The organism is Bacillus sp. UMB0893, assembly GCF_002858905.1.
GTDB lineage: Bacteria > Bacillota > Bacilli > Bacillales > Bacillaceae > Bacillus_P.
In genome coordinates, this window is the sequence record NZ_PKLB01000001.1 from 806,931 (window position 1) to 864,601 (window position 57,671).

General features: G+C 39.5%; 54 protein-coding genes and 1 other annotated feature. Of the genes, 48 read left to right on the forward strand and 6 right to left on the reverse strand.

Features of this window, described 5'->3' with window-relative positions:
• On the reverse strand, window positions 1–258 hold a 258-nt coding region (locus CYJ36_RS23550; protein WP_101565057.1), incomplete at its 3' end, for a DUF7147 family protein.
• 498 nt (window positions 259–756) lie between these two features.
• On the opposite strand from CYJ36_RS23550, the gene rsmD reads away from it, so the two are divergent.
• Both rsmD and coaD read left to right on the forward strand, forming a co-directional pair.
• A complete protein-coding gene (gene rsmD / locus CYJ36_RS04125) occupies window positions 757–1,326 on the forward strand; it encodes a 16S rRNA (guanine(966)-N(2))-methyltransferase RsmD (protein WP_101565059.1) in 570 nt (189 codons plus the stop codon).
• Between the two features lie 3 nt (window positions 1,327–1,329).
• Window positions 1,330–1,812, forward strand: coding sequence for a pantetheine-phosphate adenylyltransferase (gene coaD / locus CYJ36_RS04130; RefSeq protein ID WP_101565061.1), 483 nt, complete (start codon window positions 1,330–1,332; stop codon window positions 1,810–1,812).
• Between the two features lie 69 nt (window positions 1,813–1,881).
• Here coaD and ylbJ read toward each other — a convergent pair whose 3' ends face one another.
• On the reverse strand, window positions 1,882–3,048 hold the full coding sequence (gene ylbJ, locus CYJ36_RS04135; RefSeq protein WP_374702780.1) for a sporulation integral membrane protein YlbJ: 1,167 nt from the start codon (window positions 3,046–3,048) through the stop codon (window positions 1,882–1,884).
• Window positions 3,049–3,267: 219 nt separating this feature from the next.
• Here ylbJ and CYJ36_RS04140 point away from each other — a divergent pair, with 219 nt between their 5' ends.
• Complete coding sequence (locus tag CYJ36_RS04140; RefSeq protein ID WP_374702769.1) at window positions 3,268–4,068, forward strand: patatin-like phospholipase family protein; 801 nt, start codon at window positions 3,268–3,270, stop codon at window positions 4,066–4,068.
• Window positions 4,058–5,077, forward strand: a complete 1,020-nt coding sequence (locus CYJ36_RS04145; RefSeq protein ID WP_101565065.1) for a SepM family pheromone-processing serine protease — start codon at window positions 4,058–4,060, stop codon at window positions 5,075–5,077. The genes CYJ36_RS04140 and CYJ36_RS04145 overlap by 11 nt, the downstream gene beginning before the upstream one ends.
• A gap of 120 nt (window positions 5,078–5,197) precedes the next feature.
• On the opposite strand, the gene CYJ36_RS04150 is transcribed toward CYJ36_RS04145, so the two are convergent.
• Window positions 5,198–6,427, reverse strand: a complete 1,230-nt coding sequence (locus CYJ36_RS04150) for a nucleotidyltransferase (protein WP_101565067.1) — start codon at window positions 6,425–6,427, stop codon at window positions 5,198–5,200.
• A 228-nt stretch (window positions 6,428–6,655) separates the two neighbouring features.
• Here CYJ36_RS04150 and CYJ36_RS04155 point away from each other — a divergent pair, with 228 nt between their 5' ends.
• From CYJ36_RS04155 to CYJ36_RS04170, 4 genes are all read left to right on the forward strand, one after another.
• Window positions 6,656–7,177: a YceD family protein gene (locus CYJ36_RS04155; RefSeq protein ID WP_101565069.1), complete on the forward strand. Its 522-nt coding sequence runs from the start codon at window positions 6,656–6,658 to the stop codon at window positions 7,175–7,177.
• Window positions 7,178–7,253: 76 nt separating this feature from the next.
• Window positions 7,254–7,427: a 50S ribosomal protein L32 gene (gene rpmF / locus CYJ36_RS04160; protein WP_029285043.1), complete on the forward strand. Its 174-nt coding sequence runs from the start codon at window positions 7,254–7,256 to the stop codon at window positions 7,425–7,427.
• Window positions 7,428–7,560: 133 nt separating this feature from the next.
• Complete coding sequence (locus CYJ36_RS04165; protein WP_101565070.1) at window positions 7,561–8,325, forward strand: enoyl-CoA hydratase/isomerase family protein; 765 nt, start codon at window positions 7,561–7,563, stop codon at window positions 8,323–8,325.
• 251 nt (window positions 8,326–8,576) lie between these two features.
• Window positions 8,577–9,188 (forward strand): RsfA family transcriptional regulator, encoded by a 612-nt coding sequence (locus tag CYJ36_RS04170; RefSeq protein WP_101565072.1) that lies wholly within the window; start codon window positions 8,577–8,579, stop codon window positions 9,186–9,188.
• A gap of 37 nt (window positions 9,189–9,225) precedes the next feature.
• Here the strand turns inward: CYJ36_RS04170 and CYJ36_RS04175 are convergent, their stop codons facing one another.
• A complete protein-coding gene (locus CYJ36_RS04175) occupies window positions 9,226–9,705 on the reverse strand; it encodes an N-acetyltransferase (protein WP_101565074.1) in 480 nt (159 codons plus the stop codon).
• Between the two features lie 220 nt (window positions 9,706–9,925).
• On the opposite strand from CYJ36_RS04175, the gene CYJ36_RS04180 reads away from it, so the two are divergent.
• The 27 genes from CYJ36_RS04180 (at window position 9,926) to sigG (ending at window position 44,050) form a co-directional block, all read left to right on the forward strand.
• Window positions 9,926–11,263, forward strand: coding sequence for an acetyl-CoA carboxylase biotin carboxylase subunit (locus tag CYJ36_RS04180; RefSeq protein WP_101565076.1), 1,338 nt, complete (start codon window positions 9,926–9,928; stop codon window positions 11,261–11,263).
• A gap of 81 nt (window positions 11,264–11,344) precedes the next feature.
• Window positions 11,345–11,560 carry a biotin/lipoyl-containing protein gene (locus tag CYJ36_RS04185; RefSeq protein WP_101565078.1) on the forward strand — a complete coding sequence of 72 codons (216 nt, stop codon included), beginning with the start codon at window positions 11,345–11,347 and terminating at the stop codon, window positions 11,558–11,560.
• A gap of 18 nt (window positions 11,561–11,578) precedes the next feature.
• Entirely contained in the window at window positions 11,579–13,120 is a 1,542-nt protein-coding gene (locus CYJ36_RS04190) for an acyl-CoA carboxylase subunit beta (protein ID WP_101565080.1), read from the forward strand.
• Window positions 13,121–13,534: 414 nt separating this feature from the next.
• Window positions 13,535–14,407, forward strand: coding sequence for a 2-dehydropantoate 2-reductase (locus tag CYJ36_RS04195; protein ID WP_101565082.1), 873 nt, complete (start codon window positions 13,535–13,537; stop codon window positions 14,405–14,407).
• Complete coding sequence (locus CYJ36_RS04200) at window positions 14,404–14,796, forward strand: DUF3397 family protein (protein ID WP_101565084.1); 393 nt, start codon at window positions 14,404–14,406, stop codon at window positions 14,794–14,796. The genes CYJ36_RS04195 and CYJ36_RS04200 overlap by 4 nt, the downstream gene beginning before the upstream one ends.
• A gap of 88 nt (window positions 14,797–14,884) precedes the next feature.
• Entirely contained in the window at window positions 14,885–16,510 is a 1,626-nt protein-coding gene (gene bshC / locus CYJ36_RS04205; protein WP_101565086.1) for a bacillithiol biosynthesis cysteine-adding enzyme BshC, read from the forward strand.
• A gap of 123 nt (window positions 16,511–16,633) precedes the next feature.
• Complete coding sequence (gene mraZ, locus CYJ36_RS04210) at window positions 16,634–17,065, forward strand: division/cell wall cluster transcriptional repressor MraZ (RefSeq protein WP_101565088.1); 432 nt, start codon at window positions 16,634–16,636, stop codon at window positions 17,063–17,065.
• Between the two features lie 94 nt (window positions 17,066–17,159).
• Window positions 17,160–18,092, forward strand: a complete 933-nt coding sequence (gene rsmH, locus CYJ36_RS04215; protein WP_101565090.1) for a 16S rRNA (cytosine(1402)-N(4))-methyltransferase RsmH — start codon at window positions 17,160–17,162, stop codon at window positions 18,090–18,092.
• A 34-nt stretch (window positions 18,093–18,126) separates the two neighbouring features.
• Window positions 18,127–18,492 carry a cell division protein FtsL gene (gene ftsL, locus CYJ36_RS04220; RefSeq protein WP_101565092.1) on the forward strand — a complete coding sequence of 122 codons (366 nt, stop codon included), beginning with the start codon at window positions 18,127–18,129 and terminating at the stop codon, window positions 18,490–18,492.
• A gap of 2 nt (window positions 18,493–18,494) precedes the next feature.
• The gene (locus CYJ36_RS04225; protein ID WP_101565095.1) at window positions 18,495–20,702 is read left to right on the forward strand and encodes a penicillin-binding protein; all 2,208 of its coding nucleotides are present in this window, start codon (window positions 18,495–18,497) and stop codon (window positions 20,700–20,702) included.
• A 140-nt stretch (window positions 20,703–20,842) separates the two neighbouring features.
• Window positions 20,843–22,783, forward strand: coding sequence for a stage V sporulation protein D (locus CYJ36_RS04230; RefSeq protein ID WP_101565097.1), 1,941 nt, complete (start codon window positions 20,843–20,845; stop codon window positions 22,781–22,783).
• A 192-nt stretch (window positions 22,784–22,975) separates the two neighbouring features.
• Window positions 22,976–24,442, forward strand: coding sequence for a UDP-N-acetylmuramoyl-L-alanyl-D-glutamate--2,6-diaminopimelate ligase (locus tag CYJ36_RS04235; protein WP_101565668.1), 1,467 nt, complete (start codon window positions 22,976–22,978; stop codon window positions 24,440–24,442).
• A 491-nt stretch (window positions 24,443–24,933) separates the two neighbouring features.
• Window positions 24,934–25,908 carry a phospho-N-acetylmuramoyl-pentapeptide-transferase gene (gene mraY / locus CYJ36_RS04245; protein WP_101565101.1) on the forward strand — a complete coding sequence of 325 codons (975 nt, stop codon included), beginning with the start codon at window positions 24,934–24,936 and terminating at the stop codon, window positions 25,906–25,908.
• Window positions 25,909–27,258 carry a UDP-N-acetylmuramoyl-L-alanine--D-glutamate ligase gene (murD, locus tag CYJ36_RS04250; protein WP_101565103.1) on the forward strand — a complete coding sequence of 450 codons (1,350 nt, stop codon included), beginning with the start codon at window positions 25,909–25,911 and terminating at the stop codon, window positions 27,256–27,258. It begins immediately after the preceding gene.
• Between the two features lie 62 nt (window positions 27,259–27,320).
• Window positions 27,321–28,421 (forward strand): stage V sporulation protein E, encoded by a 1,101-nt coding sequence (gene spoVE, locus CYJ36_RS04255; protein ID WP_101565104.1) that lies wholly within the window; start codon window positions 27,321–27,323, stop codon window positions 28,419–28,421.
• A gap of 79 nt (window positions 28,422–28,500) precedes the next feature.
• Entirely contained in the window at window positions 28,501–29,586 is a 1,086-nt protein-coding gene (gene murG / locus CYJ36_RS04260; protein ID WP_101565107.1) for an undecaprenyldiphospho-muramoylpentapeptide beta-N-acetylglucosaminyltransferase, read from the forward strand.
• Window positions 29,587–29,756: 170 nt separating this feature from the next.
• Window positions 29,757–30,668, forward strand: coding sequence for a UDP-N-acetylmuramate dehydrogenase (gene murB, locus CYJ36_RS04265; protein ID WP_101565109.1), 912 nt, complete (start codon window positions 29,757–29,759; stop codon window positions 30,666–30,668).
• 147 nt (window positions 30,669–30,815) lie between these two features.
• Window positions 30,816–31,655: a cell division protein FtsQ/DivIB gene (locus CYJ36_RS04270; protein ID WP_101565111.1), complete on the forward strand. Its 840-nt coding sequence runs from the start codon at window positions 30,816–30,818 to the stop codon at window positions 31,653–31,655.
• A complete protein-coding gene (locus CYJ36_RS04275) occupies window positions 31,645–32,343 on the forward strand; it encodes a DUF881 domain-containing protein (protein ID WP_101565670.1) in 699 nt (232 codons plus the stop codon). The genes CYJ36_RS04270 and CYJ36_RS04275 overlap by 11 nt, the downstream gene beginning before the upstream one ends.
• A gap of 11 nt (window positions 32,344–32,354) precedes the next feature.
• Window positions 32,355–33,074 carry a DUF881 domain-containing protein gene (locus tag CYJ36_RS04280; protein ID WP_374702770.1) on the forward strand — a complete coding sequence of 240 codons (720 nt, stop codon included), beginning with the start codon at window positions 32,355–32,357 and terminating at the stop codon, window positions 33,072–33,074.
• Window positions 33,074–33,436, forward strand: coding sequence for a small basic family protein (locus CYJ36_RS04285; RefSeq protein ID WP_101565113.1), 363 nt, complete (start codon window positions 33,074–33,076; stop codon window positions 33,434–33,436). Before CYJ36_RS04280 ends, CYJ36_RS04285 begins: the two co-directional genes overlap by 1 nt.
• A 219-nt stretch (window positions 33,437–33,655) precedes the next feature.
• Window positions 33,656–34,939 carry a cell division protein FtsA gene (gene ftsA, locus CYJ36_RS04290; protein WP_101565115.1) on the forward strand — a complete coding sequence of 428 codons (1,284 nt, stop codon included), beginning with the start codon at window positions 33,656–33,658 and terminating at the stop codon, window positions 34,937–34,939.
• Window positions 34,940–34,983: 44 nt separating this feature from the next.
• Window positions 34,984–36,135, forward strand: coding sequence for a cell division protein FtsZ (gene ftsZ / locus CYJ36_RS04295; RefSeq protein ID WP_101565119.1), 1,152 nt, complete (start codon window positions 34,984–34,986; stop codon window positions 36,133–36,135).
• Between the two features lie 726 nt (window positions 36,136–36,861).
• Complete coding sequence (locus CYJ36_RS04300; RefSeq protein ID WP_101565121.1) at window positions 36,862–41,181, forward strand: S8 family peptidase; 4,320 nt, start codon at window positions 36,862–36,864, stop codon at window positions 41,179–41,181.
• Window positions 41,182–41,436: 255 nt separating this feature from the next.
• The gene (gene spoIIGA, locus CYJ36_RS04305; RefSeq protein WP_101565123.1) at window positions 41,437–42,366 is read left to right on the forward strand and encodes a sigma-E processing peptidase SpoIIGA; all 930 of its coding nucleotides are present in this window, start codon (window positions 41,437–41,439) and stop codon (window positions 42,364–42,366) included.
• Window positions 42,367–42,408: 42 nt separating this feature from the next.
• Complete coding sequence (gene sigE / locus CYJ36_RS04310; protein ID WP_101565125.1) at window positions 42,409–43,128, forward strand: RNA polymerase sporulation sigma factor SigE; 720 nt, start codon at window positions 42,409–42,411, stop codon at window positions 43,126–43,128.
• 142 nt (window positions 43,129–43,270) lie between these two features.
• A complete protein-coding gene (sigG, locus tag CYJ36_RS04315; RefSeq protein ID WP_142382672.1) occupies window positions 43,271–44,050 on the forward strand; it encodes an RNA polymerase sporulation sigma factor SigG in 780 nt (259 codons plus the stop codon).
• A gap of 30 nt (window positions 44,051–44,080) precedes the next feature.
• Here sigG and CYJ36_RS04320 read toward each other — a convergent pair whose 3' ends face one another.
• Window positions 44,081–44,908 (reverse strand): TIGR03943 family putative permease subunit, encoded by an 828-nt coding sequence (locus tag CYJ36_RS04320; RefSeq protein WP_101565127.1) that lies wholly within the window; start codon window positions 44,906–44,908, stop codon window positions 44,081–44,083.
• Between the two features lie 16 nt (window positions 44,909–44,924).
• Window positions 44,925–45,809, reverse strand: a complete 885-nt coding sequence (locus tag CYJ36_RS04325) for a permease (protein WP_101565129.1) — start codon at window positions 45,807–45,809, stop codon at window positions 44,925–44,927.
• A 165-nt stretch (window positions 45,810–45,974) separates the two neighbouring features.
• Between CYJ36_RS04325 and CYJ36_RS04330 the strand changes: the two genes are divergently transcribed.
• The 13 genes from CYJ36_RS04330 to CYJ36_RS04395 all read left to right on the forward strand — a co-directional run bounded on the left by CYJ36_RS04330 (window position 45,975) and on the right by CYJ36_RS04395 (window position 57,624).
• Entirely contained in the window at window positions 45,975–46,232 is a 258-nt protein-coding gene (locus CYJ36_RS04330) for a YlmC/YmxH family sporulation protein (protein WP_101565131.1), read from the forward strand.
• Window positions 46,233–46,330: 98 nt separating this feature from the next.
• Window positions 46,331–47,164, forward strand: a complete 834-nt coding sequence (gene pgeF, locus CYJ36_RS04335) for a peptidoglycan editing factor PgeF (RefSeq protein ID WP_101565133.1) — start codon at window positions 46,331–46,333, stop codon at window positions 47,162–47,164.
• A gap of 5 nt (window positions 47,165–47,169) precedes the next feature.
• Entirely contained in the window at window positions 47,170–47,838 is a 669-nt protein-coding gene (locus CYJ36_RS04340) for a YggS family pyridoxal phosphate-dependent enzyme (RefSeq protein WP_101565135.1), read from the forward strand.
• Window positions 47,839–47,856: 18 nt separating this feature from the next.
• A complete protein-coding gene (locus CYJ36_RS04345) occupies window positions 47,857–48,294 on the forward strand; it encodes a cell division protein SepF (RefSeq protein ID WP_142382673.1) in 438 nt (145 codons plus the stop codon).
• Between the two features lie 6 nt (window positions 48,295–48,300).
• Window positions 48,301–48,564: a YggT family protein gene (locus CYJ36_RS04350; RefSeq protein WP_101565137.1), complete on the forward strand. Its 264-nt coding sequence runs from the start codon at window positions 48,301–48,303 to the stop codon at window positions 48,562–48,564.
• Between the two features lie 149 nt (window positions 48,565–48,713).
• Window positions 48,714–49,490: a YlmH family RNA-binding protein gene (locus CYJ36_RS04355; protein WP_101565139.1), complete on the forward strand. Its 777-nt coding sequence runs from the start codon at window positions 48,714–48,716 to the stop codon at window positions 49,488–49,490.
• Between the two features lie 96 nt (window positions 49,491–49,586).
• Window positions 49,587–50,093, forward strand: a complete 507-nt coding sequence (locus tag CYJ36_RS04360) for a DivIVA domain-containing protein (RefSeq protein WP_101565141.1) — start codon at window positions 49,587–49,589, stop codon at window positions 50,091–50,093.
• Window positions 50,094–50,150: 57 nt separating this feature from the next.
• Window positions 50,151–50,374 (forward strand) — a binding site (T-box leader).
• Window positions 50,375–50,535: 161 nt separating this feature from the next.
• Entirely contained in the window at window positions 50,536–53,307 is a 2,772-nt protein-coding gene (gene ileS, locus CYJ36_RS04370) for an isoleucine--tRNA ligase (protein WP_101565145.1), read from the forward strand.
• A 280-nt stretch (window positions 53,308–53,587) separates the two neighbouring features.
• On the forward strand, window positions 53,588–53,959 hold the full coding sequence (locus CYJ36_RS04375; protein WP_101565147.1) for a TraR/DksA family transcriptional regulator: 372 nt from the start codon (window positions 53,588–53,590) through the stop codon (window positions 53,957–53,959).
• 91 nt (window positions 53,960–54,050) lie between these two features.
• Window positions 54,051–54,533 (forward strand): signal peptidase II, encoded by a 483-nt coding sequence (lspA, locus tag CYJ36_RS04380; RefSeq protein ID WP_101565678.1) that lies wholly within the window; start codon window positions 54,051–54,053, stop codon window positions 54,531–54,533.
• Window positions 54,514–55,428: an RluA family pseudouridine synthase gene (locus CYJ36_RS04385; protein WP_101565149.1), complete on the forward strand. Its 915-nt coding sequence runs from the start codon at window positions 54,514–54,516 to the stop codon at window positions 55,426–55,428. The genes lspA and CYJ36_RS04385 overlap by 20 nt, the downstream gene beginning before the upstream one ends.
• A gap of 193 nt (window positions 55,429–55,621) precedes the next feature.
• Entirely contained in the window at window positions 55,622–56,167 is a 546-nt protein-coding gene (pyrR, locus tag CYJ36_RS04390; RefSeq protein WP_101565150.1) for a bifunctional pyr operon transcriptional regulator/uracil phosphoribosyltransferase PyrR, read from the forward strand.
• Window positions 56,168–56,316: 149 nt separating this feature from the next.
• A complete protein-coding gene (locus tag CYJ36_RS04395; protein ID WP_142382674.1) occupies window positions 56,317–57,624 on the forward strand; it encodes a solute carrier family 23 protein in 1,308 nt (435 codons plus the stop codon).
• Window positions 57,625–57,671 lie beyond the last annotated feature (47 nt).

Genomic DNA, 57,671 nt, shown 5'->3' on the forward strand with positions numbered 1-57,671 from the left:
TTTATCCGCAAGCTCTTGAAATAATTCGCGGCGTTTGCTTGTCCCTGCTGTAATTCCTTCTAGGCATATGTATATGGCCTGGAATTGTCCAGGATCTGTTTGATTCATTGTTACGGCAAAAGAGGACATTTTTTTACCATTGATAGTTGTATTTAATACTAAAAATTTTGAGACCCGATGAGCGTTGGCCTGTGTTGTTTCAATTAATTCATAAAGGTCTGAATAGCCGGCTCCGAGTTCGATAAAGCGCTGAATCAAGCTGTTTTCCTCCTGTTCTTATGTTCTCATCATAATGTAACATGATTGATGCTTGTAAGAAAGATTTGAGACTTTATATTTTTTAAGAAAAAAAGAATATTCAAGCGTATAGTGTGAACTTTATTGGTGGATAATGAATAGTAACAACATCGAATCGAAGATGTTGTTGCCAACCGCGGAGAAGACTTACGTTTCCCCATAAGTTCTTCCTCCGGTTTCTCCTCTCCCTTTGCCTTCTTCCCATGAAAAGCTCGCTTTTTTTGGTATAGAAGGGCCCTGCAGGTTTCCTGCGGGGTTTTTTTTATCCAATCGTTTATCTGGTATTAACACGATTAATGTATCACTGTCATCAATTCCTATGATTAAGGCACAGCGTTTGCGCTTTTCCGTTTAAACTTATGACAAACTTCGGCTGTTTTATTGTCTCAGGGTACGCTCTATGTTACGATAATACAGGCTGAATTCAGCAGTAAAGACAAAAAAACAGTGGTGAAAAAGATGAGAGTAGTTTCAGGAAGCTGTAAGGGGCGTCCCTTAAAGGCTGTTCCGGGGATGTCAACACGCCCTACGACAGATAAAGTGAAAGAGTCGATATTTAATATTATCGGACCTTACTTTAACGGAGGACTTGCTGTCGATTTGTTTGGAGGCAGCGGAGGTCTTGGAATTGAAGCTTTAAGCAGGGGCATCGAAACATGCATTTTCGTAGATCGGGATGCTAAAGCTGTTGCAACCATACATAAAAATTTAGAAGCCTGCAGATTTACAGAACAGGCAGAGGTCTACCGCAATGATGCAGAAAGAGCTATAAAGGCAATCGCAAAAAGAGAGCTGTCGTTCAAGGTCATATTTTTGGATCCGCCGTACAAGGAACAAAAATTGAAAGCGCTTATCGAATTGATTGATTCTTTTCGTTTAGTGGAAGATGGGGGTATTATTGTTGCCGAGCATGATGCAGAGGTGACATTGCCTGAGCTCATTGGTTCGTTTAAGCTCAAGCGCTATGAATCATACGGCATCAGCGCAGTATCCATCTATATACATAAAGAACAAGGGATAGGGGAGTAAAATATGGCCAGCATTGCAGTCTGTCCAGGAAGCTTTGATCCTGTGACTTATGGACACTTGGATATTATCAAACGGGGTGCAAAAGTATTTGATAAAGTGTATGTTTGTGTATTAAATAATTCATCTAAAAATCCATTATTCAATGTTGACGAACGGTGTGAGCTTTTAAGGGAAGTGACTAAGGATTTGCCGAATGTAGTGGTTGAATCCTTTAAAGGACTTTTAATTGAGTATGCGAACAGCAAACAGGCTAGCACAATTTTAAGAGGCTTGCGTGCTGTTTCAGATTTTGAATATGAAATGCAAATCACATCGATGAACCGAGTACTGGATGACAATGTAGAAACGCTGTTTATGATGACAAATAATCAATATTCTTTTTTAAGCTCAAGCATTGTAAAAGAAGTTGCAAAATACCGCGGTGATATTTCTGAATTAGTTCCTAAACCAGTTGAACATGCGCTAAAACAGAAATTTAACCGATAAGAAAAGAGTGGCCTACATATGGATGCTGAACGCGTCCATATAGGTCACTCTTTTCACTTCTGAGAAATGTTATTTAAAAATGAACCTTCTACAGTAAATCATGATATAAATCAGTAATGACACAATTGTAAGGATTGGTCCAATCTGAGTAAGGAGATTCCAAAGCATTGCAAACCATGCAGGAGTATCCTGAATCAGAAAAACCGGAAGAACAGTAACATCAGAACGATCCAATTCAAGATAAAGAGGTTTCCACAGAATCCATGCAAAACATGCAGCATATACGCCCTGCAGCACTCTGGCAATAAAAAATGGCAGAAAGCGAATATCTGTTTCAGCAATGATGCTCGCAACCTGAGCTTGAATCGATAAGCCGCTGAAACCGAGTAAAAAACTTGTAATGATGGCTTTTTGGATCAAATCGGCATCAGCAGCGCTTGTCAGCTGGCTTCCAAGAGTCATTTCAAACAATCCGGATACAAGAGGAGGGCTTAATTCTGCAGAAAGATGAAAGGCTGCAAGCAATAATGCTAAGCAGGAAGCAAAATAATCCGTAATATATAATAGGGATAATAGTTTGTTAAAAACAGAAAATAAAATAATAAATCCTCCAACCATCAATAATGTTTGGATAGAGGATAATACGGCATCCCCCAGCATTTTTCCAATCGGTCTTGAATCATCAAGACGTGTCTGATGCATTTGGCGAAAAGCTTCTCTTATGGAAGGCATCCTATACGTGATTGTATTTTGATTTGTTTCATCTTTTCCGTAAAATCTCATGGTTAGACCTACTGCTAAATTTGCTGAATAATGGGCAGCGGCAAGAAGCAGTCCCAGTGCTTGATCATGAAAAAAACCAATGGCAACCGCACCAAAAATAAACAATGGATTTGAAGAGTTTGTAAAGGACACAAGTCTTTCTGCTTCTAGAGCGGTTAGCTGGTTTTTTTTTCGCATCTCGGCCGTCAGCTTTGCGCCAGCCGGAGATCCGGACGCCCATCCCATGGCCCAGACAAACCCTCCTACTCCAGGGACTTTAAAAATAGGCCTCATAACAGGTTCTAAAAGGACCCCGATAAAACGTACAATTCCAAAACCAATCAGCAAATGGGAAAGAATAAAAAAGGGCAATAAAGATGGGAATACAACACCCCACCAAAGATCAAGCCCGGTTTTAGATGCTGCAAACGAGACCTTAGGGTTCACAATCATTGCGAATGCGAGAATCACCATTAAAATCCCCAGCAATATTGTTTTAAGTTTTGCAGCATTCAAGCAGATGTCCCCCTCTTGCTTCTTTCTATACTTTTGAAAGCGAGTAATGATAAAATATATTCAATCTTGATTGATAAGGTTGTACAATCTTTGATAGTTCAATATACGAGAATAGGTGACCATTTTAGACCATAGAATTGACTAACGGAAGAATTGACATATGAGGAGGGTATCTCTTTGAAAAGGGAACCTAAAATTGGTCTTGCATTAGGATCGGGTGGCGCAAGAGGATTTGCTCATCTCGGAGTTCTTAAAATATTGAGCGAAGAGGGTATAGAAATCAGCATGATCGCCGGAAGCAGCATGGGTGCATTGGTCGGCAGCTTTTATGCGACTGGTCTCGGCTTTGATCATTTATATAAATTAGCTACATTATTCAAGCGTAAATATTACCTTGATTTTACAGTGCCTAAAATGGGATTTATTGCAGGTAACAGAGTCAAGGAATTTATTAAAGTATTTACAAGAGGAAAGCATATTGAAGACCTGGATATTCCATTATCAATTGTTGCGACAGATTTATATGAAGGGAAAAAGGTTATTTTTACAAAAGGTTCAGTGGCAGATGCTGTTCGTGCAAGCATTGCCATTCCAGGAATTTTTGTACCGGAAAAAATTGATGGCAAGCTGCTGATTGACGGAGGAGTCGTTGACAGAATTCCGGTTTCAGTTGTAAAAGAGATGGGAGCTGATCTTGTCATTGCAGTTGATGTGTCTCATGTGAAAAAAACTGATGAGATAACGTCAATCTTTGATGTCATCTTACAGAGTCTTGATATTATGCAGGATGAGCTTGTCCACCACAGGAAAATCGCCTCAGATATTATGATCCGTCCACATGTAGAGCAATACAGTTCCCGTGCATTTAAAAACATAAAAGAAATCATTGAGATTGGTGAAAATGAAGCAAAAAAGCATGTAAAAGAAATTAAAGAGCTGATTGAGAGTTGGAAGGGGTCACAGCAAGATGAAGAATAACAAATTAGTGCGATCCATATTAATAGGGGTGATCTTAGCTGCTGTTTTAAATTTTATTAAGCTCCCTTATTATGTAACAAAGCCAGGCATGGCGACAGAGCTTGAACCTATTATTGAGGTTGAGGGCGGATACGATGACGAAGGAAGCTTCTCCCTAACGACAGTCGGTTTTGGAAGAGCAAATATCTTCTCCTATATTTTTGCGAATGTGCTCCCATATCATGAACTTCTTCCTTTGGAGGACGTCGTTCAAGAAGGCGAATCAGACGATGAATACTTAAGCAGACAAATGCATATGATGGAGTCCTCACAGGAATCAGCTGTATCTTTGGCATATGAAAAAGCAGGAAAAACAGTTGATTATAAATTCCATGGCATATACGTCATGCATGTTGTACAAGGTATGCCGTCTGAAGGAAAGCTTAAAAACGAAGACCGAATCTTTAAAGTTGATGGAAAAGAATTTAAAACGGCTGAAGAATTTATTGCTTACGTAGGGAAAAAGAAAAAGGGCGAAACCATTTCCGTTACATATGACCGAAACGGCAAAGAGAATAAAACTGAAATTACAGTTGAGCAGTTTCCGGACAACAAAAACAAAGTCGGGATCGGCATATCCCTTATAACAGACAGAGAATTGATTGTTGACCCTGAAATCAAACTTGATACAAGCAACATTGGCGGGCCTTCAGCTGGGCTGATGATGACACTTGAGATTTATAACCAGCTGACAAAAGAAGATTATACAAAGGGATATACCATTGCTGGAACAGGAACAATCGATGAAAAGGGAACAGTCGGACCAATCGGCGGGATTTCACAAAAAATTGTAGCTGCAGATAAATCGGGTGCTGAAATTTTCTTAGCTCCAAATCAGAACGGAATCGAAACATCAAATTATCAAGAAGCAGTAAAAACAGCAAAAGATATAGGCACAAAAATGAAAATCGTCCCTATTGATACGTTTGATGAAGCGATTGATTACCTGAATAAACTGGAAGAAAAATAACAGGAGCGGCTCCTGAAAAGAAGCCGCTCTTTTTATTGGAATTCTTTAACTTTGACTCTTTTCTAAAAATAGTTGAATTTTAATCCTATTTGAAATACATGAATTAACAACAATCCTTTTTTATAGAAATCCTTTTTCTTTTTCATTATATTGAATGGGCTTTGTCCCAAACTCACTCAGCATAAATTCCGAGCGCAGCGGTTCTGTCAGAATCATGGCATATGTATTTGCTGCTTTAATGTCTAGGTCAAGCAATGGATGTTTATGGGCAGACAACGTTGAAACGATTGGCTTATTCAAAGTCTTTTTTATACTGCTCAAGTAAGCTCGACCTTTTGCAGACATGCCAAGTAGCCGTAAATACGGTGCTGTTTCCGTCTGCAGAAGCATTTGTTTTTTTGTCGTTCTCGTTAATATATGAAGGCATAGTCGCTGCAGCCTTGTCCATGTATACCTCTTTGTTTTAAGCTGCTCCATAAATTCTTTAAAAGATGCGGCCTGCATGATGTATGATTTAAGCCGATATTCAAGTCCTTCTTCCATTTCGTAAATCAAATTAAGCTCTTCATGTGTCATCGTGCAAATCGCGTATTTTAGATATCCGAAATAATCCTCCCATTGATGAAATGTAGCATATTTACGTCTATATTCCATCAATTCATCCCAAGTTGTCTCAGGAACAAATGAATGAACCTCCGTATTATCCTCTGAAAAGATTGCCTTTCTGATACTTGTAGCACTAGCAATCGGAGTATCGTTAAATTCTTCATCATGGTAGTTTGCAGCTGTGCGTTTAATGGTAAGAGGGAGGATGTCAGCACCTTGCTTCAGAATGGATGTAACATATTGAAATCCAAGGATGTTATTTGGCATGGAAAGATCGAGTGTAAAATCTTCAGTCTGCAAGGTTTGAAATGCTTTCGTTTGTGCGGCAGGATAGCTCATTCCCTGCTTCATATTATCTTTTATTGCTTTCTGATATTCTGTATGGTGTTCTGAAAGCAGGTTTGCAGTATCAATGAATGGAGCAAGCTCACCGTTCTCACTGCCGAAGCAGACATAGCTGCATTTTAATTCCTCCAATATTGAAATGGCGCCGTTTGCAAATGATTCAGCTTTTTGAGTTGCAAATGCATACGGCAATTCTATGACTAGATCGATTCCTTGCTGCAGCGCCATCTTCGTACGGCTCCATTTAGACACAAGTGCAGGCTCACCTCGCTGCAAAAAATGGCCGCTCATGACAGCGATGACCACCTCAGACTGTGATTTTTCTTTAGAAGCTTCAAGATGATAGAAATGGCCATTATGAAACGGATTGTATTCAACAATTAATCCAAGTGCTTTCACTAATGTACCTCCTGACCGATTAATTTTTGTTTACCTAGCTAAATGATGGATTGTATGCCCCTCGAAGTCAAGTTCACATTTCGTTTTGCGCGCTCTTTTCCGCAAAAAAGATCAGGAAAGTTTTGCATTAAAACAATATTCATGTATACTAAACACTGTAAAGAAAAAATATTGACAAATATTATTGCGAAAGCTATAATTACCTTTGTTGCCTTGAGGTGATACCATATGAAATGGTCTACTTATCAACTGAACCAACTGCAAAATAAGGGACTTGTAATTGATGAAACGGTCCAATTAACGGATATGAAAGGCGCTCTTTCTGAAATACGTGAAATCTCACCTGTTTCAGTTAAAGGCAGAGCTGATCTAAGCTCTTCTAAAGCAACTTTTCATTTGACGCTGACTGGAACGATGATTCTCCCTTGCGCAAGAACGTTAGTGGATGTTCCATTTCCGTTCGAAATTCATACAACTGAAACGTTTTTATTAAAACCAAATGCAGACTTCGAGATGGAAGAAGAAATCCATCACGTACAAGAAGATATCGTTGATTTAATACCTGTTATTAAAGAAAACATACTTTTGGAAGTACCAATGCAGGTTTTTAGCGATTCTGTTGAAGGAAATGATCAGGCTGCCCCTCAAGAGGGAAAAGATTGGAAAGTTATCTCTGAAGAAGATAATAAAAACAAAATTGACCCGAGGCTTGCTGGCTTATCGAAATTTTTCGATGATCAAGACAGCTAATGCTATTGTTTAGCACTTATATATAGGCTGTTTTAACACAAATGCTTTAATGAAACTCTGTAAGGAGGTGGGAATAATGGCTGTACCTTTTAGAAGAACTTCTAAAACAAGAAAAAGACTACGTCGTACACACTTCAAATTGCAAGTGCCTGGTATGGTAGCATGCCCAAACTGTGGTGAAGTAAAATTAGCTCACCGTGTATGTAAAGAATGTGGAACATACAAAGGAAAAGAAGTTGTTAGCAAATAATAGCTTCATTTAAAACGCAGGGATCTTTGATCCCTGCGTTTTTTCGTATTTTTTAAATCTATTCGGCTGGTGCACGTTCCTTCCTTTCTGTAAAATAGAGATAATTCAATTAGAGGTAGAGGTGGACCGGCACATGGGGAAAGTATTGGTTAATGAACAAAACGGGATTCTTGAAATAAAAATCAACCGGCCTGAACGAAGAAATGCAGTTGATTTTGATGTTATGAATGATTTAGAGGCCATACTTGATGAGGCAGAACGAAATGAAAAACTATTGGCGGCGACAATAACAGGCAGCGGAGATAAGGCATTTTGTGCAGGAGGAGATCTATCAGTCTTCGGAAACCTTACAACAAGGCAAGAAGCGTTTTATATGCTTTCGAAGATGGGGAATCTTCTGTATAGATTCATGACTCTTCACATACCTACATATGCAATTATTAATGGAACAGCTGTAGGAGGCGGAATGGAAATTGCAGCGTCCGCTGACTTCAGATTAGTGAAAGAAGATGCAGCTCTCGGATTTATTCAAGGAAACCAGGCCATTACAACAGGGTGGGGAGGGAGCACGATGCTCTTTGAAAAAATGCAGCATGATGCAGCTTTATATATGCTGACAAGCGGTAAAAAAATGACTGCTGCAAAAGCAAAAGAGCTTAGATTTGCTTCAAAAGTATTTCATACTGACGCGTTTGATGAGCGTGCAGCAGAATACATAAGACAATCACTCATTCCATATCCGGAAGTAGTAAGGGCGTACAAAGAAATAAAAGTAAATAAGTGGATAGAATCTGGGTTGAAAAAACGTATGGAAGAAGAGATTTCCAAATGTTCAGAGCTGTGGATAAGCGAAGCCCATCTTCAGGCGGTTCACCAATTCTTTCAAAAAAGACACTAAAAAAGGCTGTTTTTGCATAAAGACTAATTCTCGTAATTCCTAATGATTTCGTCCTTTTTTTCTAATAAATGCAATTATAATAAACCATTAAACCATGGCTTAAAATAATATTTAAAATGGAAGATCATCAATGTGTTTGAAAAAAGCGTAAAAAATAGCTTGTAAGCGTGTGTCTTAAGTCATGTTCAGTAGTCTATCTATTCTAGCATGTGCATATGTATGTAAAAAATGCTTATTAGGGGGAATAGAAAGTGACGACTACACGTCAGGATGCATGGACACTAGATGAAGATTTAATGCTTGCGGAAGTTGTGCTTCGGCATATTCGGGATGGAGGAACCCAGCTTGCTGCCTTTGAAGAAGTAGGACAAAAGCTATCAAGAACAGCAGCTGCCTGCGGTTTTCGCTGGAACTCTTATGTAAGAAAACAGTATAAATCAGCCATTGAGATGGCAAAATCCCAGCGGAAGAAAGTTCGAAAACAAGAAACGGAAGCTGATGCTGTGATGTCCGAGTCGATGCCTATTAATGAGACACTTACGCAAGGATTGAACACCATCACATTTAATGAAGTCATTTCATTTTTAAAAAGCTATGAAAACTCAGCCAATGAAACAGATTTAAAGAACGAAAATGAAAAATTGACGATCAGGATTGGCCAGCTTGAGCAGCATATTGAAAAATTGCAAAGTGAAAAGGAAACGCTGCACAGGAATTTGCAGATTGTAGAAGAAGACTATATGGCTCTGATTGAAATGATGGAGCGAGCAAGAAAAATGATTGTTCTGAGAAATGATGAGCCGGGACGGAAAGCCAATTTTCAAATGAACCATAACAGCCACCTGGAAAAAATAGAAAAATAAAAGAATGACCGCATTATTATTGCGGTCATTCTTTTATTTACGCAGTCTCAGTCTTCTGTTCAGAAACACCTTCAGGATACCAGACTAGCGGATTTTCACCTTTGTCGCGATCCATATCATACGTCACCGCTTCAAACCCCATTCTTGACCAGAATTCATTAGATTTCACTCTTGGGTTCGTTTTGATAGGCAAGCCGTATGACTTTGCATACTCTACTAATGCTGTGCCATAGCCTTTGCGCTTATAGTCAGGAAGCACTTCAAGCTTCCATAATTCAAGATAATCCTGTTTTGGATTGAAATATTCATCAAATTTCTTATCAACGCGATAGAGACTCATTCGTGCTACCAGTTTTTCACCGAAATAAATTCCGTAAAAAGGTGAGTTGCTGTCGTTCTCAATGATGTTATCCTGAAGATCATCAAGCATAGACAGTTCTTGAAGTCCGTACTCTTTAAATTTTTTAAATTCCTCAAGCGTTTTATAATTTATAAGCAATTTTTCTGCCTTAAACATTGGTTCTCCCCCTTGCAGCCTTTTGATCCATAGTCAATCTTTCAAGTTTAGGATAAGAAAGCGAAATCTTACTAACATTTTTAAACTTAAGTTTATTATACCATGATGATAAAATTAGAAAAGAGTTTAGTGAGCGTTTTCATTTTAAAGAAGGAAAATAAAGATTTATGCAGAAATGTATTTGGTGGGGATAATCTTTTACAACTTGGGAGGGGAGAAATTGAAGAAAATTCTAATTGCAAATCGAGGGGAAATTGCCCTTCGCATCATAAAAACCTGCAAACAAATGGGGATTGAAACTGTTGCCATTTATTCTGATGCCGATTTTAATCTGCCTTTCGTCAAAGAAGCGGATTATGCATTCAGGATTGGAGAAGCGCCTGTTGTGAAATCCTATCTGTTAAAAGATGAGATTTTAAAGATTGCCATTGAGCAAAAAGCTGATGCCATTCACCCAGGCTATGGCTTTTTATCTGAGAACACAGATTTCGCTAAAGCAGTTGAAGAAAATGGGATTGCATTTATTGGACCAAAGGCTGAAACTATGGCTTTGATGGGCGATAAAGTAGCAGCCAGAAAAACGATGAAAGAAGCAGGTGTCCCTGTAGTGCCAGGAAGTGTGACAGGACTTGAAACGGCAGAGGAAGCTTGTTCGTTTGCTGCAGAAGTCGGTTACCCTGTCATGCTGAAAGCAAGCGGAGGCGGAGGCGGCATCGGAATGCATAGGTGTGATGATGAAGCTGCACTCATGAAGTTCTTTGCATCAACTAAAACGAGAGCAAAAACCTATTTCGGAAACGATGAAGTTTTTATAGAGAAATTCATAGCTGATGCAAGACACATTGAAATACAGCTGTTTGGTGATCAGCATGGCAATATTGTTCATATGTATGAACGTGACTGCTCTGTGCAGCGAAGAAATCAAAAAGTAGTTGAAGAATCACCATCACCACTTCTATCAGAGGAAACTAGAACCAAGATGTGTGAAGCTGCAATAGATGCTGCCAAATATGTAGGATACATAAATGCTGGAACAATTGAATTTATTGTGGATGATCAGGAACGCTTTTATTTCCTTGAAATGAATACGAGACTGCAGGTGGAACATCGCGTAACAGAAGGTGTGACAGGGCTTGATCTGGTTAAACTCCAAATTCTTGCTGCTGCGGGAGAACCTCTTCCGTTTAGTCAAAGGGAAATTAACAAGCAGGGTCACTCGATTCAATTCCGTCTCTACGCTGAAGATCCAGTTAAGTTCATTCCGTCACCAGGTTTAATTAAAGCGTTTACATTTGAAGAGACAGATGGAGTTATCGTAGATTGTGCGTATGAAGAAGGAAATACTGTTACGCCTTTTTATGATCCGCTGGTCGCAAAAATCATTGTTAATGGAGAAAATCGCCAAAAAACGATTGAAAAGGCAAATGAGTTTTTAAACAAGGTGAAAATCGAGGGGATCAAAACCAACCTTCCTCTCTTTATAGCGATTTTGCAAAATGATGAATTCAACCAAGGAACTTACTGCACTTCTTTTTTACAAAAGGTTTTTATTGCGTAGATTTTCTTATATCGTAAACGCTCTTTTTTCATTGAAAAATGGTTTTTAAATTCATAACATCAAGAATGGAGGATTTTTAACATGATCGAAATCAAAGCAAGTATGGCAGGAACGGTATTGAATGTATTAGTAGCAGCAGGGGACGAAGTTACGGCTGGACAAGATGTGATCATGCTAGAATCGATGAAAATGGAAATTCCTGTAGACAGTCCTCTGAATGGGGTCGTTCAGGAGATTAAAGCTGAAGCAGGGGATTTTGTAAACGAAGGCGATATCCTAATGATCTTAACAACGTAATAAAGGGGGACATTTCGAATGATAAAAACGGAAGAACTGGAAAGAATCCTAAAGGAAAAAACAGCTGAAATCGAAGCTGGCGGACATTTGAAATACCATGAAAAACTGCAGCAGCAGGGTAAACTTTTTGTCAGAGATAGATTAAGCAGACTTTTTGATAATGGCCAATACAAAGAAGATGGGAAATTTGCGAACAATCAGGCAGGAGATCTCCCCTCTGACGGTGTCGTGACGGCTATAGGGAAAATAAACAATCAAACGGTATGTGCCATGGCGAATGATTCTACAATTAAAGCAGGGTCATGGGGAGCAAGAACGGTCGAAAAAATAATCCGGATTCAGGAAACGGCCGAAAAGATGAAAGTGCCATTGTTATATTTAGTAGATTCTGCAGGAGCCAGAATTACGGACCAGATTGATATGTTTCCAAATCGGCGCGGAGCAGGGAAAATTTTCTATAACCAAGTTAAATTATCAGGAATGATTCCGCAAATCTGTCTTTTGTTTGGACCGTCAGCAGCAGGCGGTGCTTATATTCCGGCATTTTGTGACATAGTCATTATGGTTGAAGGCAATGCTTCGATGTATTTAGGCTCTCCCCGCATGGCTGAGAAGGTTATTGGAGAAAAGGTAACACTTGAAGAAATGGGCGGGGCGAGAATGCATTGCTCTGTAAGCGGATGCGGAGATGTGCTTGTAAAAACGGAAGAGGAAGCGATTTTAGAAGCTAGAAGATATTTAACCTATTTCCCTGAAAACTATCAGCATACAACGAAAACGATTGATTCTGTTGCTCCAAAACCAGGCAGAAAATTGTCTGAGATTGTTCCTGAAAATCAAAATGCTCCTTTCGATATGTATGAGTGCATTGATTCTTTAATCGACGAAGGAAGCTTTTTTGAGATCAAACGTCTATTCGCACCAGAAATTATTACCGGTTTCGCCAGAATGGATGGCAAGGTTGTCGCAATTATTGCGAATCAGCCGCGAGTCAAGGGTGGAGTCCTATTTGTAGATTCAGCTGATAAGTCAGCGAAATTCATGCAGCTTGCAGATGCTTTTCATATTCCGCTGCTGTTTCTGGCTGATGTGCCAGGATTTATGATTGGCACGAAAGTCGAGAGAGCAGGAATCATCCGTCATGGTGCTAAAATGATTGCGTCCATGAGTTCGGCAACCGTTCCAAAAATTTCGGTTATTGTCAGAAAAGCGTATGGTGCAGGCTTATACGCAATGGCAGGTCCAGCCTTTGAAACAGATTGCGTCATCGCTCTTCCGACAGCACAAATAGCTGTAATGGGTCCGGAAGCTGCAGTGAATGCCATTTATTCTAACAAAATCAACGAGATTGAAGATCCAAAAGAAAGAATGAAATTTGTGCTGGAAAAACAGCAGGAGTATAAGGAAAATATCGATATTTATAAACTTGCCTCAGAAATGATTGTAGACCATATCGTTTCTGCAGATGAGTTGAGAGAAGAATTAATTTCACGTTTTTCCTTATACGAAACAAAGCATCTGCCATTTGGTGAACGAAAGCATCCTGTTTATCCTGTATAAAAATTTCCTTAAAAGCCAACGATTTTGTTGGCTTTTAACGTATTGTGAAAATGAAAACCCTAGGCTAGGCCCAGGGTTCCAAAAGCTTTCAGCATGATATTAAGAAAACTCATACGAGGTGCTAAAAATATTTTTGGTTCGACAACAAATATCTTTAAAATCCCAGCCGATTTTGTGCCCGGAACGCGGAAAAAGCGAAACCCAGGTACCTAATAGAGCGGAATGATGCCCTTGAATTGGGAAAAGGTGAAACCCAGGTACCCAATAGTGCGGAATGGTGCCCTTGAATCGGGAAAAGGTGAAACCAGTTACCAATGATTTTTAGTAATTACCTTCACCAATAATATTAAAATGGGAAATACTTCTTATTTTTGATATGATAGGAGAACTAAGGGAATACGGCGGGGTGTACATATGGAGATTGGAATTATTGGATCGGGCGCAATTGGCATGTTATGTGGAGCTTATTTATCTATAGAACATGCTGTTACACTTTATACGAGACGTGAGGAACAAGCAGATCAAATCAATAAGAATGGAATCAGCTTATGGAAGAATGAACATCTTGCCCTCAAAATGAACCCTCGGGCAACAGCGGAAGCAACCTACAAAGAACCTCTCCTGATCGTCACTGTTAAGCACTATCAGCTTCCAGGCATTATCAATAAATTAAAAGAGCTGTCACCGAGAATGATTGTTTTTCTTCAAAATGGGATGGGCCATTTAAACTTGCTCCAAACACTCACTTCTCATCATGTATTTGTAGGGGCCGTAGAGCATGGAGCTCTTAAAATCAATGACCATGGCGTTCATCATACAGGAATAGGCTGTATAAAAATCAGTTCATTTCGTAATGAAAATGAGGTTCTGCCTATCTTGCATCCTCAAATTGATGATTTTCCATTTGAGTATAACGAAGATTGGAAGTCAATGCTTTCCAAAAAGCTTTTAGTAAATGCATGCATCAATCCTTTGACTGCTGTCTTGCGTGTGCCAAACGGGGAACTGGCAGCAAATCAATCCTATAAAAAGATGGCTGAAGCGGTATTCAAAGAGGCATCTAAAGTGCTCCAGCTGCAAAATGAGGAGTCTGAATGGGAAAATATACTGCAAATTTGCAGAAATACAGCAGTCAATCGTTCTTCTATGCTGAAAGACGTTGAAGAAGGCAGGAAAACGGAGATTGAAGGAATCGTGGGTTACTTGATTAATCATGCAATAAAAGAAAGGAAGGAGGTTCCTATCCTGGAATTCTTATATCATGCCATCAGGGGAATGGAAGGATGAACGTGTCAGTATATATCGCTCAGATGATTGCATTAACGGTATCCTTGCCGTTACTGTGTTTTTTTGTATTATTTCTTGTCTTGGCCGTCATGATGAATGACAGAAAAAGAGCACTGCTGATGGCTGCTGATGCAGCTGTTCTTTTCTTTGCTATTTCCATTTATTTTAAGCTTCTTGCAATATTTGACTCTCCTTTTTACAGCAGTCTATTTATTATTTGTTTTTTCATAATGTTTGCGGGCTTACTTATCCTTATCCGCACGCAATCTGCTATTTCTGCTTCTAAAGCATTCAAGAAATGCTGGCGTTTTTCATTTTTGGTGCTGCTCCCCCTCTCAACGTTTTTAACCATATATGGAATCTTAACAGGTATATTGGAAAATCTGTAAGAATCTAAGCAAACTTTTTTTATTTTCAATGCAATAAATGCTATACTCTTCTCGGAAGCTTACATAACCCGGAAAGGAAGTTACACAAATGGAGATTACTGAACTCTCCCTTCGCCACACGAATCGCCTTGTTGATGATTTAGCAAATTCAAGGTTAAATACGGTGGATTACTTTGATTATGAGATCAGCAAAGAGGACGTTTATGAAAAAAGAATAAACGATTTAAAAAATAGAACATTTGCAAGAGAGAAACTGTCTGAATACCTTTTAAACTACCATCACAGGTATTTCCCTGAAAAGGCTGAGGTGATTGAAAATATTGAGCGTCTCAAACATCCGGAAAGTTTGGTGGTTGTGGGCGGACAGCAAGCCGGGTTGCTGACAGGACCTTTATATACCATTCATAAAATCATCTCGATTTTAGTTCTTTCTAAACAGCAGGAAAAGAAGTTAGCGGTTCCTGTTGTCCCGATCTTCTGGGTTGCAGGAGAAGATCATGATTTTGCGGAAATTAATCACTTGTTTATCTGTCAAAATAAGATGATCAGAAAGAAAGCGATCCACAACAAACAAACAGAAAGAATACCTGTTTTTCACAAAGAACTAGATAAGGAAGAATGCTGGAAATGGGTCTCGGGTATTTTTGAATCATTTGGGGAAACAGATTTTACGAACCAATTAATGAGCAGTGTCAAACTTGCTTTGGATTCCTCTCGGACATACACTCAATTTTTCGAAAAGCTTACATATGAAATGTTCTCGGATTACGGTTTGGTAATTATGAATTCTGCTGATCCTGAGCTAAGAAAGCTGGAATCGCCTTTCTTTCAGCAGTTAATTAGACAAAATGAAGAGATTTCACAAAATCTGGCATCTCAGCAGCATTTTATGAAATCAAACGGATATGAGCCAATTCTTGAAACGGACGATAAAAGTGCAAACCTTTTTTATCATAAAAAAAGTGGCGACCGATTCTTGCTTCACCGGACCGATGAGAAAATGTATTTAGCCGATGGCAAGAACATATCAGAAGATGAATTAAGACACCTTGCTGAGCAACATCCTGAGAAACTGAGCAATAATGTTGTTACAAGACCTCTCATGCAAGAATACTTATTGCCTACGCTTGCATTTATTGCTGGTCCAGGAGAGATTACTTATTGGGCAGAACTGAAGAAAGTATTTCAAACAATCGGTTTTAAAATGCCCCCAGTTGTACCGCGGCTCAATATTACGCTGCTGGAGAGGTCAATTGAGACGGACTTATCAGATGTAGATCTTACGATTGAAAACGTGTTTGTAAAAGGAGTCCAGCAAGCACGTGAAGAGTGGATTTCAATGAAGGAGCCAGTCGACTTTGAGTCACAGCTTGAGAAGTCAAAACATGAAGTTGAACAAATTCATCGTTCATTAAGATCTGCAGCTCTTGCAATTGATTCAAGCATCGAGCCTTTTTTGAAAAAAAACGTCTATTTTATTCAATCTCAGTTAGATTTATTAGGTTCTCATATCGACAAGAAGATTCAACAAAAACATCGTGTGGAAATGGATAAATTCACAAGAATCGAGAATTCTCTTAATCCAAATGGCGGTTTTCAGGAGAGAACGTGGAATATTTACTATTATTTAAATAAGTATGGACCAAATTTTTTAAGTGAAATCGTGCAGCTTCGCTATTCTTTTAACGATAAACATAAAATTGTCAAAATATAAATAACGATTTTCTGAAATCCTGTGGAATACAGGGTTTTTTTTTATGAAACAAACGTGTAGAATAGGAAGTGGGGAGAAGTGGGGGGAAGTGGTGACTGAGAGGAAGAAAGTGGGGCGACGAACATGTTCATGGGTGAATACCATCATACGATTGATGCAAAAGGCCGCATGATCGTTCCTGCTAAATTCCGGGAAGGACTCGGAGAAACTTTCGTTATCACAAGAGGATTGGATCAATGTTTGTTCGGTTATCCAATGAGCGAATGGAAATTGATAGAAGAAAAGCTTAAAGCTCTCCCATTAACAAAGAAAGACGCACGTGCATTCACCAGGTTCTTCTTTTCAGGAGCTGTTGAATGCGAGCTTGACAAGCAAGGCCGCATCAATTTAGCTTCACCGCTTTTGCAGTATGCAAAGCTTGAGAAAGAATGTGTTGTTATCGGAGTATCAAATCGGATCGAGTTATGGGATAAGGCAATTTGGGATACATATGTGACTGAACAGGAAGATTCATTTGCCGAAATTGCTGAAAATATGATTGGTTTTGATATATAATGGTCTCTTGTGCAAACAATGAGTAATAAGACATTCCAAAATCATGTTTTCTAAAACCAAAAACAATTCGAATCTGATAAAGGTGGTAACAGCAATGTTTCAACATAAAACAGTATTATTGCGCGAAACAGTAGATGGATTAAATCTTAAAGAAGATGGTGTATATGTAGACTGTACTCTTGGTGGAGCAGGACACAGTTCTTATCTTTTATCGCAGCTCTCCAAGCAAGGTCATCTGTATGCGTTCGATCAGGATGATGCAGCACTTGCACATGCGAAAGAATTGCTTTCTGAATATGAGGGACAGGTTACATTTATTAAAAGCAATTTCAGGTACTTAAAAGAAGAACTTGAAGCAATTGGCGTAACAGAGGTTGATGGCATTTTATTTGACCTGGGAGTTTCATCACCGCAATTAGATACACCTGAAAGAGGCTTCAGTTATCATCACGATGCACCTCTTGATATGAGAATGGATCAGAATGCCAGCGTTTCAGCTTTCGATGTTGTGAATCATTGGACATATGAAGAACTGGTCAAAATATTTTTCCGCTACGGTGAAGAAAAATTCTCAAAGCAAGTAGCACGAAAAATTGAAGCAGCACGAGAGAAACAGCCGATTCAAACAACAGGGGAATTGGTGGAATTAATTAAAGATGCGATTCCTGCACCAGCAAGAAGAAAAGGCGGACATCCAGCCAAAAGAATTTTTCAGGCGATCCGAATTGCGGTAAATGATGAACTAAAAGTATTTGAAGAAGCAATTGAACAAGCAGTTGAAATGATTAAACCCGGCGGCAGAGTGAGTGTCATTACGTTTCATTCATTAGAGGACAGAATCTGCAAGACCGCATTTAAGCAAGCTGCTGCATTGCCTGAGCTTCCTCCTAATTTACCGGTTATACCGGATGAATTTAAACCTAAAGTAAAACTGATTACAAGAAAGCCAATTGTTCCTACAGAAGAAGAACTTGAAGAGAACAATCGCGCACGATCTGCTAAATTAAGAATCCTAGAAAAACTATAATAGAATACGAAAATAATTAGAGGGGGTTGTGAAAATGAGCAATTTGGCAGTAAAAATCCAACAGCAGCGGCAAGAGCAGCATAAGCAAATGCCAGAGCAGCAGCAATCGGTTGTCATCACTAGAAGACCGACCATAACAGTAGGAGAAAAGGTTATGATTGTCGCATTTCTATCTCTTCTCTTATTTGCAGCAGTGCAAATTGTTTCTAACAGTGTAACGCTGTATCAATCAAACATTGAAATTCAAAAGATTGAAACGAAAATCCAGGATCAGCAAAAGATTAATTCTGATCTAACTGTTCAAGTAAAAGAATTAAGCACATACGAGCGCATTTGGGCAAAAGCAAAAGAACTTGGTTTAACACTTAATCAAAATAATGTGAAAGTTGTTAACGAATAGTTATGATGCAGCCGAAAAATATCAATATGAACAGAGGAGCAGCGATATTAACTTTAATATTTGCATTGCTCTTTTTTGTCTTAATCATTAGATTTCTCTATTTACAGACAACAGGTGTTGTAAATGGAGAGATACTGGCAGCCCGTGCGGAAGAACAATACGAACGTAAACGGAATATTGAAGCAAACCGCGGTTCTATTTTGGACAGAAGAGGAGAAGTGATCGCACAAGATACCTCGACCTATACACTAGTTGCGGTACTTGATGATAGTATGACAACCAATCCAAAAAAACCTAAGCATGTTGTAGAGCCGGAGGAAACGGCAGAAAAGCTTGCTCCCTTGCTTGATATGGAAGAAAGCGAAGTTGAAAAGATCTTAACGAAAGAAGCTTTTCAAGTGGAGTTTGGTCCTGCTGGACGAAATATCAGCCATTCTTTAAAAGTGAAAATTGAAAAACTGAAGTTGCCGGGCATTGCTTTTTCAAGAGATACACACAGATACTATCCTAATGGAACGTTTGCATCCCACATTATCGGTTATGCTCAACGAGACGAAGAGTCCCAAAATACAGTCGGGATGTTCGGAATCGAAAAGAGCTTGGATAAATATCTTCATGAAAAAGATGGATATAAAGTGATTGAAGCCGATAAACAAGGGTTTAAACTGCCAAATGGAGAAGAGAAAATCGTTGCTCCGGAGAATGGCAACAATGTTTATTTGACGATCGATCAAAAAGTGCAAACATTCCTTGAAGATGCAATGAATGAAGCAGCAAAAGAATATGAACCGGAGAAGATTATCGGGATCGTAGCAGATCCGAAAACAGGGAAAATTTTGGCGATGGGACAGCGGCCAAGCTTTGATCCTAATGTCCGCGACATTAACAATTATTATAATGATGCAGTGGCATATCCGTTTGAGCCTGGATCAACAATGAAAATATTCACCTTGGCTGCAGCGGTTGAAGAAGGAGTTTTTAATCCTAATGAAACGTACCAGTCTGGAGCTTATAAGGTTGCTGGCGGCAAAATCAGTGATCATAACAAAACTGGCTGGGGAACCATCTCATTCTTAGAAGGTGTTCAGCGTTCTTCTAACGTGGCAATGGCAATTCTTGCAAAAGAAAAGCTGGGTCCTGACCGTTTAATGCAGTACATGGGCAAGTTCGGATTAAATGAAAAAACAGGAATTGATCTCCCGAATGAAGCGAATGGGAAATTTAACTATAAGTACGACATTGAAAAAGTAACCACTGCTTTTGGACAAGGATCAACAGTAACTCCGATTCAGCAAGTACAGGCAGCGACAGCCATTGCCAATGGCGGCAAAATGATGAAGCCGTATATCATTGATAAGATTGTAGATGTCGATTCTGATAAAGTAGTGAAACAAAATAAACCAGAAGTGGCCGGTACGCCAATTTCTGAAAAAACGTCCAAAGAAGTACTCGACATTTTAGAAACAGTTGTCAGTTCTGAAAAAGGAACAGGCAAGCCGTACCAGATTGAAGGATATGAAGTGGCAGGAAAAACAGGAACTGCACAAATGTCTGGCGAAGATGGGAAATATTTAAAAGGAAGAAATAATTATATCTTCTCATTCATGGGCATGGCACCAAAAGAAGACCCAGAGCTTCTTGTTTATGTTGCCGTTCAGCAGCCAAAGCTAAAAGATACAGAAACAGGCTCAATGCCAGTATCATCTGTTTTTAATACAGTTATGAAAAACAGTCTCCAGTATTTAAAAATCCAGCCTTCTGAGGAAGAAAGCGAGCAGCCGAAGAAAACAGAAACAGAAGTTGGTGCTGAAATTCCATCATTTACAGGTGAAAATGTATCGTCTGCTAAGAAGATACTTGAATCCAATAAAATTCAGACGATCATTTTAGGATCAGGAAACGAAATCACTGACCAGTATCCTGAAGCAGGTACAAAGATGATCGCAAATGAACGGGTGTTTCTAAAAACTGATGGAAAAGCAAGCATGCCGGACATGACAGGATGGTCATCAAGGGATGTAATGAAGCTTGCAAACTTCCTTGACCTTAAATTGAAAATATCAGGAAATGGATATGCTGTTTCCCAAAATATACCGAAAAATCAGACTGTGCAAAAGAATGATGTTCTAAATGTGAAACTTCAAAGTCCAGAACACCAGAGCGAAAATGAGGAAGAACAAACTGAAAGTGAAGAAGAAGAAATGAGATAGCACATGCTTGATCAACACTGTTGATCAAGCTTTCTTTTTTTCGAGTATGGGATAAACGAGGTCTTGTTCCATAGCAAGTTCTACATCAACCTGTACAAGCATATATTTGAACGAGCCTAAACAAGGGGGTATTCAAATCTATGCGCGTTTCAAATGTTACAGTCAGAAAGCGTTTAGCTATGGTCTTGTTATTTGGATTTTTCATTTTTTTAATTATCGATATCCGCCTCGGATACGTTCAGTTTTTTATTGGGGACAAATTGACTGCCCTTGCAAAGGATTCTTGGAGCCGGAATATTCCTTTTGAACCTGAACGAGGAGAAATACTGGATCGCAATGGCGTGAAGCTCGCAACAAATATGAGCGCTCCGTCTATCCTTGTTGTGCCAAGACAAGTGGAAAACCCAGCAGAAACTGCCGAAAAACTGGCTGCTGTTTTAAATATGTCAAAGGAACGGGCATATGATTTAATTACGAAAAAAGAGTCAATTCAGCGCATCAATCCTGAAGGCAGAAAAGTCTCTCATGAAAAAGCAAAAGAGCTTCGGGCATTGGGCCTTAAAGGAGTATACATAGCAGAGGATTCTAAGCGGCATTATCCTTTTGGGAGCTATCTTTCGCATGTTCTTGGTTTTGCAGGCATCGATAATCAAGGATTGCTTGGACTTGAATCGTACTATGATAAACAGTTAAAGGGAACAAAAGGGTATGTAAAATTCTATTCTGACGCAAAAGGGAAAAGAATGCCTGAGGAAGCGGATGAATATACTGCGCCTGTTGATGGACTAAACATGAAATTGACAATTGACTCAAAAGTTCAAACAATAATTGAGCGTGAATTAGATAATGCACAAGCAGCTTATAATCCTGATGGAATGATTGCCATTGCGATGAATCCGAAAAATGGAGAAATTCTTGCGATGTCAAGCCGGCCAGACTTTGATCCGGGAAATTTTAAGGATGTCGATCCTCTTATTTACAATCGCAACCTTCCTGTATGGAGTTCGTATGAACCAGGATCAACCTTTAAGATTATTACACTCGCAGCAGCGCTTGAAGAGAAAAAAGTAGACTTGCAAAAAGAACACTTTCATGATGGGGGTTCTGTCGAAGTTGGCGGTGCAAGACTGAAATGCTGGAAGAGAGGCGGGCATGGCAGCCAGACATTTCTTGAAGTTGTTCAAAACTCATGCAACCCGGGTTTTGTTGAACTTGGCCAGAGACTTGGGACAGATACATTGTTCAAATATATTCATAACTTCGGATTTGGCCAGAAGACCGGAATTGATCTTCAGGGAGAAGGACGCGGCATTCTTTTTAATGTCGACAATGTCGGCCCTGTAGAACAGGCGACAACTGCATTTGGACAGGGGGTTTCTGTAACGCCTATTCAGCAGGTGGCAGCAGTTGCAGCTGCAGTTAACGGCGGAACTCTTTACACGCCGTTCATTGCAAAAGAGTGGATTGATCCAATTACAGGTGATGTGATCAGCAAAACAGCTCCAGAAGCAAAACGACGAGTGATTTCTGAAGAAACATCAAAGCAAATAAGATATGCCCTGGAAAGTGTAGTCGCTCAAGGTACCGGCCGTAATGCATTTGTTGATGGCTACCGTGTAGGAGGTAAAACAGGGACTGCCCAAAAGGTAAAAGACGGAGTCTATTTAAAAAATAACTATATTGTTTCCTTTATTGGTTTTGCACCAGCAGATGATCCTGAAATAGTTGTTTACGTAGCAGTCGATAACCCAAAAGGCACTGTTCAATTCGGGGGAACTGTAGCAGCTCCGATTGTAGGAAACATTATGGAGGATAGCTTGAGAGAGCTTGGTGTGAAGCCCAGAAAGGATCAAATTGAAAAAGAATATACATGGCTAGACACAAAACTTGTTAAAGTCCCGAATGTTTTAGGGCTTACTGCCTCGGAACTGAGACAGCAGCTTGTCAATATGAAGCTAGATATTTCAGGAACTGGAGATGTCGTTGTCCAGCAGTCTCCGGCAGCGGGAGTCAAAGTAAAAGAAGGCTCAACTCTTCGTCTTTATTTAGGTAAAAGCGATAAGAAAGATGAGAAAGAATAAACATCTGAGCTGGCATTCACTAATTAGTGATTGCCATGCTTTTATTTTATAAACGAAATGAAAAGCCGATATGGCTCTTTTAGCTAAGATACGATAAAATAAGAACTGTGCGTTTTCCTGAAAAATGGATTATTTTGTATTTATAAATTATGAAAAGCAACTTATCGTTTGTTTTGAGAGGATTTGGTAATGATGAAACTACAGACACTGCTGTCACAGCTGCAAAATATCAAACAAAACGTGAATGAAGATCCAGACATTCTCTCGATTGAAATGGATTCAAGAGAAGTGAAAGAAGGAAGTTTATTTATTTGCATCAGCGGGTACACAGTAGATGGCCATGATTACGCCGAACAGGCTGTCCGTCTTGGTGCTGCTGCTGTTATATCTGAAAAGCCGCTTTCGCTTTCTGTACCGGTTATTGTCGTGAAGAATTCAAAAAGAGCGATGTCCATGCTTGCTGATTCATTTTACGGTCAGCCGACTCAAAAGCTTCATTTAATTGGTGTGACTGGCACGAACGGCAAAACTTCAACAACTCATTTAATTGAAAAAATCCTTCAAAATGCGGGTAAGACCACTGGATTGATTGGAACTATGTACATAAAAATTGGAGAAGAACAATTTAATGTCAAAAACACAACTCCAGAAAGCCTGACACTTCAAAAAACCTTTAATGCTATGGTGGAAAAAGGAGTTAACAGTGCCATTATGGAGGTTTCTTCGCACGCGTTGCATATGGGGCGTGTGCATGGCTGTGATTATGATGTCGCAGTGTTTACAAATTTGACTCAGGATCACCTTGATTATCATCAAACAATGGACTCGTATCGTGCAGCAAAAGGACTATTGTTTGCACAGCTTGGAAATAAATTTGATCACAACAAGCCGAAGTATGCTGTATTAAATGGAGATGATCCTGCGTCAGCCGAATTTATGAATATGACGGCTGCACATGTTTTCACATATGGAATTGATAGTGAATGCGATATAATGGCGAAAAACATCTTGATGTCTTCAAGCGGGACAGAGTTTGATCTTGTAACTCCATTTGGTACCGAGAAAGTTAAAATGAAGCTGATCGGGAAATTCAGCATCTATAATGCCCTTGCTGCTGCAGCTGCAAGCCTCGCATCAGATGTTCCAACCTCTGTTATTGCAGCTACTCTTCAATCCATTGAAGGTGTGCGTGGCAGATTTGAGGTTGTAGACGGGGGACAGGATTTTTCTGTAATCGTTGATTATGCACACACACCGGATAGTCTTGAGAATGTCCTAACGACCGTAAAGCAATTTGTTAAAGGTAAGACATTCGTAGTTGTGGGCTGCGGCGGGGACCGTGACCGCACAAAACGAAAAGTGATGGCACAGATCGCCGTTAAATATGCGGATGAGCCGATATTTACATCAGATAATCCAAGAAGTGAGGATCCAATGGATATCTTAAATGAAATGGAAGACGGAGTGCGCGGCGAGTACTATCACTCTATTGTAAATAGAGAACAGGCCATTTATTTTGCAGTTGCCAACGCTAAAGCAGGCGATGTAATTTTAATTGCAGGAAAAGGTCATGAAACGTATCAGCAAATCGGTACGCAAACTTTTGACTTTGATGACCGCGAAGTTGCATTAAAAGCTATAAATGAACTTGTAAAATAAATCTTTTTTTTTAAAATTGTTGCTTTTCAATCGTATTAAGAGCGAGCGCGCATCGTGATTTTAAGGTGTATTTTATGATTACAAAAAAACACGAAACTATTGATTGCAGTGAATGAATCTTTTTACTAAGGTTCTTTCGTAAAGTTTGTTGCTTTTAGAAAAAAAGGTTAAAACCTTTAGTGGATGGCAGCGGAATGCACTTGACTCCTGCGGGAAATAGAGGGGGCTCCCATTCCTCCCCGCGGAAAGCAAGTGTCAGCAGCGGAAATCCTCAGGTAAAATTAATAACCAAAAACAACAATCAATGCGAAAACAGCCTTTACGAAAAAGCAAAAAATGCTAACACATCCAACAAACAATACAGCCAGAAATGAGACAAATATAAATATGCCATTATTAAGCACATGTAAACATAAAAAATTGCTTTTTTCATATGATGAATCCGTAAAAATAAATAAGTATCATTTGGCTGATTCAGGGAGGATCTAAACATGCTCGAACAAATTATATTATTTACCATTATTATGGGCTTTTTAATCAGTGTTCTGATTTCTCCCATTTTTATTCCTTTTTTAAGAAGACTTAAGTTCGGACAAAGCATTCGGGACGAAGGACCGAAATCACATCAGAAAAAATCCGGCACCCCGACGATGGGCGGAATTATGATTATCCTGTCTGTCATTGTGACAACGATTGTTATGAGCTATAAATTTGCAGAACCAAGTGTAGAAATGTATTTGCTTCTATTCGTTATGTTCGGATACGGTCTGCTTGGTTTTCTCGATGATTTCATAAAAGTTGTGATGAAGCGCAATCTTGGATTAACGTCTAAACAGAAATTGATCGGACAAATCATTATCGCTGTTATTTTCTATATTGTCTTTAAACAATATGGTTTTTCTTCAGAAATCCGAATTCCGGGCACCGAACTTTCCTTTGATTTAGGATGGGCTTACGTAATTTTGATCATATTTATGCTTGTTGGAGGATCGAATGCCGTTAACTTAACAGACGGACTCGACGGCTTACTCTCTGGTACTGCCGCAATAGCCTTTGGCGCATTTGCGGTGCTTGCATGGAATCAATCTCAATATGATGTTGCTATTTTTTCAGTTGCAGTTGCCGGTGCTGTACTCGGGTTTCTTGTTTTTAATGCCCATCCTGCAAAAGTGTTTATGGGTGATACGGGATCTCTTGCCCTTGGAGGAGCCATTGTCACAGTTGCAATCTTGACCAAACTCGAAATTCTGCTCGTGTTAATCGGAGGAGTATTCGTCATTGAAACTCTATCTGTCATTATCCAAGTCATCTCTTTCAAGACGACTGGCAAGCGGGTATTTAAAATGAGCCCTCTTCATCACCATTATGAATTGACAGGATGGTCTGAATGGCGGGTAGTAGTGACATTCTGGTCTGTAGGACTTGTGTTTGCCATTTTAGGAATCTATATTGAGGTGTGGTTATAATTGAAAAGCATACAAAACTTTCAAAATAAAAATGTTCTTGTTTTAGGACTTGCGAAAAGCGGTTTAGCTGCTGCTGAATTATTACATAAATTAGGTGCTCATGTGACGGTCAATGACATGAAGCCATTTGAGGAAAATGAATCTGCGCAGAAACTCCAGGCAGCAGGTCTTAAAGTCATTTGCGGAAGTCATCCGCTTGAGCTTCTTGATCATACGGAATATATTGTGAAAAACCCTGGCATTCCCTATTCTAATCCATTACTTGAAAAAGCATTGGAACAGAAAATCCCAATTGTAACGGAAGTTGAACTGGCCTATTTAATTTCCGAAGCAGATATAATCGGAATTACAGGTTCAAACGGAAAAACAACGACAACAACTCTCATACACGAAATGCTCATTGCTGATCAAAAGAAATCGATGATCGCCGGCAATATTGGAACTGTTGCATGTGAAGTTGCTGAAAAAGCTTCTGCTGAAAATGTCATCGTGACAGAGCTGTCTTCTTTTCAGCTTATGGGAACCATTGAGTTCAGGCCGAAGATTGCCCTGCTGCTTAATTTATTTGATGCGCATCTGGACTACCACGGTACGAGAGAAGAATACGCACTTGCTAAAGCAAAAATATACGAAAATCAGCAAGCGGATGATTATTCAGTCGTAAACTTTGACGATATGGATGTTCGCCGGGCAGCAGAAAAATCAAAAGGTCAAATTGTTTACTTTTCTGTATCAAAACCACTTGCTGATGGCGGTTATATACTCAATAATGCCCTTTGGTTTAATGACGAAGAAATCATCGAAATCAAAGACATTGTTTTGCCGGGCAAACATAACCTGGAAAATATCCTTGCTGCCATTTGCGTGGTGAAACTGTATGGCGGATCCAATGAAGCGATTAAAAAGGTCCTTACAACATTCAAGGGTGTAAAACATCGTTTGCAGTTTATCAAAACAATCGAAGGCGTCAAATATTATAACGATTCAAAAGCAACGAATATTTTAGCTACATCAAAAGCCCTGCAGGCATTTAATGTACCTACCATTCTGCTTGCCGGAGGATTGGACCGAGGAAACGAGTTTGATGAACTTATTCCTTATTTAGTGAATGTGAAAGCAATCATTACGTTCGGACAAACTGCACTAAAGCTTGAAAGAATAGCAAGTGAGGCAGGAATAGAAGTCATTAATCGTGTCGATAATGTGGAACAAGCGGCTAAAGCGGCGTTTGATCTCTCTCAAGATGGAGATGTTGTCCTCTTATCACCGGCATGTGCAAGCTGGGATCAGTATAAAACATTTGAACAAAGAGGAGACATGTTTGAGAACGCCGTGCATAAGCTAAAATAAGGGCTCGTACATGTATGGTCACTCGCTGAGCCCTAAATTCCACAATATTGGGGTGTTCGGCGTTGACGGCAAAAAGATCTGCACCAGACTTCATTCTAGTCATCCTTACCTTGCTGCTGCTGACGATTGGGCTGATTATGGTATACAGTGCAAGCGCGGTTTGGGCAACCTATAAATTTGATGATTCTTTTTTCTTTGCAAAAAGGCAGCTTCTTTTTGCGGGAGTCGGTGTCATTGCCATGTTCTTTCTGATGAATGTTGATTACTGGACTTGGCGGACGTGGGCGAAAATGCTGATTATTGTTTGTTTTGTTCTGCTGCTTGCTGTTTTGGTTCCAGGAATCGGCATGGAGCGAAATGGATCTAGAAGCTGGATTGGAGTAGGCGCATTTTCGATTCAGCCTTCCGAGTTTATGAAGCTTGCGATGATTGCCTTTTTAGCTAAGTTTCTCTCTGAAAATCAAAAGAAAATAACGTCATTTAAAAAAGGGCTATTTCCATCGCTTGGATTTGTTTTTATGGCTTTTGCACTGATTATGCTTCAGCCTGATTTAGGGACAGGAACGGTTATGGTTGGAACTTGTATAGTCATGATATTTGTTGCAGGTGCGAGAGTTGGTCATTTTGCTTTCCTTGGTTTACTTGGTGTTGCTGGTTTTGTAGGGCTAGTTTTGTCAGCTCCCTATAGAATTAAACGAATTACATCTTTTTTAAATCCTTGGGAAGATCCACTCGGAAGCGGGTTTCAGATCATTCAGTCCCTTTATGCAATTGGACCTGGAGGTTTATTCGGTCTTGGTCTTGGACAAAGCAGGCAAAAATTCTTTTACCTTCCTGAGCCTCAAACAGACTTTATTTTTGCTATACTGGCAGAAGAACTTGGCTTTATTGGCGGCTCATTAATCATTTTGCTGTTCGGATTATTATTATGGCGCGGTGTGAGAATCGCTCTAGGTGCGCCAGATTTATACGGTTCATTTCTTGCGATAGGCATCATAACAATGGTTGCAATACAAGTCATGATCAATATCGGTGTTGTAACAGGATTGATGCCTGTTACGGGCATCACGCTGCCATTTTTAAGTTATGGGGGGTCTTCCTTGACTTTGATGCTGATGGCAGTCGGTGTTTTATTGAATATCAGCAGATATGCGAGGTATTAATTGCCCTCGCAGGATAGATGAACGGGACCCTGTTGAAAAACAGGGTTTATCACTTTTTGAATACGTTTGGGGGATACATATGAAAATCATGGTAAGCGGAGGCGGAACAGGAGGACACATCTATCCTGCATTAGCCTTAATAAATGAAATCAAAAAAAATCGGCATGACGCTGAATTTTTATATATAGGCACAGAAAATGGGCTTGAGTCAAAGATAGTGCCAGCAGCAGACATCCCATTTCGCTCAATCGAGATTTCGGGTTTTAAAAGAAAGATCTCACTTGATAATGTAAAAACGATTATGCGCTTTATTAAAGGTGTCAGTGACAGTAAATCATACATTAAGGAATTTAAGCCTGACGTTGTAATAGGCACGGGGGGATATGTATGCGGACCTGTAGTGTATGCAGCTTCTAAACTGCAAATCCCTACGATCATACACGAACAAAATAGTCTGCCTGGCATCACAAACAAATTCCTTGCCCGATATGTTGATAAGGTTGCGATATGCTTTGATGAAGCAAAAGCTCACTTTCCTGCTCATAAAACAGTATTGACTGGAAATCCGCGTGCTTCAGAAGTTGTTACAGAGGATTTGAAAAAATACAATGATCCTGCTCTTGTCCCTGGCAAAAAAACGGTGCTGATCATGGGTGGCAGCAGAGGGGCAAAACCAATTAATGACGCGGTGATTGATATGATGGACGAGATAAAAGAGAAAGATTATCAAATTATTTATGTCACTGGGGAAGTTCATTATGAAAATGTAATGAAACAAGTAAAGATTCTTCCGAAAAATGTTGTCATTAAACCATTTATTCATAATATGCCTGAAGTTCTGAATGGGATTGACTTAATTGTAGCCAGGTCAGGTGCAACAACTCTTGCAGAAGTAACGGCACTGGGATTACCAAGTATTTTAATTCCAAGTCCTTATGTGACGGCAAATCATCAAGAAAAAAATGCCAGAGCTTTGAGTGATCACGATGCAGCGACATTAGTACTAGAAAAAGATCTTTCAAGTAAAGCGTTAATCAAAGAAATGGATGCCATTTTGCTTGATCAGGAGAACCTGCTGAAAATGAAAGCAGCTTCCAAACAGCTGGGCATACCTGACGCTTCAATGAAACTATTTAAAGAACTAGAGGCACTGGCTAATAGATAAGGATTGCTGCTTACTAAGAGCAGGCATAGAATATATATAGACTAGGAGACATAGGAGTTGTGTTCATAGAAAATAAGGGCAGGAAAGAAGTTGTGCCTATCGGACTAAGATTCCTATAACCTTCTTCAATTAGCATCAGGAAAGAATCGTTCATTTTTAAGGAGGCTGTCATGGAAAAAATTTTGATGGAATTACAAAAAGCGAATGTAGGAAAAGTGATTCATAATGAACCTTTAGCAAAGCATACTACGATAAAAATTGGCGGACCTGCTGAGATTTTCGTTGAGCCTAATAGTATTGAAGATTTGAAAAAAACAATGGCCATCGTAACAAAAAGCGGTGCAGCCTGGAGAGCGATTGGGCGCGGATCAAACCTGCTTGTAGGAGACTCAGGGATAAAAGGCGTTGTCATTAAGCTTGGAAAAGGGCTTGACCATTTAGAAGTGGATGGTGACATTATTACAGCCGGCGGTGGATATTCTCTCATAAAATTGACAACTGTCATTAGTAAACAAGGTTTATCCGGCCTGCAATTTGCCGGCGGAATACCTGGCTCTGTCGGGGGAGCAGTTTATATGAATGCAGGTGCACATGGATCAGATATGTCAAAAATATTGATCAAAGCCCATATCTTATTTGAAGACGGAACATTAGAATGGCTTTCTGCAGAGGAACTCGACTTTTCTTACCGAACATCACTTCTTCAAAAGAAACGGCCAGGAATATGTCTTGAAGCGGTTTTAAAGCTTGAAAAAGGCAATAGGGAAGAAATCGTAGCAGAACTGCAAAAAAATAAAGATTACCGGAGAGAAACACAGCCTTGGGACCATCCTAACTGCGGAAGTGTATTCAGAAATCCGCTGCCCCATTATGCAGGACAGCTTGTTCAGGAATCAGGTTTAAAAGGATATCAGATTGGCGGGGCGAAAATTTCTGAACTGCATGGCAATTTTATTGTGAATACTGGAAATGCTACGGCAAAAGATGTGCTGGATCTCATTGATTATGTGAAAAAAACAATCTATGAAAAACATTCTGTAAAAATGGAAACAGAAGTTGAAATTGTAGGGCAAAATGAATAGAGAAAGCTTATCTTTTTTTCCTTTTATTGTGGTATAATATCTTTAAGAAATCTGCAATTGCTAAACGGCATACAATATGCCGTTTGTTTCTCTTTTAAAGATGATTTTACGCCCCGGAAAGTGATTCGGGATGAGGGGTGACTATAGGTGGAAAAAGGAAAAGTCGTATCGCTTGAAGACCGGGTTCCTAAACTGAAGGAACATCGAAAACAAAAATCAAACCGCCGTTTAATTTCTTTTTTATCCGTTTTTTTCCTCCTCATACTATTGGTGATTTACTTCCAATCTCCGCTTAGTAAAGTATCTTCCATTGATGTTGCAGGAAATGAGACAGTATCGAAAGAAGAAATTATTAAAATGAGTGGAATTACAGAAAGATCGGGATTTTGGAGCATTGATGAAAAAGAAGTGAATGACGCTCTTTCTGATTTAGATCAGATACAGAATATTAAATTGGACAAGCAATTGCCTAATAAAGTAACAATTGTTGTTGAGGAATATCAAAAGGTCGCTTATATTGTTAAAGATGATCAATACTCCCCCATTTTGGAAAACGGGAGAACACTTGACCCATTAAGCGGGACATTTCCTGACGATGCCCCCTTATTAATTGACTGGGAAAAGGCTGAAGAAATTGAAGAAATGGCCCTGGAACTTATGAGCCTTCCTAAAAGTGTGAGAAATGCGATTTCTGAAATCTATCATACACCTGAGAAAACCGATCCTTGGCATGTTACCCTGTTTATGAATGATGGATATGAGGTCAGAGCCACCGTCCGCAGTTTTTCAAAGAAAATGATGGATTATCCTGCGATAGTCAGCCAGCTGGAGCCGAATTCTAAAGGTATTATCCATATGGAAGTCGGAACATATTTCGAATCATTTGATAAAAAATCTGAAAAAGCTGAACCTGCAGAAGGGGAGGAAGCAATAGAAGAAACTGAGCCGGAGGAGACAGAACAAAATGAAAATGAAAATGAGGGGTAGGTATGTCGTTCTCTCTTTAATCATGCTTGTTCTTGGTTTTCTAGTTTCTTTTTCGTACCAGCTCACAAAAGAACAGCGTCCAAATAATGGAATATCTTCTGCGCAATGGAGCAAAGAATTTAAGGCAAGGGAGATGCTTATCCAACAGGAGGAACGCAATAAAGAGCTTCAGAAGGAATTATTTGACAACCAGGAAAGAGTAAGAAAAATTGAAGAAAATCTGAAAGATGAAAAACAGATTTATTTTAATCTTGTTGAAGATGTTGAAAAATACAGGATGTATGTCGGAGAGCTTGGCGTTTCAGGTGAGGGGATTGAAGTCACACTTGAAGATTCCTCCTACATTCCCGAAGGTGAAAATGTAAATAATTATATTGTTCACGAAGGTCATATTTTCAAGGTAATTAACGAGCTATTAATTTCAGGGGCAAGTGCAATCGCAATCAATGGACAAAGATTATCTCATGATTCGTATATATATTGTAATGGTCCAGTTGTTACTGTTGATGGCAATCAATTTCCTGCTCCCTTTGTCATAACGGCCATTGGAGAGCCTGCTGTTTTAGATCAGGCTTTAAATATCGCTGGCGGTGTAGTTGAGCAGATAGCATATGACAATATAGTGATTACCCTTGAGAAGAAAAATGAAATAAAAATGAATCCATTATTGCAAGAAAAGAAATCTTGAGGGTGGTTGCCTTGAAGAATAATCTTAAGGGTTTAAGTTTCTCAGTGTTAACAATGATATTCGGTTTAATGCTTGCCATCCAGTTTCAATCAATCAAGGAACCTGCTGTAAGAGACACACGTGACATGTGGCAGTTAAGGGAAGCCCTTAAGCAGGAGCAAGAAATACAAACAAATCTCCTGCTTGAGATTCGGAAATACGAAGAACTCATTGATACATATGAGAATGATGAAAGTCAGAGTGCTGAAAAAACATTGAAGGAAACACTTGAAGAGCTGAAAAAGGAAGCCGGAATAACAAAAGTAACCGGATCAGGCATAACCATTACAATTGAACCTTTGTTTGATGAAGAGGTTGCACAGACAGAGGTGGAAAACATTGCTCCTGATTTGCTGAAGCGGCTGTTGAATGAACTGAATTCGTACGGTGCAGAACATATCGCGATCTCTGACAGACGCGTTGTAAATACTACAGTCATACGAGATATTAATGGGCAAACCAAAATGGATGGCTATAGCTTGAATTCATATCCGCTTGAAATTAAAGTAATTTCACAGGATGCAGAAAAACTTTTTAACCGTTTGAATGGTTCCACAACAATGGACAACTTTGCAATTGATAATTTGCGGCTTTCCATTTCAGAGCCGAAAGACCGGATAGTTATTCCGCCTTATGACGATGCAATTCGCATTAAAAAAATGAAGCCGGTAGAAGAAGGAGGAAATTTATAATGTGGCTTCCCATCTTAGGATTAATTCTTGGTATTTCATTGGGTTTGCTCACTGACTTCCGTATTCCCGGTGAATATTCCAATTATCTCTCAATTGCCATACTTGCTGCCCTAGATACTTTGCTTGGAGGAATTCGTGCTCATCTGCAAAATATGTATGATGAGATGGTTTTTGTATCTGGATTTTTTTTCAACATCATTTTAGCTGCAAGTTTAGCTTTTCTAGGCGTGCATCTTGGTGTAGACTTGTATTTGGTAGCAATTTTTGCTTTTGGAGTAAGGCTTTTTCAAAATATTGCTGTCATAAGAAGAATAATAATTTCCAATTGGACTCAAACGCGGCAAAAACTAAAAAAAAGTTAATTTTTTAAGAGGGAAACTGAAGGATTTGACGAATACTCAAGTTAGTATTTATTTATTGAGAAAAGTCATTAAATGAGGCTGGAAGATAAAATGTGACAGTAAGAAGTCAAATATAACAGTATTTTTCACCTTTGTTACAAATATGTAAAACTAGATTCATTGTATTGTTGTTCCTCTAATAATAGAATGGAAATGATAGAGATAAGGAGGTGCCATAGAATGAACAACAATGAAATCTTTGTAAGTTTAGACATCGGTACATCCAGTGTTAAAGTTATTATCGGTGAAATGGCAGAAGATAACTTAAACATTATAGGTGTAGGCAATGTAAAATCCGAAGGGTTGAGAAAAGGGTCAATCGTTGATATTGACGAGACCGTTCATTCTATTAAAAAAGCGGTAGAACAGGCAGAAAGAATGGTTGGCATACCGCTTAAGAGAGTCGTAGTAGGAGTGACTGGCAATCACGTTCAATTACAGGATTGTCACGGAGTTGTAGCTGTATCCAGTGACAATCGTGAAATAGCCAATGAGGACATACGCAGAGTGATTGAAGCTGCTCAAGTGATGTCCATACCTCCAGAACGAGAAATAATAGACGTTATTCCTCAGCAATTTATTGTAGATGGTCTGGATGAAATCAGTGATCCGCGCGGAATGATTGGAGTACGCCTTGAAATGGAAGGCACTATCATTACTGGATCTAGAACGATATTACATAACCTGCTGCGCTGTGTAGAGAAAGCAGGACTGGAAATTACTGATATTTGCCTGCAGCCGCTTGCTTCAGGAGCTGTAGCTTTATCAAAAGATGAGAAAAACCTTGGGGTGGCACTAGTTGATATTGGCGGAGGCTCAACCACGATAGCCGTGTTTGAACATGGTCATCTGCAAACGACAAGTGTTCTGCCTATCGGAGGAGAAAATATCACGAAAGACCTCTCAATCGGTCTTCGCACAACAACTGATGAAGCAGAACGTGTTAAAGTAAAACATGGACATGCTTTCTATGATTATGCTTCAGAAGACGAAGTGTTTGAAGCAGCTATTATCGGCACAGATCAAAAACAGCAATTCAATCAGTTGGAAATATCTGATATTATAGAAGCTAGACTTGAAGAAATGTTTGAATTGGTTCAGCATGAGATTAAGAGACTCGGTGTTAGAGACTTGCCTGGCGGATTTGTCTTGACTGGCGGAACAGTCAGTATGCCGGGCGTGCTGGAAATTTCTCAAGCTGTTCTCCAAAATAATGTTCGTATTGCAAGCCCAGATTATATTGGAGTGAGAGAACCTCAATATATGACAGGAGTAGGATTGATTCAATTTGCCTATAAAAATGCGAAAATTCAAGGCAGAAGCATCAGTTCGAATGTTGTTCCTGAAAAAGTTGAGGCTTCATCGCATAGAGAGCCTCAGCAGCAGCAGCGTTCGAAACCTAAAGAAAAAGAAGAGAAAAAAGAAAGCAAAGTAAAAAAATTCTTTGGTTACTTCTTTGAATAACATGCATCAAGAGGAAGTCATTCGATGGATTAGGAGGATTTTGTATGTTGGAGTTTGAAAGCAATATTGATGGAATGGCAACAATTAAAGTTATCGGGGTTGGCGGCGGAGGAAACAATGCTGTTAACCGTATGATAGAACACGGGGTTCAGGGAGTAGACTTCATCGCTGTTAATACAGATGCACAAGCTTTGAATCTATCAAAAGCTGAAACAAGAATGCAAATTGGTTCAAAACTGACTAGAGGCCTTGGTGCAGGTGCTAATCCAGAAGTAGGCAAAAAAGCAGCTGAAGAAAGCAAAGAGCAGATTGAAGAAGCTTTAAGAGGAGCAGATATGGTCTTCGTAACAGCAGGAATGGGCGGAGGAACTGGTACAGGTGCGGCTCCTGTCATTGCTCAGATTGCTAAAGATCTTGGTGCTTTGACTGTAGGGGTTGTTACACGGCCATTTACATTTGAAGGCCGCAAACGTGCCATGCAGGCAGCCGGCGGTATTTCTTCAATGAAGGAATCAGTCGATACATTGATTGTCATTCCGAATGACCGTTTACTTGAGATTGTTGATAAAAATACGCCAATGCTTGAAGCGTTCCGTGAAGCAGATAACGTATTGCGCCAAGGTGTACAAGGCATATCTGACTTAATCGCAGTGCCTGGACTCATTAACCTTGACTTCGCAGATGTTAAAACAATCATGTCTAACAAAGGATCTTCATTAATGGGAATTGGAGTCGCAACTGGCGAAAGCCGTGCTGCAGAGGCTGCCAAGAAAGCCATTTCAAGTCCTTTGCTTGAAACATCAATCGACGGTGCTCAAGGTGTTCTTATGAACATCACCGGCGGATCAAATTTAAGCTTGTATGAAGTGCAAGAAGCAGCTGACATTGTGGCAACCGCATCTGATCAAGATGTAAACATGATTTTCGGTTCTGTCATCAATGAAAACTTAAAAGATGAAATTGTAGTTACGGTTATTGCTACTGGTTTTAATGAAGTAGAAATTAATCACAGCAAACCAACAAGACCTTCGTTTGGAAATACATCTGCGAAACCTACGCCAAAACCACGCGATGTTCGTGAGATGAAGCGTGAGCGTGAAGAACCTGCGCAAGAGATGACAAACCGCTCGATGCAGCAAGGCGAAGAAACGCTTGACATACCAACATTTTTAAGAAACCGCAATAAACGTCGTTAAAATGTATAAGAGACATGGCAATCGCTGCCATGTCTCTTTTTTTATTATCCTGCATTAACGGGCAGTACACCCCTCATGAAGACAAAGAGAAATCGAATCGAAAGGTGTGGGGGACAAATCGTCCAAAAAGCCCGTCAGAACACAGACTAAGGGCGCAATTTCCTTTGGCAACAGTATGTTTGATCCACATCAGGGGGCCGCACTAACACGCAGTGGAAAACCCTAACTGAGTAAAGTATGACCTTATATCCATTGAACTAATGGGTCCTGCAAAAGACTCTCTCCCATAATCCTCGTAAAAGTACAAAGTCCATTTCAACTTCCAAATTATGGTTCTTTCGATCGATTACTGATTTATTAAAAAATAACAATATAGGAATAAAAAGGAAATACTATTCATTTTTTTGCTTTTTCCACATTTATTCTCCTTTAATAGTAAATTTCCCCTATTCCTATTAAATCTATCTAGATCCCCGCATGCCATATGATTATCACATTTTTCCACTCCTGCCCATTTCGTAACAGACATTCTTTTGAACTATAACAACGGCAAAAAGTCTCCTACCATTTCATTATTTTCTGAATGAATAGAAAAATTTAACAAATAATGACAAAATTTTCAAACAATTTTCTTTACATTATTGATAACATCCCAGACAAGTCAAAGAGAGAGAAGGAAGGGGGACGGATGAATTTCCATTTAAAATTTAAGGGGGAATTAAAAGAATGAAGAAGAAACATGTTAGACTGTTTAGTATTTTGTCAATTTTTATCTTGTTGCTTACAATGCTCGCACCAACAATCACAACAGCCAGTACAAAATCAGGAATCAGCACCTCTGTTCAAGACCAAAAAAACATACAGGCTGAGAAAGTTTCAAAAAAACTGACTCAGGCATTTAAAAAAGATGAAAAGGTAACGTTTCTCATTAAATTAAAAGATCAAGTCGATACAGGCAAAGTTGCTGAACATGCTATAAAAAAAGCAGGAAAAGAAACGGTAACTCAAGCAAAATATGAGAAACGATCAGCTGTTGTATCGTCACTTAGAGCAAAAGCGATTGAAACACAGCAAAATCTTAAAACATACTTAACAAAACAAGAAAAAGAAGGTAAAGCAAAAGATATTAAATCATTTTACATTGTTAATGGGATGGCTGTTACAGCGACAAAAGAAGTAATGGAGAAAATTGCTTCATTCCCAGAGGTTGAAAAAGTGCTTCCAAATGAAATGAGGGAACTTCATTCTTCTGCAGAGGAGAAACAGACTGTTAAAAAAGCTGAAGAGCCCAAAGCATCCCCAGCAAGCACTGAATGGAACTTAGATCAAATTGGTGCCCCTGCAGCATGGGAAATGGGTATTGACGGCAGCGGAACTGTTGTTGCTTCCATTGATACAGGTGTACAGTGGGATCACCCAGCATTAAAAGAAAAATATCGAGGCTATAACCCAGCAGCACCTAACACGCCAGATCATGAATTTAACTGGTTTGATGCAACGGCTGATCAATCAGCGCCATATGATGATATTGGACATGGAACGCATGTTACAGGAACAATGGTCGGTTCAGAACCAAATGGAAGCAATCAAATAGGAGTCGCTCCTGGTTCAAAATGGATTGCTGTTAAAGCATTTACTGAAGATGGCGGTTCAGATGTAGATCTTCTGTCAGCTGGAGAGTGGATTTTAGCTCCTAAAGATGCAGAAGGAAATCCTCATCCTGAAATGGCACCAGACGTGGTGAACAATTCTTGGGGCGGAGGAGCAGGACTAGATGAATGGTACCGTCCAATGGTACAAGCTTGGCGTGCAGCAGATATCTTCCCTGAGTTTTCAGCAGGTAATACAACACTTTTCAATCCAGGTGGACCTGGATCCATTGCAAACCCTGCTAACTATCCGGAATCCTTTGCAACAGGAGCAACAGATATCAATAATCAATTAGGTACTTTTTCTCTTCAGGGTCCATCTCCTTATGAAGAAACAAAGCCTGAAATTTCAGCACCTGGAGTAAATATTCGATCTTCCGTTCCTGGCAGTGCTTATGAGGGCGGATGGAATGGAACATCGATGGCAGGACCTCATGTATCGGCAGTTGCTGCTTTGTTAAGACAAGTTGATTCTTCCATAACTGTAGATGAAATTGAAGAAGTTCTTTTATCTACCGCAACACCATTAACAGATTCAACTTTTTCAAATTCTCCAAACAATGGGTATGGACATGGATTAGTTAATGCATTTGATGCCGTGTCATCCCTTATTACAGGTCTTGGTAAAGTGAAAGGTCAGGTAGCAAAAGAGGGAGAAGATACGGAGGCACCTGTTTTTCAGCATGAAGCTCCAAGTGAAACATTTGCAGGAATGAATCTCCCGCTAACGATTGCTGTACAGGATAATGTGAGTGTAACGAGCGTAGCTCTTCATTATCAAGATAACAGCGGACAATGGCAAATCGCAGATGCGCAAAGAATGTCTGGAGATCACTTAGATGGGGTGTACGAAGCAATCATCCCGGGGGATGCGATCACAGAAGGTGCAGTGGTATACAAATGGAAGATAATAGATTATGGAGCAAACGAAGTTGTTTCAGAGGAATATGAAGTAGCTGTTCAGCCAGGCATAACGACTGGGTACGAACAAGACTTCGAATCAGGTGCGGTCGGCTGGACATCATTCGGGGTCAAGAATAGCTGGGAACTTGGTGTTCCTGCATCAGGACCTGGAAATGCCGCATCAGGTGAAAATGTTTATGCTACCAATTTAGATGGGGATTATGAAAACAGTGCGAATATGAACTTGCTCATGCCCCCAATTGATCTGCCTGAAGAGGGACCGGCATTTTTGCAATTCAAACAGTGGCATGAACTTGAAACAAGATATGATTATGGTCATGTTTTCGTATCAACTGATCAGGAGAACTGGACTCAGGCACTGCGTGTTAATGGCGTGACAACAGGCTGGATAGATGGACAAGTTGATTTGTCTGCATACGCAGGTCAAAGAATTTATATTCAGTTTAATGTAACAACTGACGGAAGCGTAGTAAAAGACGGATGGTATATAGATGATGTGAAATTAACGAATACTGCCCTTGAAACACCAAGTAAAGCAAGCCTTGGAATAGATAAACAACCAGCAAATGATTCAAAAGCAGGCACAGCTAAGAAAGAAAAAGTGTATCCTGAAAAAATAACTCCTGCTCCATATACAGTTAAGAAGAACAGCAATAATGATCAGGCAACACCTGCAGCACTTCCCCTGCGTGCACAAGTAAGTGTTCTTGAAACAGGCCGTTCAACTTACTCAAGCCTGCAAGATGGCAGCTATGAACTTATTCATGGAGCAGGTTCATATACGCTGCAGGCAGAAGCATATGGATATCAATCTGAAACACAGGCTGTAACAATTGAAAATGACATCGTTACCGAAGCAAACTTCATTTTAGAGGAGCTTCCTCAAGGGACAGTCAGCGGTGTTATTACGAATGAGGTAACTGGCGAACCGGTTTCTAATGCGACTTTGCTTTTAGTTGAGGATGCAGCCATTACCCCAGTCCAAACAAATGACCAGGGAGAATATACAATTGTCGCGTATGAGGGTGAATATACCTTAAAAGCGATGGCACCTTCTTATTATGGAGCAGAGATGCAAATAACGATTGATGCAGATCAAACAACAATCCAAAACTTCACGTTAAAACCATTCATTGGCTATCCTGGTGAAATTGGATATGATGACGGGACAGCTGAAAATGCTCGTGCATTCTATGATGCCGGAAATGGCTGGGCCGTTAAAATGTCTCTTGCTGAGGGGAATGAACGTGCAATGGTTACTGGCGGATTATTCCGATTTTGGGATACAGAATGGCCAGTGCCAGGAGGAACTGATTTCCAAGTTGCCATTTATGACGCCTCAGGCACAGATGGCGCACCTGGCAAAAAACTTGCAGGTCCAATAAATGCCACCGCACTCCGCAATGGGGAATGGACAATGGTAGACTTGCTTGATCAAGGTGTTGTGGTAGATGGAGACTTTTATATGGTTTATATTCAAAGCCAGCCAAACCCTAATGCTCCTGGACTTGGTACAGATGAGGATGGGGAAAATGCGGGACGCAGCTATCAGCTTGTTGGGGGCGCATGGTCACCTGCACCAGCTGAAGAAGGAAACTATATGATTCGTGCTGTAGTGAATTATGAGGTGACGGCTCCAGAAATCACGTCGCCAAAAGATGGTACTTTTACGAATCAGGAAAAAACAATCGTTGAAGGAAAAGCAGCTCCATCCACAACAGTTCATGTATATAATGAAGACGCAGAAGCAGCAACCGTACAAGCAGCTGAAAATGGCACATTCTCTGCAGAAGTGACACTGCATGAAGGAGAAAATGTGTTAACCGCTAAATCAAGCACAGAAGCTGGGATGACAGATCCATCAAATGCGGTAAAGGTTATTCTAGATAAAACAAAGCCGGGTTTAACGATCGAAAACCCGAAAAACGGTGATAAGTTTAATACTGAAGCATTAACTGTGAGCGGTACTGCGACAGATGCGAATCTTGATTGGGTGAAGGTCAATGGACAAAATGCACCTGTTCAAGACGGCAAGTTCACTAAACGCATCCTTTTAGAAAATGGAGAGAATATGATTACTGTGCTTGCTAATGACAAAGCAGGAAATCGTTTGAAGAAAACAGTTAGAGTTTATGTTAAATATAACGCACCAGTTATCGAAAACCTTCAGCCTGCACAAGACAAATATATTAAATCTGGCGAGAGCGTGAAGATTGAATTTAATAGCGAGGAAGATCTTGATGCTACCTTTGTGATTCATATGCCTTTAACGAATGCAAGTGTTCAAAATGCAACTGAGCTTCCGCTGAGAGAAACATCTCCGGGTCACTATGAAGGTTATTACACAGCAACATCTAACATGAAGGCAGACGGCGCTCGCATTGAAGTTATTGCAAGAGATGACTTCGGAAACGAAACTAGAGCTGTTGCGGATGGGAAATTATTTATCAACGGCAAAAAACCGACAAAATAAAAATATTAATAAAAACCTCTCTTCCCGGCTGTATATGGGGAAGAGAGGTTTTTTGCTTACGGTTCATAATTTTATAAAAATACCATTCTTTTTCATCGACAAATAATAGCTATATCTATCAAAAATTCTCTATTTTATCGGCAGTAACTGACAGACTTCCCGTAGATGTCTCCGCTATACTATTACTATCCAATCGGACAGTGCCCTTTCTTTTTTCGGGGCATGTGAAATCACCTTTGGAGAAAGGAGATTCACGTGTCGATCTATTTAGACGTCATCTGGTTTTTAAACTTTTCCTTTGATTTATTGCTGCTTCTTCTTACTGCGATTCTTTTGAAAAGGAAAATTTATAAGCTTCGATTATTGATTGGTGCTCTTATCGGATCTAGTATCGTTTTGCTTATGTTTACTCCATTGTCTGAGATTATGGTGCACCCAATCAGCAAGCTCGCAATATCCATCATGATGGTAGTAACTGCCTTTGGCTTTAAACGGTTTAAATATTTTACTCAGTCTTTATTCACGTTCTACTTTGTCACTTTTATGATCGGCGGCGGCATGATAGGAACTCATTATTTTATTCAAACGGAGATTGGGATATTAGATGGTGTCCTTATGACGAACTCTGGAGGATTTGGAGATCCAATCAGCTGGCTTTTTGTTTTAATAGGATTTCCTGCTACATGGTTTTTTTCTAGAAAACGTCTGGATGATTTGGAAATGAAAAAGATTCAATACGATCAAATAGTTACTGTATCCATTAAAATTGGAGACTTTCATTTTCGCTTAAAAGGGTTAATAGACAGTGGAAATCAGCTTTATGACCCGATTTCAAAGAGTCCTGTGATGATTGTGGATGTACAAAAGGCGGCTGAATATTTACCTGGACCTCTCATCTCCATTGCTTTGCAGGAAGATGTGATGGCAGCATTATCAGGCACCACAGAATCTCATCCGCTTGAACACCGAATGAGAATCATACCTTATCGTGTTGTTGGGAAAACAAATCAGTTTCTTCTAGGATTGAAACCCGATGAAATCATCATTATGACAGAAACAGAAGCCATTTTAGTTCCAAAAGCAATTGTTGGTTTAAACAGAACATGCTTATCGCCTGACGATGAATATGATTGTATTGTTCATCCGAAAATGCTGCAGGGTCAATCGGTTCAGGATGTTTCTTAACCATTTTACTCAGCACACCTGAAAAATAGAAGGGGGAGGAATATGAAAAAACTTAAATTGCAAATTACGTATCTTTGGTACAAATTATTAATGAAACTTGGTCTTAAAACCGATGAAATCCATTACATAGGCGGAAGCGAAGCTCTGCCGCCTCCGCTGTCAAAAGATGAGGAAGAAGTATTGTTGAAAAAGCTTCCGGGGGGAGATCAAGCAGCTCGCTCCATTTTAATAGAAAGAAATTTGCGGTTAGTTGTCTACATCGCCCGTAAATTTGAGAACACTGGCATTAATATTGAGGATTTAATCAGCATTGGAACAATTGGCTTGATAAAGGCTGTAAACACATTTAATCCTGAGAAAAAAATTAAGCTTGCCACCTATGCATCGAGATGCATTGAAAATGAGATATTAATGTATTTGCGCCGCAATAATAAAATTCGTTCAGAAGTATCGTTTGATGAGCCTTTAAATATCGATTGGGACGGTAATGAACTCCTTTTATCAGATGTTTTGGGAACAGAAGAAGATATTATCACAAAAGACCTTGAAGCAAATGTTGACCGCAAACTTTTGCTAAAGGCACTCCAGCAGTTGAATGACCGCGAAAAACAAATAATGGAGCTTCGCTTTGGCCTGCAGGGCGGGGAAGAAAAAACTCAAAAAGATGTAGCGGATATGCTCGGTATATCTCAATCGTATATTTCAAGATTAGAGAAAAGAATTATCAAACGATTGCGGAAAGAATTTAATAAAATGGTCTAAAATTTTTTTATCCAGATAAATTCCAATTGTTTCATGCTTTTGCCGGTTTTCGGGTAAATTTCAAGACGATAGCTTGTGCATATTTTTCCCACCTAAGGAGATACTTAACTCTGTACAGCAGCTCCTGTTAGGAGGGAAAAATGTGGCAAGAAATAAAGTTGAAATTTGTGGAGTAGACACTTCCAAACTTCCAGTCCTAAAAAATGAGGAAATGAGAATTTTGTTCCGTGAAATGCAAAGCGGTGAACTATCAGCAAGAGAAAAACTGGTAAACGGCAATCTTCGCCTCGTGCTGAGCGTAATCCAGCGTTTCAACAATCGAGGAGAGTTTGTTGACGATCTGTTTCAAGTAGGCTGCATTGGACTTATGAAATCAATTGATAATTTCGATCTTGGCCAAAATGTAAAATTTTCAACTTATGCTGTACCAATGATAATTGGGGAGATCAGAAGGTATTTACGTGACAACAATCCAATCCGTGTCTCCAGATCTCTTCGTGATATTGCCTACAAAGCTTTGCAGGTTAGAGAACAATTGATGAGCAAGACCTCAAGGGAACCGACAGCGGAGGAAATTGCCCGGGTTCTGGAAGTTCCGCATGAAGAAATCGTTTTTGCTTTAGATGCCATACAAGATCCTGTTTCTCTCTTTGAACCAATATATAATGATGGAGGAGATCCAATCTATGTCATGGATCAGCTCAGCGATGAAAAAAATCGTGACTCCCATTGGATTGAAGAAATTGCTTTAAAAGAAGGAATGAGACGGTTAAACGACCGTGAAAAATTAATTCTTAGAAAGCGTTTCTTTCAAGGGAAAACACAGATGGAAGTGGCTGAAGAAATTGGCATTTCCCAAGCGCAAGTATCAAGGCTTGAGAAGGCTGCAATCAAACAAATGAATAAGAACATACAAAATTAGGACTGTTCAACCGAACAGTCCTGATTCTTTTTAATACCGTCTATACACATATGGATCTTCTGGTGCTTTTATTTTTTTCCAGCTTTCAGCCTTTACATACGGGATCTTGGCCTTAAAAGGCTGATAATATATAGAAGATAATGTACCCTTGACATGAATCCATTCATCATCTTTTAATTTCACTTCTTCAGGAAATTCGACCAGCATCCCATAAACACCTGAATCGGCAATACAATGAATGATGCCAAAGCGCAGCACAAATAGCTGATTTTTATTAATCGATTCTCCTTTAAATGCAAATCCATCAAATTGAATTGTTTTATCCAAAAACTCTCCTGGAAACTGATAAATGGTTTCCATTCCTTTAAGGTAATTATCAGCACTTAAATGCAGTGAAGACATGGATGCATATTTCTCCAGCTCTTCCTGCATCAAATCATAGTAACCCTCTTTTCCGTAATAAACACTTGTATCGGGTCTTAAATATTGATTTCTGGAATAATCCCCTGAATCTAAATTTTGAAAGGTAAAACCCTTTGCTTTAACGATATTCGAATCCAATTTAGCAATTGGAAAAAAGAAACCTGCTATCAATGGGTAAATAAATATTGCATAAAGAACAAATTTCTTAATACCTGATCGTTTTTCATGAGGATGACAGCAATTCGAATCGCAGTGATCATCTTCAGGGGTTTTAAAATAAGTATAAGCCTGAATGATTGTCAGCAGAGCAAAAATAAAGATTGCGCTGTAGGATAAGTAAGAATATTTCATATTGATATAATTAGTGATGTTACCTGAGGCGTGCAGGTGAAAAAAGAAATAGGTAAAAGCCATTAATAGAAATAAACGGAACAATTCTAAAAACCCTCCTTTAAATAAGCAATGAACCAAATAATACAAAGACAGTGATATATAGGATTAAAAAGAAAACAAATTTTTTCTTAAAAGCATCCAGCAGCATGAGTGTATTTTTTATATCAAGCATTGGCCCATAAACTAAAAATGCAATAATTGAACCTGTTGAAAATGTACTTGTGAAAGACGATGCGATAAAAGCGTCAGCTTCTGAGCAAAGAGATAAAATAAAGGCAAGGCCCATCATTACTGCTGATGAGGATAGTTCATTTTGTCCTATCGCAAGTAAGGTTGACGTTTTAATAAATGTTTGCATGGAAGCAGCGATAAATGCCCCGATGATTAAATATTTTCCAACCGAGAAAAATTCTTCAACTGCGTGCTGCATGGCTCCCAAAAGTTTTTTCGGAAAATGCTGATCACCGGTATGGTCATGGCTATGTACATTTAGTGATTTCTTCTCTAAAAGCTGATTACTATCGTATTGATATGAAAGAATCAGACCGACTATAATCGATACAATGATTGCAAGTCCACCTCGATAGAGCATAATATCCCACTTGTTGCCAAACGCCACATAGGTAGAAAATAGGACGATTGGATTGATAACTGGTCCTGTAAGCATAAATGCAATTCCCATATGAAGTGGAACGCCCTTTAGAATAAGCCTTCTGACGATTGGAATGATCCCGCATTCGCATGCAGGAAATATTGCTCCAATTAATGTTCCATATACTACAGCGAGAATGCGATTTTTTGGTATGAACTTAGAGACCATCTGTTCAGTAATAAATATTTGGATGATCCCAGAAATAAATACTCCTAATAAGACAAATGGCATCGCTTCTATTAAGATGCTGATGAAAATTGAATTTAATTGAAAAAAAGTATCTTTTGTCATTGATATCCACCACTTCCATTGTTACACTACGTTATTTTTCACTGAAATTATATCATACTACTCTTCATGTTGAATTAGCATCAAACAAAACAAACACTATAAAAAGCGGGCATAGATACCTGAAGTCTTCTCATACAATAAAAGTAAGAAGAGGGGGCGGATACCGTGATGCATATTTCAGAATTTCAGACGAAGGATGTTGTCAATGTTTCAGACGGGAAAAAGCTTGGGATCGTTGGAGATTTCGACATTAATGTAACGACAGGGAAAATTCAGGCTGTCATTATCAGCGGTTCTGGAAAAGTACTCGGATTCTTTGGAAAAGAAGAAGAGCTTGTTGTTCCATGGAGAAACATCGTAAAAATCGGCGAAGATGTCATTTTGGTCCGTGTTAATAGGAATTTGGACCAAATTGGCGAATAATTTTAGGAATCTTCCTGCCTGAATGGGAAAGATGTGGTAAAATATAGTCGTGTATATGTAAACTAGAATCAAACTGTGTCGAAAAGGAATGAATTTTTATGAATGGACAGCAGCCATTTCACTTGCATCATGAAACTTATATGGATAGTCCTGTCTGGAAAGAAATCAATCGTGAGCTTATGATTGGTTTTACTACGAAAAACGGCGGAGTGAGCAAAGGCGATTTTCAATCATTAAATCTTGGTTTGCACGTAAAAGATAATCAAGATGACGTCATCGCTAACCGCAGTCATTTAGCTGAAACATTAGAAGTACCCCTTGAAAATTGGGTATGCGCAGATCAAGTACATGATAACCGCATTTATAAAGTAAACGGGTCCGATAGAGGCAGAGGTATTCTTACGTATGAGTCAGCCATTTCTAAAACAGACGGCTTATATACAGATGAACATAATCTGATGCTTGCCCTTTGCTATGCGGATTGTGTTCCATTGTATTTTTATGAACGCAATAAGAATCTGATAGGAACGGCTCATGCAGGGTGGAAGGGTTCTGTGAAAGATATTGGCGGAAAGATGATCGAAACCTGGCTGAAAGAGGAAGCTGCTGACATTGACGCTGTTTATGCCATAATTGGTCCTTCAATCGGTGCTTGCTGTTACGTTGTAGACAATTATGTGATCGAACAAGTAAATAATGCTCTGGGTGCTAGTGAAGTTTTGCCCTACCATCGTGTTTCGGATGGACAATATTCACTTGATTTAAAGCAGCTTAATAAACAGCTGCTCCTGAAAGCAGGCTTAAAAGAATCAAGGATTTTGACGAGCTCATTATGTACTAGCTGTGAATCTGATTTGTTTTTTTCTCATCGAAGAGATAAAGGATCAACCGGGAGAATGTTCAGCTTTATCGGTTTGCATAGGAGGAATTAACAACTATGAATGTTGCAGACAACTTGAATGATATACAATCTAAAATTAACCATACATGCGCTAAAATAGGACGAGATCCAAAGGAAATAGAAATTATTGCGGTAACAAAATATGTGAGTATTGACCGCACTAAAGAGGCCCTTGAGGCAGGCGTCCGGCACCTTGGGGAAAACAGGGATGAAGGCCTCAGCAATAAATATAATGAAATCAAAACACAGGCAAAATGGCATTTCATCGGTACACTCCAAACGAGAAAAGTGAAAGAAGTTATCGGTAAAGCAGATTATATTCATTCCCTAGACCGTATTTCTCTTGCAAAAGAAATTAACAAACGTGCCGATAATAAAGTTAACTGCTTTGTCCAAGTCAATACGTCTGGAGAAGAATCAAAGCATGGAATGGCGCCAGAAGAAGTTCTTCCGTTTGTTAAAGAACTTGAAAACTATCCATACATACATGTCTTAGGACTAATGACAATGGCGCCCAATACAGAAGATACAATCGTGCTAAGACAAGCTTTCAGCCGGCTCAGGGTTTTAAGCGGGGAAGTAAGAGCGCTAGACTTGCCGCATGCCCCATGCACAGAGCTCTCCATGGGAATGTCAAATGACTATGTGATTGCTATTGAAGAAGGAGCAACCTTTATTCGAATAGGTTCTGCTCTAGTAGGCTAATAATCGGAGGTGTCAAAAGTGAGTATCAAGAATAAGTTTAAAAGCTTTTTTGCCTTGGATGATGAAGAATATGAATATGTTGAACAAGAACGTTATCAGGAAGAGGAATATGAAGAAGAACAGCCGTTTCCTGCAAAAACGCAATCAAAACAGAATGTTGTAAGTTTGCAAAGTGTTCAAAAATCATCTAAAGTGGTTTTATGTGAGCCCAGAGTTTATGCTGAAGCACAGGATGTGGCAGATCAATTGAAAAATCGCAGAGCGGTTGTCGTTAATTTGCAGCGAATTCAGCATGATCAGGCAAAACGAATCGTAGACTTTTTAAGCGGGACTGTTTACGCTATAGGTGGAGACATTCAAAAAATAGGGTCGAATATTTTTCTTTGCACGCCTGACAATGTAGATGTCTCGGGTCAAATATCTGAAATTATATCTGAAGAAGATCAGAGGTGGTAAGGCCAGATGGGTTTAGTAGCTGACGTTTTATTTACATTATTGCAGATTTATTCGTATGCGATCATTATTTATATTCTGCTGTCTTGGTTTCCGAATGCAAGAGAAAGCGGATTTGGCCAATTTTTAGCTAAAATCGTGGAACCATATTTAGAACCTTTCCGCAGATTCATTCCTCCTCTTGGAATGATTGACATTTCCCCAATCGTGGCTCTGCTTGCTCTTCGTTTTGCAGGCTATGGGATTAATTCTATTTTTACGATGATTGGGTAATCATAATGGTGCAGGTGCCGTCAATGCGGCACTGTTTTTATTTTAAAGGTTAGAAAGTATAGGATATTTTCACGCATACATGTCTGGCGCAAACGACTAGCTCCTCGAAGCTCGAGGGCTTGCGATTTTTCTAATTAGTTTGGAGTTGGATGAGGTTGAATCATGTTTATCAGCATTTCAGACAGGAAGAACGGCATTTTATTGACCAGGTGATGGAATGGAGAGAAAATGTTTCTCTTCAGTACAGTCCTAAACTGACCGATTTTCTCGATCCGAGAGAGCAGGATATGGTCAGGGCGGTAATTGGGACAAATGGAGATGTGAACGTCTTGTTTTCAAGCGATGATATGGAGAGAAAACGGGCTCTCCTTTATCCGGATTACTTCACTCCTTCTTTTGAGGATTTTCATGTTTCTCTGATTGAAGTACACTATCCTGTAAAATATACATCACTTGAACACCGTCACATTTTAGGTTCGCTTATGTCACTTGGTCTGAAACGATCTAAATTTGGAGATCTTCTATTTTTCGAGGACCGAATTCAGCTTGTAACTGCAAAAGAAGTTGAAGATTTTATCGTAATGAATTTGAATGAAATCGGAAGATCGAAAGTTTCCCTTCAGCCGCTTGATTGGAAGCAAAGAATCCGTCATTCAGAAGCAATACAAGAATCTTCAGCAACCGTCAGTTCTTTAAGATTAGATGCTGTCGCTGCTGCCATTTATAACATCTCAAGGCAAAAAATCGGCATACTTATCCAAAATGGAAATGTAAAAGTGAACTGGAAAGTGATTGAACAGACTTCATTTGAATGCAGGGAAGGCGATACTCTTTCTGTCAGAGGTTTCGGCAGATCGAAATTATTATCAGTTGATGGCCGGACAAAGAAAGACAAATGGAAAATAACAATCGGAAAACAAAAATAATTTATGTGAAATAAGAGGAATTTTGCCCATTCTGTCTAATTATGAATTATACTGTTTTTAGAATGGGTTATTCATTACATAATGGAGGTGGCACTAGTGCCCTTAACACCGTTAGATATTCATAACAAAGAATTTAACAAAGGATTTCGCGGCTATGATGAAGATGAAGTTAACGAATTCCTTGATCAAGTAATAAAAGATTATGAAATGGCGATTCGCGAACGCAAAGAACTTGAAACGAAAGTAAGCGATCTGACTGAAAAATTAGGCCATTTTGCGAACATTGAAGAAACGCTGAATAAATCAATTCTTGTTGCTCAGGAAGCAGCGGAAGAGGTTCGTCGTCATGCTCAAAAAGAGGCCAAGCTGATTGTGAAAGAAGCGGAAAAAAACGCCGATCGCATCATTAATGAATCACTTTCTAAATCAAGAAAAATTGCTGTTGAAATAGAAGAGCTTAAAAAGCAGTCAAAGGTCTTCCGCACCCGTTTCCAAATGCTGATTGAAGCACAGCTTGATCTTCTAAAGAATGATGATTGGGATCATTTAATGGAGTATGAAGTTGAATCTCTATACGAAGAACGAGAAGAATCTAAAGCATAATCTTGACTAACGTATATATTTTCACATATAATACGGGAACTACTACAATTATAATCCATTGAAACGATGAGAGGGACAGTAGCTCTTTTCCACCTTTTAAAGCGAGACGGGGACGGTGTAAGCCCGCCAAAGGAGAAAGAATGAAAATCACCCTTGAGTTTTTTGCTGAACATGCAAATTGTAAGCAAAGACGGTTCATTCACGTTACGAATTTCGAGAGGATAGACGGATTCCGTTTATCTAAAAGGGTGGTACCGCGAGAAAACCTTCTCGTCCCTTATGGGGATGAGAAGGTTTTTTGTGTTTTTTTATTTAATAACCGTTTTCTTAATGATTGTTTTTTAGGTAAAAAGTCGGCATGGAGGTAAAGAAATAAAACTGATGCAGGACTTTTATATTGAAAAACAACATGCATTTAAAAAATTGTTTGGAGGAATACGAAATGGAGTACAAAGATACACTGCTTATGCCAAAAACTGAATTTCCGATGCGCGGAAATTTGCCAAATCGCGAACCGCAAATGCAGGGAAAATGGGAAGAAATGAACATTTACCAAAAAGTGCAGGAGCGAACAAAGGACCGCCCGATGTTTGTTTTGCATGATGGTCCTCCATATGCAAATGGAGATATTCATATGGGGCATGCTCTTAACAAGGTATTGAAGGATTTTATCGTCCGCTATAAGTCAATGACGGGTTATAACGCACCATACGTTCCGGGCTGGGATACTCACGGACTCCCGATTGAAACGGCATTAACGAAAAATAAAAAAGTAAACCGCAAAGAACTAAGCGTTGCTGAATTCCGCAAGCTTTGTGCTGAGTATGCGTGGGAGCAAATCAATAACCAGCGAGAACAATTTAAACGACTTGGTGTTCGCGGTGATTGGGAAAATCCATATGTGACCTTAAATCCTGAATATGAAGCACAGCAAATTAAAGTATTCGGTGAAATGGCGAAAAAAGGGTACATTTATAAGGGGCTAAAACCAGTCTATTGGTCTCCATCAAGTGAATCTGCATTAGCAGAAGCAGAAATTGAATATTACGATAAACGATCTGCTTCCATTTATGTAGCCTTTACAGTTACTGAAGGGAAAGACGTTTTGAACGGCGGAGAAAAAATTGTTATCTGGACGACAACTCCATGGACAATTCCTGCCAACTTGGGAATTGCCGTTCATCCAGACCTTGAATACAGTGTTGTTGTTGTAAAAGAAGATTCATTCATAGTTGCATCAGCACTCTTAGAAGCTGTTGCAAAAGAGCTTGAGTGGGAAGAATACAATGTATCTAAAACACTAAAAGGTGCACAGCTTGAAAAGGTTGTGGCAAAACATCCTATATATGACCGCGAATCTCTTGTCGTTCTTGGCGATCATGTAACAACTGAGGCGGGAACTGGCTGTGTTCATACTGCCCCAGGACATGGAGAAGATGACTTTATTGTCGGACAAAAATACGGACTTGGCGTTCTTTGCCCAGTTGATGAAAAAGGCCATATGACAAATGAAGCACCAGGCTTTGAAGGCATGTTTTATGATGCAGCAAATAAACCGATTACAGAACAGCTTGATGAAGCAGGAGCTTTACTTAAATTATCGTTTATTACGCATTCGTATCCTCATGACTGGAGAACAAAAAAACCAACTATTTTCAGAGCAACGGCTCAATGGTTTGCATCTATCAAAGATTTCCGCGAAGAATTATTAACGGCAGTTAAAGAAACAGAATGGGTTCCTGCATGGGGAGAAACAAGATTATTCAACATGGTCCGCGACCGCGGAGACTGGTGTATTTCAAGACAGCGCGCATGGGGTGTTCCAATTCCTGTTTTCTACGCTGAGAATGGCGAACCAATTATTACTGACGATACAATTAATCATGTTTCTGGATTATTCCGCGAGCATGGTTCAAACGTTTGGTTTGAACGTGAAACAAAAGATCTTTTGCCTGAAGGATTTAAGCATGAAGGCAGCCCGAATGGACAATTTACAAAAGAACAGGACATTATGGATGTATGGTTTGACTCAGGTTCTTCGCATCAAGCTGTTTTATTGGAAAGAGATGACCTGCAGCGGCCAGCGGATCTTTATTTAGAAGGATCAGATCAATACCGCGGATGGTTTAACTCATCTTTATCAACAGCTGTTGCAGTAACCGGCAAAGCACCTTACAAAGGAGTGCTAAGCCATGGATTTGCTCTTGACGGTGAAGGACGCAAAATGAGTAAATCATTAGGAAATGTCGTTCTGCCTTCAAAAGTCATGAATCAGCTTGGCGGAGACATTCTTCGTCTATGGGTAGCATCTGTTGACTACCAGTCGGACGTGAGAGTTTCTGATAATATCTTAAAGCAAGTTGCTGAGGTATACAGAAAAATCCGCAATACGTTCCGATTCTTGCTTGGAAACCTGGCAGATTTTGATCCTTCAAAGGATGCATTGTCATTTGATGAACTTCGTGATGTAGACCGTTATATGCTTGTAAAGCTGAATAATCTAACAGAAAAAGTGAAAAAATCATATGAAGAATATGAATTTGCAGCAATCTTCCATGCTGTTCATAACTTCTGTACGATTGAACTTAGCTCTTTTTATCTTGATTTCGCAAAAGATGTCCTGTACATTGAAGCACCATCCAATATAGAGCGCCGTGCTATTCAAACTGTTTTGCACGAAACGCTGCTTTCTCTAGTGAAGTTAGTAACACCTATCCTTCCTCATACTGCAGACGAAGTTTGGGCACATATTGAATCTGTAACAGAAGAAAGTGTTCAGCTTGTTGATATGCCGGAAGTGAAAACACTTGAAAATGCAGATGCATTAGAGAAAAAATGGGATGCATTCATGGAAGTTCGCGACAACGTCTTAAAAGCACTTGAAGTTGCTAGAAATGAAAAAGTAATTGGCAAGTCCCTAACTGCAAGCATTGAGCTTTATGTTGATGCTGAAACAAAGCAATTGCTTGAATCAGTCGAAGAAAATCTTAAACAGCTCTTTATCGTGTCTGGCTTTACATTAGCTGGTGAATATGATGCAGCACCAGAAGATGCTCATGTATTTGATCATGTGAAAATTGCCGTAAAACAAGCTGAGGGCGAAACCTGTGAAAGATGCTGGGTTGTCACAACAGATGTAGGCAGCAATGAAAACCATAAAACACTTTGCAGCCGCTGTGCAGCAATTGTGGATGAAAATTATACGATTGCATAATCTTGAAAACCGCTGACTTGTTCAGCGGTTTTTTGAATTTATATGTTTATTAAATGAGGTGGCGGCTGGAAAAATTGGAAAGTGTTTATCGGTGAATTGAAGAACTTTTCGGATCGTTCAAGGATAAGTACTAGGTTTTTTTACTGAAAAAATCTATTTGGCCACGTGTGAACTAACCAGCTGATTTCTCCTTCTTCAAAAGGAAAATTCTTAAAAGCGTGAGCCTGGGAAGATCGGACAAACTATCAGTACAAAGCAAGTACACAAGGAGTTGTCCGCTATGAATTTAGACGCCATTTGGTATGAGCTTCAATTAATGCAGCAAGAGCTGAAAACAAGATTATTTGATCACTGTTTATTTGAAATGAATGTAAATGAACAAAATTTATTTTACCCATTAAAAGAAAAAACGTTTATGATTCATGTAAAAGAAGAACTGAATGATGTAGAAAGAGCATTGCAGAAGATTGAAAACGGCACTTTTGGTATATGTGAAGAGACAGGAATTCCAATTGAGCTTAAAAAGTTAGCCATTCTCCCCACAGCAAGGACCATCCATGATTTTGCATTTCAAGAATTGTATGAAAGAAAATCTCTGCCTCATCAATATCTCAATCATCAATCTCACTATGAAGTGAGCGAATATCATTAAAACACTGTTTTTAAGGAGATACAAGCTTTACTCTTCTTTTTTGCCTGTGATACAATTCAAAGGTACATTAAAGGAAAGTTGGGGAAAGCTTGTGCTTTACTATATCATCGCCCTTTTTATTATTGCGCTTGATCAGCTGACTAAATGGCTGATTGTAAACGAATTGGAAATCGGAGAAAGAATACCTGTTATTGAAAACGTATTGTATATTACCTCACATCGCAATCAAGGTGCTGCCTGGGGAATTCTTCAAGGCCAGATGTGGTTTTTTTATGTGATTACCGTTATCGTTGTAATTGGACTCGTGATCTATATTCAGAAATATGCAAAAGACCAGCGATTAATGGGAATTGCGCTTGGACTTATGCTTGGCGGAGCGATAGGGAATTTTATAGATCGGGTTATTCATCAGGAAGTTGTGGACTTCGTTCAGACCTACATAGGAACATACCCATTTCCTATCTTTAACATAGCAGATTCATCTCTTTGTGTAGGAGTTGTTTTGTTATTTATTGTCATGCTTTTTGAAGGGAAACAAGAGAAGGAGAAAGTGAATGAACAGCATAGAAATTAAGATTGATGACAGCAATAAATTTGAACGATTAGATAAACTGCTCGTGGCAGAGCAACCTGACTGGTCAAGAAGCCAGGTTCAAATTTGGATTAAAGAAGGCCATGTAAAAGTGAACGACGCTGAATCCAGAAGCAATTATAAGGTTCAGCCAGGCGACACTGTTACACTTCTCATTCCAGACCCGGAACCGCTGGATGTCATGCCAGAGGAAATGAACCTTGATATCTATTACGAAGATGGGGATGTCCTCGTTGTAAACAAGCCAAAAGGGATGGTCGTTCATCCTGCTCCGGGCCATTTAACAGGTACACTTGTGAATGGATTAATGGCTCATTGCAAGGATCTGTCAGGTATAAATGGAGTAATGAGACCTGGTATTGTTCACCGGATTGATAAAGATACTTCTGGTCTTTTAATGGTTGCAAAAAATGATAAAGCTCATGAATCGCTGGTTAATCAGTTAGTAGAGAAATCAGTCACAAGAAGATATCAGGCAATCGTTCATGGCGAAATTAAGCATGACAAAGGAACGGTCGATGCGCCAATTGGCCGCGACAAACAAGATCGCCAAAGCATGACGGTAACAAATGAGCACAGTAAAGATGCTGTAACTCATTTTCATGTTCTTGAGCGTTTTGAAGGATATACTTTAATTGAATGTCAGCTTGAAACAGGAAGAACGCATCAAATTCGTGTTCATATGAAATATATCGGATTTCCGATAGTAGGAGATCCGAAATACGGACCTAAAAAAACAATGAAAATAAATGGACAGGCGCTGCATGCAGGGGTACTTGGCTTCAAGCATCCGAGCACGGGGGAATACCTTGAATTTAAAGCCCCTCTGCCTGCAGAATTTGAGGCAGTAATCTCTGAACTTAAAAATAACCGTTGACACATTCATGTTATTCTGACATAATGACTATAGTTCAATAATGAACCTTTAAAACAGTCCCGTGAGGCTGAGAAGGAACCGGATCATATACGCTATTTCTGCGTATTTTAACCTATGCATCCAAATCCCTCTTGCCAAAACGGCGAGAGGGATTTTTCTTTTTAAGGTTCTCTTTTAAGGAGAGGTGAGAATCATGCCGCAAAAAGCGATTGTTTTAGATCAGCAGGCTATAAGAAGAGCATTAACCAGAATCGCACATGAAATTATCGAGCGAAATAAAGGAATTGATTCAGTCATCCTTGTCGGAATTAAAACAAGAGGCATTCACCTTGCAAAAAGGCTTGCTGAGCGAATTGGACAGATTGAGGGGAAACCGGTTGAAGTAGGTGAGCTTGATATCACGTTATACCGTGACGATCTCTCAAAAAAGACAGACGATCAGGAACCGCTTGTTAAAGGGTCTGATATTCCAGCGGATATTACGAATAAAACGGTCATCCTAGTAGACGACGTTTTATACACTGGAAGAACAGTGAGAGCCGGACTTGATGCTTTAATAGATATTGGAAGACCATCGCAAATTCAGCTTGCTGTTCTTGTTGACCGCGGTCATCGTGAACTGCCGATCAGAGCAGATTATGTGGGGAAAAACATACCGACTTCAAGTTCAGAAAAGATCGTTGTAGAACTGCTTGAAGTGGACGAAACAGATCAAGTAACCATTTACGAAAAAGAATAAAGACCTTTTAATGGAGTCCAGAGAGGCTGCAAAAGGGATGAAAAATCACACGCCCTGTGATCTTTTTAGGCGGGATTATTCTACCTCTTTGCAGCTGAATGCAAAGAGGTTTTTTGTTTCTCGAAAATAGAAAAAACGGAGGAATGAAAATGAAAAAGAATCAAGAGAATGCCATACAATTAGATGTACATGAGGTTCCAAAGCCTCTGACTTGGATTACGCTCAGCTTTCAGCATTTGTTTGCTATGTTCGGCGCGACAATCCTTGTTCCTTTTCTTGTCGGACTTGATCCAGCAGTAGCGCTGATTTCAAGCGGACTTGGAACGATTGCCTTCCTCCTGATTACGAAAGGCCAAGTGCCTGCTTATCTCGGATCATCCTTCGCGTTTATTGCTCCGATCATCGCAGCAAAGGCAGCATCAGGTCCTGAGGGAGCCATGGTTGGCAGCTTTCTTGCCGGTGTGGTTTACGGAATAGTAGCATTACTGATTAAAATGGTAGGACATAAGTGGATAATGAAGCTATTGCCGCCGATTGTAGTAGGACCAGTTATTATCGTTATCGGATTAAGCCTTGCAAACGTTGCAGTCGATATGGCGATGAATAATCCAGATGGAGAATATAATCTTACCTACTTCTCAGTAGCACTTGTAACACTTGCGATCACCATCATATGCTCCGTAGTCTTTAAAGGATTTATCAGCCTTATCCCGGTGCTGATCGGAATTTTCGGAGGATATATTTATGCCCTTGCGATTGGAATTGTGGATTTCAGCAAAGTTATTGAAGCAAATGTGTTTGAAAAACCAGACTTTATCATACCTTTTATAACATATACACCCGGATTCTCTTATGAAATCATCCTGCTTATGGTTCCGGTCGCAGTCGTAACAATCTCTGAACATATCGGACATCAGCTTGTGCTTGGTAAAATAGTCGGCCGTGACTATATTGAAAAACCAGGTCTGCATCGATCCATTTTAGGAGATGGTGTTGCAACAATGATTGCATCATTAATCGGAGGTCCTCCAAATACAACTTATGGTGAAAATATCGGGGTCCTTGCCATAACAAGAGTTTACAGTGTGTATATATTAGCAGGTGCTGCAGTCATGGCCATTGTGTTTGGTTTTATCGGGAAAATCTCGGCCCTGATCAGCTCCATCCCAACTCCGGTCATGGGCGGTGTGTCCATTCTGCTCTTCGGTATTATCGCTTCATCAGGACTTAGAATGCTGACAGACAGTAAAATTGATTTTGGAAATAAACGAAACCTAGTGATATCATCCGTCATTCTGGTTATCGGCATCGGCGGTGCATTCATAAAAGTAAGCGAACAATTTGAGCTGCATGGCATGGCACTTGCTGCTATCATCGGCATTCTTTTGAACCTTGTCCTGCCTGGACGAAAAGATGCAGATAAGGAACAGTACATGAAAGAAAACTCAGTTGCATAATCACCTTTTAACGAAAGTCCAGAGAGGCTTTCAAGGGTGGAAAGGCA

What these genes read in the sequence shown, in the direction of transcription:
- rsmD (WP_101565059.1), top strand. Translation starts at nt 757, where the DNA reads ATGAGAGTAGTTTCAGGAAGCTGTAAGGGGCGTCCCTTAAAGGCTGTT.
- coaD (WP_101565061.1), top strand. Translation starts at nt 1,330, where the DNA reads ATGGCCAGCATTGCAGTCTGTCCAGGAAGCTTTGATCCTGTGACTTAT.
- ylbJ (WP_374702780.1), bottom strand. Translation starts at nt 3,048, where the DNA reads ATGGTGATTCTCGCATTCGCAATGATTGTGAACCCTAAGGTCTCGTTT.
- CYJ36_RS04145 (WP_101565065.1), top strand. Translation starts at nt 4,058, where the DNA reads ATGAAGAATAACAAATTAGTGCGATCCATATTAATAGGGGTGATCTTA.
- CYJ36_RS04155 (WP_101565069.1), top strand. Translation starts at nt 6,656, where the DNA reads ATGAAATGGTCTACTTATCAACTGAACCAACTGCAAAATAAGGGACTT.
- rpmF (WP_029285043.1), top strand. Translation starts at nt 7,254, where the DNA reads ATGGCTGTACCTTTTAGAAGAACTTCTAAAACAAGAAAAAGACTACGT.
- CYJ36_RS04165 (WP_101565070.1), top strand. Translation starts at nt 7,561, where the DNA reads ATGGGGAAAGTATTGGTTAATGAACAAAACGGGATTCTTGAAATAAAA.
- CYJ36_RS04175 (WP_101565074.1), bottom strand. Translation starts at nt 9,705, where the DNA reads ATGTTTAAGGCAGAAAAATTGCTTATAAATTATAAAACGCTTGAGGAA.
- CYJ36_RS04185 (WP_101565078.1), top strand. Translation starts at nt 11,345, where the DNA reads ATGATCGAAATCAAAGCAAGTATGGCAGGAACGGTATTGAATGTATTA.
- CYJ36_RS04190 (WP_101565080.1), top strand. Translation starts at nt 11,579, where the DNA reads ATGATAAAAACGGAAGAACTGGAAAGAATCCTAAAGGAAAAAACAGCT.
- CYJ36_RS04195 (WP_101565082.1), top strand. Translation starts at nt 13,535, where the DNA reads ATGGAGATTGGAATTATTGGATCGGGCGCAATTGGCATGTTATGTGGA.
- CYJ36_RS04200 (WP_101565084.1), top strand. Translation starts at nt 14,404, where the DNA reads ATGAACGTGTCAGTATATATCGCTCAGATGATTGCATTAACGGTATCC.
- bshC (WP_101565086.1), top strand. Translation starts at nt 14,885, where the DNA reads ATGGAGATTACTGAACTCTCCCTTCGCCACACGAATCGCCTTGTTGAT.
- mraZ (WP_101565088.1), top strand. Translation starts at nt 16,634, where the DNA reads ATGTTCATGGGTGAATACCATCATACGATTGATGCAAAAGGCCGCATG.
- rsmH (WP_101565090.1), top strand. Translation starts at nt 17,160, where the DNA reads ATGTTTCAACATAAAACAGTATTATTGCGCGAAACAGTAGATGGATTA.
- ftsL (WP_101565092.1), top strand. Translation starts at nt 18,127, where the DNA reads ATGAGCAATTTGGCAGTAAAAATCCAACAGCAGCGGCAAGAGCAGCAT.
- CYJ36_RS04225 (WP_101565095.1), top strand. Translation starts at nt 18,495, where the DNA reads ATGATGCAGCCGAAAAATATCAATATGAACAGAGGAGCAGCGATATTA.
- CYJ36_RS04230 (WP_101565097.1), top strand. Translation starts at nt 20,843, where the DNA reads ATGCGCGTTTCAAATGTTACAGTCAGAAAGCGTTTAGCTATGGTCTTG.
- CYJ36_RS04235 (WP_101565668.1), top strand. Translation starts at nt 22,976, where the DNA reads ATGAAACTACAGACACTGCTGTCACAGCTGCAAAATATCAAACAAAAC.
- mraY (WP_101565101.1), top strand. Translation starts at nt 24,934, where the DNA reads ATGCTCGAACAAATTATATTATTTACCATTATTATGGGCTTTTTAATC.
- murG (WP_101565107.1), top strand. Translation starts at nt 28,501, where the DNA reads ATGAAAATCATGGTAAGCGGAGGCGGAACAGGAGGACACATCTATCCT.
- murB (WP_101565109.1), top strand. Translation starts at nt 29,757, where the DNA reads ATGGAAAAAATTTTGATGGAATTACAAAAAGCGAATGTAGGAAAAGTG.
- CYJ36_RS04275 (WP_101565670.1), top strand. Translation starts at nt 31,645, where the DNA reads ATGAGGGGTAGGTATGTCGTTCTCTCTTTAATCATGCTTGTTCTTGGT.
- CYJ36_RS04285 (WP_101565113.1), top strand. Translation starts at nt 33,074, where the DNA reads ATGTGGCTTCCCATCTTAGGATTAATTCTTGGTATTTCATTGGGTTTG.
- ftsA (WP_101565115.1), top strand. Translation starts at nt 33,656, where the DNA reads ATGAACAACAATGAAATCTTTGTAAGTTTAGACATCGGTACATCCAGT.
- ftsZ (WP_101565119.1), top strand. Translation starts at nt 34,984, where the DNA reads ATGTTGGAGTTTGAAAGCAATATTGATGGAATGGCAACAATTAAAGTT.
- CYJ36_RS04300 (WP_101565121.1), top strand. Translation starts at nt 36,862, where the DNA reads ATGAAGAAGAAACATGTTAGACTGTTTAGTATTTTGTCAATTTTTATC.
- sigE (WP_101565125.1), top strand. Translation starts at nt 42,409, where the DNA reads ATGAAAAAACTTAAATTGCAAATTACGTATCTTTGGTACAAATTATTA.
- CYJ36_RS04325 (WP_101565129.1), bottom strand. Translation starts at nt 45,809, where the DNA reads ATGACAAAAGATACTTTTTTTCAATTAAATTCAATTTTCATCAGCATC.
- pgeF (WP_101565133.1), top strand. Translation starts at nt 46,331, where the DNA reads ATGAATGGACAGCAGCCATTTCACTTGCATCATGAAACTTATATGGAT.
- CYJ36_RS04340 (WP_101565135.1), top strand. Translation starts at nt 47,170, where the DNA reads ATGAATGTTGCAGACAACTTGAATGATATACAATCTAAAATTAACCAT.
- CYJ36_RS04350 (WP_101565137.1), top strand. Translation starts at nt 48,301, where the DNA reads ATGGGTTTAGTAGCTGACGTTTTATTTACATTATTGCAGATTTATTCG.
- CYJ36_RS04355 (WP_101565139.1), top strand. Translation starts at nt 48,714, where the DNA reads ATGAGGTTGAATCATGTTTATCAGCATTTCAGACAGGAAGAACGGCAT.
- ileS (WP_101565145.1), top strand. Translation starts at nt 50,536, where the DNA reads ATGGAGTACAAAGATACACTGCTTATGCCAAAAACTGAATTTCCGATG.
- CYJ36_RS04375 (WP_101565147.1), top strand. Translation starts at nt 53,588, where the DNA reads ATGAATTTAGACGCCATTTGGTATGAGCTTCAATTAATGCAGCAAGAG.
- CYJ36_RS04385 (WP_101565149.1), top strand. Translation starts at nt 54,514, where the DNA reads ATGAACAGCATAGAAATTAAGATTGATGACAGCAATAAATTTGAACGA.
- pyrR (WP_101565150.1), top strand. Translation starts at nt 55,622, where the DNA reads ATGCCGCAAAAAGCGATTGTTTTAGATCAGCAGGCTATAAGAAGAGCA.
- CYJ36_RS04395 (WP_142382674.1), top strand. Translation starts at nt 56,317, where the DNA reads ATGAAAAAGAATCAAGAGAATGCCATACAATTAGATGTACATGAGGTT.